Raw genomic sequence first — 57671 nt, 5'->3', positions numbered from 1 at the left:
TGACCCGGTGCGGTGTCGGCGTCCTGGACGCCGTGCCCGGGCGTCGCGCGCGGCTCGTGGCGGTCGACGTCGTCCGCACCCCGGTCGACGCGCCGCTCGCCGAGCGGCTGCTGCAGGTCTCGGAGGCGCTCGAGGCGGCGCTCGCGACGTACCGGCCCGACGCCGTCGCCGTCGAGCGGGTCTTCAGCCGGCACGACGTCAGCACCGTCATGGGGACGGCGCAGGCCTCGGGCGTCGCCCTGCTGGCCGCCGCCCGCGCGGGCCTGCCGGTGGGCCTGCACACCCCGAGCGAGGTCAAGGCCGCGGTCACGGGGTCCGGCCGGGCGGGCAAGGCGCAGGTGACGGCGATGGTCACCCGCATCCTCGGGCTCGACGACCCGCCGCGGCCGGCCGACGCCGCCGACGCGCTGGCGCTCGCGCTGTGCCACCTGTGGCGGGGGAGCCTCGCCGGCGGAGGGCCCCCGCAGCGGTCGGAGGTGCCGGGCGGCGCGAGTCCCACGGCGGCGCAGGCGGCGTGGGCGGCGGCGGACAGGTCGGCCCGGAAGGTCCGGTCGGGGGCGTGGACGTCGTCGCCGCGCCGGGCAGGCGGCCTCCCGTCGGGCGTCGGCCGTGACCGCTAGCGTGCGACCTCGAACACCTGTCCGCTCCGGTGCCCGAGGGTGCCGGCCGTCCCCGACGCCCGAGGACCCGCCCGTGACCGCACTCCACTCGTGATCGCCTCCGTCGCCGGCCGCGTGGCCGCCGTGCGCCTGGACGCCGCCGTCGTCGTCACCGGGGGCGTCGGCCTGCTCGTGCACGCCACGCCCGCCGTCCTCGCGACGCTGCGCGTCGGGCAGGACGCCGAGCTCGCGACGAGCATGGTCGTGCGCGAGGACGCCCTGACCCTCTACGGCTTCTCGGGCGACGACGAGCGCGCCGTCTTCGAGATGCTGCAGACGGTCAGCGGCGTCGGCCCCCGCCTGGCCCTCGCGATGCTCGCCGTGCACGAGCCCGACGGCCTGCGCCGCGCCGTCGCGCAGGAGGACCTCACCGCGCTGTGCCGCGTGCCCGGCATCGGCCGCAAGGGCGCCCAGCGTCTCGTCCTGGAGCTCGGCGACCGGCTCGGGCCGCCGTCGGACGCGCTCGCGGCGCGCGCGGACGGGGCGGCGCCGGTCGCACCGCTCCTGCCCGCGGCCGGCGGGGGAGGTGGCCCCGTCGTCGAGGCCCTCGTCGGCCTCGGGTGGACGGCGAAGGCCGCGCAGGACGCCGTGGCCGCCGTCGCCCCGCCCGCCGACGACGGCCCCGCCGGCGACGACCGTGACGTCGCGCAGGTGCTGCGCGACGCGCTCCGCCACCTCGGGCGGGGCCGGTGACGGGGCGGGCGGCGGCCTCGGCGGGAGACGCCCGGAGCAGCGGCCATCCCGACGGCTCCAGCGAGCTCGACGTCGCGGGACCGGAGGGACCCACGGCGGCCGAGGAGGCCGAGCTCGCCGGTCGCGGCGGGCGCCTCGTCGACACGGCAGCCGACCTCGACGACCGGGCCGCCGAGACGGCGCTGCGCCCGCAGTCGCTCACCGACTTCGTCGGGCAGCGGGTCGTGCGCGAGCAGCTCTCGCTCGTCCTGGAGGCGGCGCGCCGGCGCGGCCGGGCGCCCGACCACGTGCTGCTGTCGGGCCCGCCGGGCCTGGGCAAGACGACGCTGGCGATGATCGTCGCGAGCGAGCTCGGCAAGCCGCTGCGGATCAGCAGCGGACCAGCCATCCAGCACGCCGGCGACCTCGCCGCCGTGCTGTCCTCGCTCGAGGAGGGCGAGGTGCTCTTCCTCGACGAGGTGCACCGGATGGCACGGCCGGCCGAGGAGATGCTCTACGTGGCCATGGAGGACTTCCGCGTCGACGTCGTCGTCGGCAAGGGCGCCGGGGCCACCGCCATCCCGCTGCACCTGCCGCCGTTCACCCTCGTCGGCGCCACCACCCGCTCGGGGCTGCTGCCCGCACCGCTGCGCGACCGCTTCGGCTTCACCGGCCACCTCGACTTCTACGCCGCGGACGAGCTGGAGCAGGTGCTCGCCCGCTCGGCGAGCCTGCTGGGGCTGGAGCTCACCGCGGGCGGGGGGCGGGAGGTCGCCCGTCGCTCGCGAGGGACGCCGCGCATCGCCAACCGGCTGCTGCGGCGGGTCCGGGACTGGTCGCAGGTCCGCGGCACGGGCGTCGTCGACACCGGCGCCGCCCGCGCGGCCCTGGAGGTCTACGAGGTCGACGAGCTGGGCCTGGACCGCCTCGACCGCTCCGTGCTGGGCGCCCTGTGCCGACGCTTCGGCGGCGGGCCGGTGGGCCTGTCGACGCTCGCTGTCGCGGTCGGGGAGGAGGCCGAGACGGTCGAGACGGTGGCCGAGCCCTTCCTCGTCCGCGAAGGTCTCGTCGGCCGCACACCCCGCGGCCGGGTCGCGACGGCCGAGGGCTGGGCCCACCTCGGGCTGCGTCCGCCGCCGGGGGCGGCGCTGCAGCCGGCGCTCCCGCTGCTCGGCGAGGGCCGGATGCACGCCGGCGGCGATGCTCCCGCGACCTGAGGCGGCGTCGCGCGCGACCGGGTGGGCAGGCGTGCTCCCGTAGAGTGACGGCGACTGGTGCCCGGCGGTGGCGCTGCGCCCGGCGCACCCACGGGCGCACCGGGCGCCGCTGCTCGGCCGCGACCGCCCCGACCGCCCTCCCACCCGACCCGAAGGCTGCCGCTCGATGGAAACCGCCATCCTGTTCCTCCTGCTGATCCCGCTGCTGCTCATCGCCTTCCGCGGCAGCAAGCAGCGCAAGCAGACGGCGCAGATGCAGGCGTCGCTGGAGCCGGGCACCGAGGTCATGACCGGGTCCGGCCAGTTCGGCTACGTCACCGCGGTCGAGGACGACCGCGTCGAGCTGGAGATCGCCCCCGGCATCACGACGTGGTGGGTGCGCGCCGCCGTCGCCCGCGTGGTCGAGCCGGCGGACGCCGAGGTGGACGACGAGGGAACCCTCGACGCCGAGGACGACCCCGAGGCGGACCCGCGGCTGGGGGCGGGAGCCGCACCTGAGAGCTCTGAGGCAGGACTGAAGGACGTTCACCCGGATGCCGATGACCGGAGCGACACGCAGGCGCAGGGACAGCCGGACGACTCACGACGCTCCGCCTGACCCCAGCCTGACCCGAGACATCTGGGGCCGGGGGCGGGCCCCGCACCCGCCCGCCGCACCGCCAGGAGGACGACGCCGCCGTGGCCGCCAGCACCCGTAACCGCGCGATCCGGACGCTCAGCGCCCTCGCCGTCCTCGTCGCTCTCCTCTTCGGCGGCATCGCCGCCGCCTGGCAGTGGAGCACCGCGGCGTGGACGCCGGGCCTCGGCCTCGACCTCGCCGGCGGTACCCGCGTCATCCTCACCCCCGTGCCGCAGGAGGGGCAGGAGGGGGAGATCACCTCCGACACCATCGACGACGCCATCGAGATCATCCGCCAGCGCGTGGACGGCAGCGGCATCGGTGAGGCCTCCATCAGCGCGCAGGGCGCCCAGAACATCCTCGTCGAGCTGCCGGGTGACCCGCAGGACCAGCAGGCGACGCTCGAGCTGATCCGCCAGTCCGCGCAGATGACCTTCCGGCCGGTGCTGGCCGTCGGCGCCCCCGGGCCGGTCGACCCCGAGACCGGCCTCCCGATCGACCCCGAGACGGGCGAGCCGGTCGAGGTCCCGGGCGACCTGCCCACGGACGGCGAGACGCTCGCCCCCGAGGACGGGGAGGGCCTGACCCCCAGCCCGGGGGAGGCGACTCCGACCGACCCGGGCACCGAGCCCGCGACGCAGCCGACGCCGGAGTCGACGCAGGGCAGCGTGGTCCCGTCCGCGCTGCGCGCCGCAGCCACCGAGCAAGCAGCCACCGAGGACGCTCCCGCCGAGGAGGCGCCGGCGCAGGACGTGCCCACCGAGGCGCCGCTCGCCCCACCCACGGACGCGCCCGGCGCCGGGACGCCGAGCGACCTGGCCGCCGTGACGCCGGAGGTCGCCGAGCAGTTCGCCGCCCTGGACTGCACCGACGCGGCCAACCGGGCTGGCGGCATCACGTCGAACCCGGACGAGCCGGTGGCGGCGTGTGACCAGGTCGGGCAGGCCAAGTACCTGCTGGGCCCCGTCGAGCTGACCGGCTCGGACCTCTCGGGGGCCTCCTCGGAGCCGGCCACCAACGACCAGGGCTTCCAGGTCGGCGGCTGGGTCGTCACCATGGACTTCACCTCCGCCGGCGGTGACACCTTCCAGGCGATCACCTCGCGGATCTCCCAGCTGCCGTCCCCGCAGAACCAGTTCGCGATCGTCCTCGACGGCCTCGTCATCTCGGCGCCCAGCGTGCAGAACCCCATCCCCGGCGGGCGGGCCCGCATCGACGACGGCGGCTCCGGGACGTTCACGCAGGAGTCGACGCAGGTCCTCGCCAACCAGCTGCGCTTCGGGTCGCTGCCGGTCTCCTTCGAGGTGCAGACCGAGGAGCAGATCTCGGCGACGCTCGGCACCGAGCAGCTGCAGAGCGCCATCGTCGCCGGCCTCATCGGCCTGGGCCTGGTCGTCGTGTACTCGCTGCTGCAGTACCGGGCGCTGGGCCTGGTGACGGTCGGCAGCCTCGCCATCGCCGCGGCCCTGTCCTACGGCGCCCTCACCCTGCTGTCGTGGACCAGCGGGTACCGGCTGAGCCTGCCGGGCGTGGCTGGCCTCATCATCGCCATCGGCGTGACGGCCGACTCCTTCATCGTCTACTTCGAGCGGGTCCGCGACGAGGTGCGGGAGGGGCGGCACGTCCACGCGGCCGTCCAGACCGGCTGGGCCCGGGCGCGCCGCACGATCATCATCAGCGACGTCGTGCAGCTGCTGGCGGCCGTCGTCCTCTACGTCCTGGCCGTCGGCGGCGTCCGGGGCTTCGCCTTCACGCTCGGCCTGACGACGCTCATCGACCTGCTGGTCGTCGTCATGTTCACCCACCCGGTGGTGACGCTCCTGACCCGCAGCCGCTTCTTCGGCACCGGCCACCCGCTGTCCGGCTTCGACCCGGAGAAGCTCGGGCAGACCGTGCGCTACGCCGGGCGCGCGCGGCTGCGCGGGCCGAGCAGCGGCCGCGAGCTGGTCGGGCCTGACGGCGCCGCCGGGGTGGACGACCGCCCGCCCGCCGAGGGGGCGCGCCGGCGTCGTCGCTCGGGCGAGGGCGCCGACGCGCCCGACCCGGCCCTGGCGGGCCAGCCCCGCCGTCTCACCATCGCCGAGCGGCGCGCCGCGCAGGAGCGCGAGCAGCGCGAGGCCGAGCAGGCGGCGCTGGCGGCCGACGACGGAGCGCGCGGGCCCGGGGACGAGCGACCGGTGCCGCACGGCGTCACCACCGTCAGCAGCCGCACCGACCGCGACGAGGAGGACTGAGCCGTGCCCAGCTTCGCCGCCTTCGGCAACGACCTGTACACCGGACGCCGGTCCTTCGACTTCGTGCACCGGTGGCGTCGGCTGCTGGCCGTCGCCGCCGTCGTCGTGCTGCTGTCCGTCGTGGCCCTCGCCGCCCGGGGCCTGAACCCCGGCATCGAGTTCACCGGGGGCTCGGAGTTCACGGTCTCCCAGGTGGCCGACCCGGTCGAGGAGCCGGCCCGTGAGGCCGTCGCGGAGGTCAACCCCGGGGCCCAGCCGCCGGCCGTCTCGATCGTCGGCGGCACGAGCGTGCGCGTGCAGACCGAGCAGCTGCCCGAGGCCGAGACCGGGGCCATCTCGGCCGCGCTGGCGGCCGCCTACGACGTCGACCCCGGCCAGGTGGCGTCCAGCTACGTCGGGCCGGTCTGGGGGGAGGCCATCACCCGGCAGGCCCTGCTGGGCATCGGGATCTTCCTGGTGCTGGTGGCCGGCGTCATCACCGTCTACTTCCGCGACGCCGCGATGGCGGGGGCGGCGATGGTGGCCCTCGTCCACGACCTCGTCGTGACGGCTGGGGTCTACGCCCTCGTCGGCTTCGAGGTGACGCCGGCGACGGTCATCGGCTTCCTCACCATCCTCGGCTTCTCGCTGTACGACACCGTCGTCGTCTTCGACAAGGTGCGCGAGCAGACCGACGGGGTGCTGGAGGGCAGCTCGCGCACCTACCTGGAGCAGGCGAACCTCGCCGTCAACCAGACCGTCGTGCGGTCCATCAACACCTCGGTCGTCGCGGTCCTGCCGATCGCGTCGATCCTCTTCATCGGGGCGCTGCTGCTCGGCGCCGGGACGTTGCGCGACGTCGCCCTCGCGCTCTTCGTCGGCACGCTGGCGGGGACGTACTCCTCGATCTTCGTGGCACCGGCCTTCCTCGGGCTCGTCAAGGGTCGGTCGCCGCTCGTGCGGGCCCACGACGAGCGGGTGCGCGAGGCCCGGCGCGAGCAGGCCGAGCTGGAGCGTGCGGAGGCCGAGGCCGCCGAGCAGGGAGCGGAGCTGTCCGCGTCGGGGGCGACGACGAGCGGTCCGGCGGAGGCGCCGAGCCCGGCGCGGGGGCAGCGTCAGCAGCCCCGGCGCGGCGAGCGCCATGGCTGAGGTCCCGCCCTCGACCGAGGTCCGCGCCGCTCTCGCGGGGCTCCTGCGGGTGGTCCCCGACCACCCCAGACCCGGTGTCGTCTTCCAGGACATCACCCCGTTGCTCGGGGACGCCGACGGCCTGCGCCGCACGGTCGAGGCCCTCGCGGCCCTGCTGCCGGGCGGCGTCGACCTCGTCGCGGGCGTCGAGGCCCGCGGCTTCGTCCTCGGGGCGGCCGTCGCGGTCGCCGCCGGGGTGGGCTTCGTCCCGGTCCGCAAGCCCGGCAAGCTGCCGAGCGAGGTGCTGACCGAGCGCTACGAGCTGGAGTACGGCTCCGACGTCGTCGAGATGCACGCCGACGCCGTGCCCGCGGGGGCACGTGTCGTCGTCCTCGACGACGTCCTGGCCACCGGCGGCACCGCCGCCGCGACCTGCCGGCTGGTCGAGCGAGCCGGTGGGGAGGTCGCCGGCGTCGTCGTGCTCGCCGAGATCGCCGGGCTCGGCGGGCGCGAGGCGCTGGCGGGCCGGCGCGTCGAGGCGCTGCTGCGGCCCTGAGCCTCGGGAGGTCGCCGGCGTCGACGTCCGGGACGGGGTCGAGGAGGCCGCAGGCCCCGGGCCCCGGGCTCCGGCTCCTCGCGCTCGTGCAGCTGCCTCGGCGACGCACGCAGGTGCGGCTGCGCCAGCGCCGTGCACGTCGCCCGGCAGGTCCGAGGCGCTCCTCGCCTCCCACCCCGCGGCCACGCACCCACCAGGGGCGGTGGGGACGGGGTCGACCTCGACGGCGGGTCTCCCGCCGTCCGGACACCGCCGTAGGCTTGCGGCAGCCATCAGCGACGTGCCGAGGCAGGTGAGGGGGAGCGGTGTCCGACGACGTGGCCCAGCGCCCCCCGGGGGCACCGGCCTCGCCGCTGCCCGGGCCGGGACCGGACGTGACCGACGTCCCCGTCCGCCTGGACGACGGCGCCGCGACCGGCCTGCGCGCCCGCCTGGCGCGGCTGGGCTCTCGCCCGTCCGCCACCTCGCCGGTGCTCGAGCCGCTGCTGCGCAGCCTGCGGTCCAACCACCCGAAGGCCGACACGGCGCTCGTCGAGCGGGCCTACGTCGTCGCCGAGAGGTGCCACCGGGGGCAGACGCGCAAGAGCGGTGACGCCTACATCACCCACCCCGTCGCCGTCACGACGATCCTCGCCGACCTCGGCATGACCGCCCCCACGCTGGCGGCCGCGCTGCTGCACGACACCGTCGAGGACACCGGCTACTCGCTGAAGAGCCTGACGGCCGACTTCGGCGACGAGGTCGCCATGCTCGTCGACGGCGTCACCAAGCTGGACAAGGTGCAGTACGGTGACGCCGCCCAGGCCGAGACCGTCCGCAAGATGGTCGTGGCGATGGCCCGCGACATCCGGGTGCTCGTCATCAAGCTCGCCGACCGCCTGCACAACGCGCGCACCTGGAAGTACGTCTCGGCCGCCTCGGCCGAGCGCAAGGCCCGCGAGACGCTGGAGATCTACGCGCCGCTGGCCCACCGGCTCGGGATGAACACCATCAAGTGGGAGCTGGAGGACCTGTCCTTCGCGACCCTCTACCCCGGGGTGTACGAGGAGATCGTCCGGCTCGTCGCGGCGCAGGCGCCGGCGCGCGACGAGTACCTCGCCGTGGTGCGCGAGCAGGTGGCCTCCGACCTGCGGCAGGCGAAGGTCCGCGCCACCGTCACCGGCCGGCCCAAGCACTACTACTCGGTCTACCAGAAGATGATCGTGCGGGGCCGCGAGTTCGCCGACATCTACGACCTCGTCGGGGTGCGCGTGCTCGTGGAGAGCGTCCGCGACTGCTACGCCGTCCTCGGTGCGCTGCACGCGCGCTGGACGCCCGTGCCGGGGCGCTTCAAGGACTACATCGCGATGCCCAAGTTCAACATGTACCAGTCGTTGCACACGACGGTCATCGGGCCCGAGGGCAAGCCGGTCGAGATCCAGATCCGCACCCACCAGATGCACCGCCGGGCCGAGCTGGGCGTCGCGGCGCACTGGAAGTACAAGGACGCCGGACGTAGCGGCGGCGACCCGGCCGACACCGGCGCCAAGGGCGCCACCGACGCGAACGACATGGCGTGGCTGCGCCAGCTCCTGGACTGGCAGCGCGAGACCGCCGACCCCGGTGAGTTCCTGGAGTCGTTGCGCTTCGAGATCAGCGCCGCCGAGGTGTACGTCTTCACGCCCAAGGGCGACGCCATCGCCCTGCCCGCGGGGTCGACTCCGGTGGACTTCGCCTACGCCGTCCACACCGACGTGGGCCACCGGACGATGGGCGCGCGCGTCAACGGCCGGCTCGTCCCGCTGGAGTCGGCGCTGGAGAACGGCGACGTCGTCGAGGTCTTCACCTCCAAGGTCGAGGGCGCGGGCCCCAGCCGGGACTGGATGACCTTCGTCAAGAGCCCTCGCGCGCGCAGCAAGATCAAGCAGTGGTTCTCCAAGGAGCGCCGCGAGGAGGCCATCGAGCAGGGCAAGGACGCCATCGGCAAGGCGATGCGCAAGCAGCACCTGCCGATCCAGCGGCTGATGTCCCACGACTCGCTCGTCGCGGTCGCCCGCGACCTGCACCACGTCGACGTCTCCGCGCTGTACGCGGCCGTGGGGGAGGGGCACGTCTCGGCGACGTCCGTCGTGCAGAAGCTCGTCACGGCTCTCGGCGGCGAGGGTGGAGCAGAAGAGGACCTTGCCGAGGCCGTCCTGCCTCCTACCCGGACGCCGGCGCGCCACCGCTCGGGGGACCCGGGCGTCGTCGTCAAGGGCGTCGACGACGTGTGGGTCAAGCTCGCCCGCTGCTGCACGCCCGTGCCGCGGGACCCGATCATGGGCTTCGTCACGCGGGGCCAGGGCGTGTCGGTGCACCGCCGCGACTGCGGGAACGCCGGTGGCCTGCTCGGTCAGCCCGAGCGCGTCGTCGAGGTCGAGTGGGCCGTCGGCGCCGACAGCCTCTTCCTCGTCCAGATCCAGGTGGAGGCGCTCGACCGGTCCGGCCTGCTCTCGGACATCACCCGGGTGCTGTCCGAGGACCACGTCAACATCCTCTCGGCGTCGGTCTCGACGACGCGCGACCGGGTGGCCATCTCCCGCTTCACCTTCGAGATGGGTGACCCCAGCCACCTCGACCACGTCCTGTCCGCCGTCCGTCGCGTCGACGGCGTCTTCGACGTCTACCGGGCCACCGCCCGTCGCGAGGAGCAGGTGGGGCGCTAGGAGGCCCCCGGCTGGCACGTGCTGCTCGGCGTGAGGTGCTCCTCCGCCCAGGCGAGCACGGCGAGGTCCTCGGCGTCCGCGGACGCCCGGAGGTCCGCGAGCGTGCGGGTCGGGCCGCTGACCGCGACGCCGCCCCGCTCGCAGCTGCCCGCCCGGGGGGCGGGCACACGACGGAGCCGGCAGCGGGCGGTCGAGCCACGAGGGCCGGTGCGCAGGGGGACGAGGAGGTCCACCCGGCGAGGGGGCACGGGGCAGCCGTGCACCCACGCCGCAGCGGCCAGCCCCACGACGGCGCCGGCGGGCAGGTGCGGGCGGGCGCCCGGGGCCGCCGGCCGCAGGGCGCCCTCGTCGGCCAGCCTGGCGACCAGCGCCGCCGCCCGGGCAGCGGGGTCGCCCACGAGGTCGGCCGCCACCCAGACCCGCGGCAGGACCTCGACCAGCTGCCCCTCGACGGCCATGGCGTGCAGGACCCCCAGCGGCGTCGTCGCCGGCGTCCAGACGGAGGACGGCGTGCCCGGCGGACCCACGAGCCGGTGCCCGACCGGCCGGGGACGAGGCAGGCGGCCGGTGACCTCGCGGCAGGAGTGGCGTCCTGCCATGGCCGCGAGGCGCTCGCACCGTGACGACGCGCGGCGCGCGCGGCAGCGGGACGTCCCTGGGGCCAGCTCAGGTCCAGGTGTCGCGACGGGGCAGGCGGTGGGCGGCGACGCCGGGGTCAGAAGCACGACAGGAGGGTGCCCCGCCGGCCGGGTCGAGCCCGCGGCCGACCACGCGTCTGTGGACGAGCGGGCTCGGCCGGCGCCTGTGGACGCCGTCAGCCGCGGAAGTCGGCGGCTGCCCGCTCCACCTGCTCCAGCCACGCCCGGCGCGCGTCCAGCGCCTCCTGCGCGCGGCGGACCGCCCGCTCGTCCCCGGCCGCCTGCGCGCTCGCCAGCTCGCCCTCCAGCTCCCCGATGCTGTCCTGCAGCTGGCCCAGCGCACCCTCCGCCCGGGCCCGCGCCTCGGGGTTGGTGCGCCGCCACCGGTCGGAGTCGGCGTCGCGGACCGCCTGCTCGACGGCGCGCATGCGCCTCTCCACCCGCTGCAGGTCGGCCCGGGGCACCCGGCCGGCGGCGTCCCAGCGGTCCTGGATCTCGCGCAGCGACGCCGCGGCCGCCCGCACGTCACGGACCGGCAGCAGCGCCTCGGCCTCGGCGAGCAGGGCCTCCTTGGCGGCGAGGTTCTCCTTCTCCCCGGCGTCCTGCTCGGCGTCCTTCGCGTCCCGCGCGCCGAAGAAGACGTCCTGCGCCGCCCGGAAGCGGGCCCACAGCGCGTCGTCGTCCTTGCGGGCCGCCCGGGGCGCCGCCTTCCACCGCTCCATGAGGCCGCGGTAGGCCGTCGTCGTCGGCCCCCAGTCGGTCGAGCCCTGCATCGCCTCCGCCTCGGCGATGAGGCCCTCCTTGACCTTCTTCGCCTCGCCGTGGCGGGCGTCCAGCTCGGCGAAGTGCTGCCGCCGGTGCCGCTCGAAACGGTTGCGCGCGTGCTTGAGCCGGCGCCAGAGCTCGTCCTCCTCGCCCTTGGGCAGTCGGGCCGTGCCGGCGGCCCGCTGCTGCTCGCGCCAGGTGTCGAAGAGCCCGCGCAGCCGCTCGCCAGAGGCCTTCCACTGCACCTGGGCGGGGTCGGCCTCCGCGAGGGCCTCCGCCTCCTCGACGAGCGCGACACGCTCGGCCCGCACGACGGTGCGGGCCTGCTCCCGGGCGATGTTGGCCTCGCGCTCCCGGTCGGTCACGCGGGCGCCGAGCCCCTCGACGCGCTCGCCCATCGCGGCGAGGTCGCCGACGGCGGTGGCGTCGGCGACCGCCCTCTCGACCTTCGCCAGCGCCGAGCGGAGCTCACCGACGGGCGCGTCGGGCACGGAGAGGCGCTGCTCCACGAGGTCGAGCTGGGCCACCAGGTCGGCGTAGCGACGCCCGAAGTAGGCCAGCGCCTCCTCGGCGGAGACGTCGGGGTAGGAGCCGACGACGCGCTCCCCGTCGGCCGTGCGCACGTGCACGACACCGTCCTCGCCGACCCGGCCCCACTCGGCGGTGTCGGCGGGCGCCTGCTCGGCGGTGACGGCCGGCGGTCCCGGCTGCTCGGCGCGTCGGCCGGGGCGGCCCCCCGGGCGCGGCGACGGAGCACCCGGGCGGGGGCCGGGTCGCGGTCCACCGGTCGACGACGCGGGCACGCTCGCCGGCGTCGGGCGGGGCCCACCCGGACGAGGGGCAGCGGGGCGAGGGGCACCGGGGGCCGGCGTCAGCGGGGCGGTCGAGCCGGGCGTGGCAGTCTCCGACGGCGTCGAGAAGTCCTCGGGTGCAGGTGCCTCGCCGGTGGCGGGTCCGGTGCTCGCGGCGTCCTCGGCGGGTGCGGTGTCGGCGGGCGCGGCGTCGTCGGCGGGCGCGGCGTCGTCGGCGGGCGCGGGCGCCTCGGTCGGGGGCTGGTCCGTCGCGGGCGCCGACGTCCCCACCACCGGCGTGTCGGAGTCAGCCTCGCGCTCGGGGGCGCGGTCGGGCTCGCTCACTGGGTGCTCACTCCCTCGATGGTGATGGGCCGGGCGGGTGCGACGCCGTCGGCGGCGTTGCCCCCGGCGGCGATCGTCTCGACGACGTCGAGGCCCTCCGTGACGGTGCCGAAGACGGTGTAGCCGCCGGCGGCGTCGGAGGGGATGACGGAGTCCTCGTAGACGAGGAAGAACTGGCTGCCGTTGCTGTCGCCGTCTCCGCCGACGCGCGCCATCGCGAGGGTCCCGGCGGGGTAGACGTCGTCGGCGGGGGCGTTCTCGACCGGGCCGAAGGAGTACCCGGGGCCGCCGCTGCCGGTCGCGGTCGGGTCGCCGCACTGCAGGACGTAGATGCCCGTGGTGACGAGGCGGTGGCAGATGGTGCCGCTGAAGAAGTTCTCCTCGGCGAGGAAGGCGAAGCTGGCGACGGCCTGCGGTGCGGCGTCGGGCAGCAGCTCCACGGTGATGTCGCCGCACGAGGTGGTGATGGTCGCCGACGTCGCCTGGCTCGACCCGGCCTCGGGGGCCGCCTCGAACTGCGCCGGCTCCAGGGTGGGCTGCGTGTCGGGCACCGGGCACGGGTTCGGCTCCGCGGTCGCGAAGCCGGTGTCGACGGGGGGCGGCGCCGCGGCCGGCTCGTCGTCCGTGACGACGACGGTGACGACGACCGCGACTGCGATCACGAGCGCCAGGACCACGCCCAGGACACCCACCACCCGGCGGCGGCGGTCGGCCGCGGCGGCCTGACGGCGCAGCTCCTCTGCTCGACGTCGTCGTGCGTCGTCGCGCTGGCTCGGCGCCACCGGTGGACCTCCTGCTCAGTGGTGACCGCGGAGCCGGAGCACCTCGTCGGCGCTCGCGCCGGGCACCAGCGTCGTGCGCGGGCGCCCAGGGCGACGTCGGCCCCGCGGCGGACGCGCGCGAGTCTATGCGCGCCAGGGCTCGCCGGGTCGTCAGCGGCTCGGGGAGCGCGTGCGCCACGGACGGCACCTCCGGACTGCGCGGCCGTCACCCCGGTCGGCCGACGGCGTGGCCACGACGCGCAGACCTCAGGGCTCGGCCGCGTCGGTAGGGTCGCCCGGTGCTGCTGAGGACCGTGCCCGCGCAGGTGCTGGGCACCAACACCAGCGTCCTCGCCGACCGCCCGGGCGAGCCGGGTGCACCGCGCGAGTGCCTGCTCGTCGACGTCGGCCTCGGCGTGGCCGACCGGCTGCTCGCCCTCGTCGAGGAGCTGCACCTGCGGCCGGTCGCCGTCCTCGTCACCCACGGGCACCTCGACCACGTCGGCGAGGCGGCCGACGTCGCCCGCGCCACCGGCGTCCCGGTCGTCGTCCACGCCGACGACGCCTACCGCCTGCAGGACCCGGTCGAGGGTCTCGGCCCGCAGCTGCGCGCCATGCTCGCCGCCTCCTACGGCGAGGTGCCCTGGGCGCCGCCCGACGACGTCCGCTGCCTCGCCGACGGTGACGAGGTGGTGGCCGGTGACCTGCGCGTGCGCGCCGTCCACGCCCCGGGCCACACCGAGGGGTCGACGCTCTACCTCGTCGAGGACGTCCCCGACGCGGCCTCCGTCGCGGCAGGAGGCCTCCCGCCCGGCACAGGTGCTCTGCCCGAGGGCGTCGCACGCACCGCCCTGACCGGCGACGTCCTGTTCGCCGGCTCGGTCGGGCGCACCGACCTGCCCGGCGGGGACGACGTCGCCATGGCCGCGACGCTGCGCGAGGTGGTCCTGGCGCTGCCCGACGACACCTTCGTCGTCCCCGGCCACGGCCCGGCCACGACGATGGCGGCCGAGCGCGCCAGCAACCCCTTCCTCGCGCGCGTGCGTTGAGCCGCCGTCTGGCGTGAGGCCCTCGCCGACGGCCCTACGGTGAGCGAGCCCCGACCCCGTCAGCAACGGAGCCCCCCATGGCCGCGCGCACCCCTCGCCCCCTCTCGGGCTTCCCCGAGCTGCTCCCCGGGGAACGGGTCGTCGAGGAGCACGTCCTCGACGTGCTGCGCGAGGTCTTCGAGCTCCACGGCTTCGTCGGGCTCGAGACGCGCGCCGTCGAGCCGCTGTCGGTGCTGCTGCGCAAGGGCGACATCGACAAGGAGGTCTACGCCGTCCGCCGGCTCGCGGAGGTCGCCGACGACGGCGCCGCGGCCCAGCCGTCGGACGACGTCCTGGCGCTGCACTACGACCTGACCGTGCCCTTCGCCCGGTACGTGCTGGAGAACGCCGGCAAGCTCGCCTTCCCGTTCCGCCGCTACCAGGTGCAGAAGGTGTGGCGGGGGGAGCGGCCGCAGGAGGGACGCTTCCGGGAGTTCCGCCAGGCCGACGTCGACGTCGTGGACGCCGGGTCGCTGGCGGCCCACCACGAGGCCGAGCTGCCGCTCGTCATGGCCGACGCCTTCGCCCGGCTGCCGCTGCCGCCCGTCGTCATGCAGGTGAACAACCGCCGCCTCGTCGAGGGCTTCTGCCGCGGCCTCGGCGTCGAGGACGCCGGCGTGGTCATGCGGGAGGTCGACAAGCTCGACAAGACCTCGCCCGAGCGGGTGCGTGCCGCGCTGGTCGAGGGCGCCGGGCTGGGGGAGCGGGAGGCCGACGCCTGCTTGCGGCTGGCCGGCATCCGCGGCGAGCGGGGTCTCGGCTTCGTCGAGGAGGTGCGGGCCATCGGCGTCCGCGACGAGCTGCTCGACCAGGGCCTGGACGAGCTGGCCGACGTCGTCGCCAGCACCCAGGCCGCCGGAGGTGCTGCCGGGGAGCGGTTCTCGGTCGTCGCGGACCTGTCGATCACCCGGGGGCTGGACTACTACACCGGCACGGTCTACGAGTCGCGGCTGAGCGGCTTCGAGCAGCTGGGGTCGATCTGCTCGGGCGGGCGCTACGACGCGCTCGCCGACGACGGCCGCACCACCTACCCCGGCGTCGGCCTCTCGCTGGGGGTGACGCGCCTGCTCGTGCCGCTGCTGCAGCGGGGTCTGCTGCGGGCCTCGCGCCCGACGCCGACCGCCGTCCTCGTCGCCGTCACCGACGAGGAGCACCGCGGCGCCTCGACCGCTGTCGCGACCGCGCTGCGCGCTCGCGGCGTCGCGACCGAGGTGGCGCCGTCGGCGGCGAAGTTCGGCAAGCAGATCCGCTACGCCGACCGCCGCTCGATCCCCTTCGTCTGGTTCCCCCCGCTGGACGGTGCGGCCGGCGGAGGGCACGAGGTCAAGGACATCCGCTCCGGCGACCAGGTACCCGCCGACCCCGCCACCTGGGCCCCGCCGGCCGACGACGCCCGCCCGGGCGTCACGTGGACCGGCGACGCGCCCGTCTGACGCGACGCACGTCGTCGCCGCAGGCCTCCTGCCTCTTGACGCCGTCCCGCACAGGTGTTCGACTGCGTCTCGTGAGGTGGCAGGCGCAGATGCTCGAGGCGGTCGACGACGGCGCCCTGCCCGGGCTGGCGGCGGCGAGCATCCCGGGGTTGCAGCGGAGCGTGCGGACGCCGGGGTTCGCGGGCGTCACCTTCCACGAGGTCCGGTGCCGCAGCGCCCTCAACGAGGTGCCGGCCGCGTCGGCCATGCCGTTCCGCTGGACGGTCAACCCTTACCGCGGCTGCAGCCACGCCTGCGTCTACTGCTTCGCGCGGGGCACGCACGCCTACCTCGACCTCGACACGGGCGAGGGCTTCGACCGCGAGGTCGTCGTCAAGACCAACGTCGCCGAGGTGGTGCGCCGCGAGGTCAGCCGTGCGTCGTGGCAGCGCGAGCACGTGGCGCTCGGCACGAGCACCGACCCCTACCAGCGCGCCGAGGGCCGGTACCGCCTCGTGCCCGGGGTGGTCGAGGCCCTCGCGCGCTCCGGGACGCCGTTCTCCGTCCTCACCAAGGGCACGCTGCTGGCCCGCGACCTGCCGCAGCTGAGCCGCGCCGCCGGCCACGTGCCGGTCGGCATCGGTGTCTCGCTGGCGATCTGGGACGACGAGCTGCACGCCGCCCTGGAGCCGGGCACGCCGTCGCCGCGCGCCCGCCTCGACCTCGTCCGTACCGTCCGCGACGCGGGGCTGCCGTGCGGCGTCTTCGTCGCCCCGGTGCTGCCGTGGCTCACCGACTCGGTCGAGCACCTGGACGAGGCCCTGGCGCGCGTGGCTCAGGCGGGCGCGACCGGCGTCACCGTGCTGCCGCTGCACCTGCGGCCCGGTGCCCGGGAGTGGTTCTTGGCCTGGCTGGAGAGCACGCACCCCCGGCTCGTGCCGCGGTACCACCGCCTGTACGGCCGCGGCGCCTACGTGCCGGCGCACTACCGCACGTGGCTCGCCGAGCGCCTGGCGCCGCTGCTGGCCCGGCACGGCCTCGACCGCCAGTCGGGAGGCGCAGCCCGCGACGGCGCGGTCGACGAGGAGAACGCCTTCCCTGACGGCAGCCTGCCGGCTCCGCTCGCTGCTCCCGCGACGGAGACGGCCCGTCCTGCGGCGACACCCGTGGGCCACCAGCTCGCGCTGCTCTGACGAGGCCGGCCCGTCCTACCCGTCCCGCCCCGGCGCCACCAGCGGTGGCGGGGCGGGCACGTCCTCGTCGAGCCCGCGGCGGCGTCGCCAGCGCCAGCGGACCCACTCTGCGGCGCGCTCGAGCGGGACGAAGGCGAGCAGCGTCACCAGGTGCGGCCAGAACGCGATGCTGATGGCGGCGTAGGTCGCGGCGTGGAAGAGGTACCAGGCGCCGACCACCCGCCGCTGCCAGCCCACGGCGAGGACGAAGATCACCGGCGAGAGCAGCTCGGCCGTGAACAGGCCCCACTGCGCCGCGACGAGCAGGGCCGGGTAGTCGAGCATCCACTCCGAGAACCAGGTGCCGCGGCGGACGACGGCGCGGGCGACCGTCGCGCTGTTGACCCACTCCCAGCCGCCGAAGCGCACCTTGGCGATCGCGGCGAGGAAGTACGTCGAGATGGCGGCGAGCTGGGCGGCCCGCAGGGCGAAGCCGGCGGCCTGCGACCGCCGGTCGTCGCGCAGGCGGGCCTGCCCGACGGTCGGCAGCACCAGCAAGACCGTGAGCAGGCCGGCGCGGTCGTGGTCGACCTTGCCGTAGGAGAAGGCGATGTACTGGAACCACGCCCAGCACACGACGGTCGCCCAGCCGAGGAGACGCGGCGCCCGTCCGGTCATCGCCAGGAGGGCGAGGACGACGGAGCCCCAGCGCGTCAGCTCGGCCAGCAGCACGGTGGCCGCGGGAAGACCGAGGACCTGCCCGACGACGAGCGGCTGGTACCAGACCGGGTCGGCGGCACCGTGGAAGCGGCCCGTGGAGTGCAGCACGAGGACGTCGAGCACGACGAAGGCGTAGACCGCCAGACGCAACCAGGCCACCCGCGCCAGCGGCGCCTCCCAGAACAGCCACGCGGCCGGTCGCTGCCACCACGCGAGGTGCCCCCGCTCGACCGCGGAGAGGGTGGCGGGTCTGCCGGTGGAGCTCATGATCCGACCACCTGCCCGCCGTCCTCGACCGTCCAGACGACGAGCGGGGTGTCGACCGTGGCGTCCCGGTCCGGGCTGCCGCCGACCATCGGCGTCGAGCGCCGGACGAGCCGGACGCCGTCCCAGCGCTCGTCCTCGGGCTGCAGGGTCGCGTGGGCGTCGGCGAGCGTCGCCAGCACCCCGGGGTCGGACTGCAGGAGCGGCCAGCGGCCCTCGAGCTCGGCCCGGTTGAGCCCGAGCGTCCAGAGGTTGATGGGCACCTCCCGCCAGCCCGGCTCGGACGCCGTCGTCACCTCGACGACGAAGACGCGCACCGAGCCGCTGGGTGAGCTCGAGGTCGAGTACATCCGCAGGGGACCGACGGGCCACCAGTGGTCGTCCCCGACCAGGCTGCCGGCGACGAAGCAGGCGGCGAGGACGCTCGCGGCCAGGGCGCGCCAGCTCCGCGCGGCGCGGCCCAGGACCAGGGTCCTCGGCGAGCCGTCGGTCACCGCACCCGTGGTCACGCGGCCGGAGGTGCTCGGGGGCACGGCACTCCTCGTCGAGTCGGTGGCGGGCGGGCGGTGCTCGCCCTGGCGCCGGCAGGCTACGTGGCCGCAGGCACGCCAGCGGCGAGGTCGGCTCCGTGCGACGTCCCGACCCTGACCCGCGGGCGACGTCCTGCGGCGACGTCTCGCGGCGACCGGGTGAAGCCGTCGCCACCGGGCGACGTCATCGCCGGGTGATGCCGACGAGAGGTGATGACTGCTGGCGGGCGAAAGGGGCGACGATGACCCGACGACGTCCATCTGGGTGGGCAGCAGTGCCGGTGACGGCGCTGCTCGCGTGCGCGCTGGGCTGCTCCGACCCGGCTGGTCAGGCGGCGTGCGAGACCGTGCGGGCCGACGTGGACCGACGGGTCCTCGCGGCGGAGGGGATCGCCGGCGACGCCGTCGAGATGGCCCTCGCCGCAGCAGGAGAGGGGGACGGCCTCACGGCCGACGAGCGCGAGAGGTACGACGGGCTGGTCCTGGCCTCCGCGCTCGCCCAGCTGGAGCCCTCCGCCCTCGTCGCGACCGACGAGCAGGGCTGCTGGTCCGCCGAGGACCGAGAGCTGGCCATGGCGCGTCTCGTCTCCCTGGCGCAGGACGCCCAGCGGCACGCGCCGGAGGACCTGCCCCGGGCGGCGCCCTGAGAGCACCGCCCCGAGCGCAGCCTCAAGCGGGGTCAGCGCACGCCGCGCGGCCGCAGCTGCACGCTGACGCGCGGGCCGACCGGCTTCGAGGTCTTGGGAACGGCGTGCTCCCACGTCCGCTGGCACGAGCCGCCCATGACGAGCAGGTCGCCGTGGCCGACGGGCACCCTTAACGCCGTCGGGCCGCCGCCACGGGGCCGCAGCACGAGGGGGCGCGGCGCGCCGAGGGAGATGATCGCCACGACGGTGTCCTCCCGGCCCGCCCGTCCGACCCGGTCGCCGTGCCAGGCCACGCCGTCCCGGCCGTCGCGGTAGAGGCACAGGCCCGCGGTCACGAGCGGCTCGCCCAGCACAGGCCGGTAGTGCGCCGACAGCGCCTCGCGGGCCTCCGCCAGCACCGGGTGCGGCAGCAGCGCGCCCTCGCCGTAGAAGCACAGCAGCCGCGGGACGTCGACCTCCCGCTCGTACATCGTCCGTCGCTCGGCGCGCCACGGGACGTCGGCGACCAGGTGCTCGAACAGGCTCTGCGAGGGGTGGACCCATCCGGGCCGCACGTCCACCCAGGCCCCGCGGGACAGCTCGTGGCGCGTCAGGCCGTCGGTCAGCGGGCCGAGCACCGGGCGCCCGCCCGAGGGCGGCTGGTCGGGAGCAGCCGCGGGCGCGCCCAGGTCGTCCAGCAACGAGGGCTGCGTCGTCATCACCACGCAGGCAGGCTACCCGCACACCTCGAACACGTGTACGGGCAGCCCGGGCCTGGGTGCGTCGAGGTCTCTGCTCAGCCCTCGGCGGGCAGGTCGTACGTCGCGACGAGCGTCGCCCGCGCGAGGGTGTGGAAGAAGAGGTTGAAGCCGAGCTGCGCCGGCGGGACGTCGGCCTCCAGCCCGAGGCTCTCGACGTCGACGGCGTGGACGACGAACCAGTAGTGGTGCGTGCGGTGCCCCGGCGGGGGAGCGGCGCCGACGAACCCGGCGAAGCCGCCGTCGTTGCGCAGCGTCAGCGCCCCCTCGGGCAGACCTCCGTCCGAGGCGCCCTGCGCCAGCGACGTCGTCGAGACGGGCAGGTCGGCGACGGCCCAGTGCCAGAAGCCGGAGGCCGTCGGCGCGTCGGGGTCGAAGGCGGTGACGGCGAAGCTCTTGGTGCCCTCGGGCGCCCCGGACCACGACAGGTGCGGCGAGAGGTCCTGCCCTCCGTCGACGCCCATGGCGCCGCTGGCGTGCACGTCGGCCAGGCGCTGGCCCTCGGCGACGTCGTCGCTGCTCAGCGTGAAGGAGGGCACCTGGGGCAGGTGCTCGTAGGGGTCGATCAGGCCGCGGTCGCTCACGGGAGTCCTCTCCTCGGTCGGTCGCCGGCGTCCGTGACGTCGACGCCGGCGAGCAGTCCAGCCATCCTCGGTCGGCCACCTCGCCGCCGCACGGCGGGGACGCAGCCGTGGGTGTCGGCCGCCGTCGGCCCTCGCCCGTAGCATCGCCCGCGCGTGACGGCAGGCGTTCGGCAGCCGGACCGCGCTGCCGAGACCGACCCGAGAGGACCCCCAGTGCTGCGCACCCACGAGGCCGGCGCCCTGCGCGTCGAGCACGCCTCCGTCGACGACGACACGACCGCGGGTCTCGAGGTCACCCTCGCGGGCTGGGTCGCGCGACGCCGAGACCACGGGGGCGTGGCCTTCCTGGACCTGCGGGACGCCTCGGGGGTCGCCCAGGTCGTCGTCCGCGACGAGCTGCTGGACTCCTCCGGCGCCCACGACCTGCGCAGCGAGTACGTCGTCCAGGTGACCGGCCAGGTGCGTCGTCGGCCCGAGGGCAACGAGAACCCCGACCTGCCGACGGGCGACGTCGAGGTGGTCGCCAGCGAGCTCACGGTGCTGTCGGCGGCGGCGGCGCTGCCCTTCCCGGTCGAGGCGTCGGGGTCGGGCGAGGTGGGCGAGGAGGTGCGCCTCAAGCACCGCTACCTCGACCTGCGCCGGTCCGGGCCCGCCGCGGCGCTGCGGCTGCGCAGCGCCGTCAACCGGGCCGCGCGCGGTGTCCTGGACGGGCACGGCTTCACCGAGGTGGAGACGCCGACGCTCACGCGCTCGACGCCGGAGGGTGCGCGCGACTTCCTCGTGCCCGCGCGGCTGCAGCCCGGCTCCTGGTACGCGCTGCCGCAGAGCCCGCAGCTGTTCAAGCAGCTGCTCATGGTGGGCGGGGTGGAGCGCTACTACCAGATCGCCCGGTGCTACCGGGACGAGGACTTCCGCGCCGACCGGCAGCCGGAGTTCACCCAGCTCGACGTCGAGATGAGCTTCGTCGACGCCGCCGACGTCATGGCGCTCACCGAGGAGCTGCTGGCGGCGCTGTGGCGCCTCGTCGACCACGACGTCCAGGGGCCGATCCCGCGGCTGACCTACGCCGACGCGATGGCGCGCTTCGGCAGCGACAAGCCCGACCTGCGCTTCGGGCAGGAGCTCGTCGACTGCACGGAGTACTTCTCGGCGACGCCCTTCCGGGTCTTCCAGGCCGAGTACGTCGGGGCCGTCGTCATGCCGGGCGGGGCGTCGCAGCCGCGCAAGAAGCTGGACGCCTGGCAGGACTGGGCCAAGCAGCGCGGGCACCGAGGCCTCGCCTACGTCCTCGTCGGGGACGACGGCGAGCTCGGGGGGCCGGTCGCCAAGAACCTCACCGAGGGCGAGCGCGCCGGGCTGGCCGCGCACGTCGGTGCGAGCCCGGGTGACTGCATCTTCTTCGCCGCCGGCGCCCCGGCCTCGGCGCGCAGCCTGCTGGGCGCGGCGCGCCTGGAGGTCGGCACCCGGTGCGGGCTCGTCGACGAGAGCGCCTGGTCCTTCGTGTGGGTGGTCGACGCCCCCCTCTTCGAGCCGGCCGCGGCGGCGACGGCGTCGGGCGACGTCGCCGTGGGCAGCGGGGCGTGGACGGCCGTGCACCACGCCTTCACGGCGCCGACGCCGGAGTGGGCCGACCGCTTCGAGGAGGACCCCGGCGCCGCGCTGTCCCAGGCCTACGACATCGTCTGCAACGGCAACGAGATCGGTGGCGGCTCGGTCCGCATCCACTCCCGCGAGATGCAGGAGCGGGTCTTCGCCGTCATGGGCCTGCCCGAGGAGGACGCGCGGGCGAAGTTCGGCTTCCTGCTCGACGCCTTCGCCTACGGCGCCCCGCCGCACGGCGGCATCGCCTTCGGGTGGGACCGCATCTGCGCGCTGCTCGCGGGGGCCGACTCGATCCGCGAGGTCATCGCCTTCCCCAAGAGCGGCGGCGGCTACGACCCGCTGACGGCGGCGCCGGCGCCCATCACCGCGGCGCAGCGCAAGGAGGCCGGCGTGGACGCGACCCCGCCGCCCGGCCCCGGCGAGCCGCCGACGGCGCCGGAGGGCGGCGGCACGTCGTGAGCCTGCTGCTGCGCCCGGAGACGCCGGCGGACGAGGAGGCCGTCTCCGCCGTCGTCACGGCGGCCTTCACCGCCGCCGGGGCCGAGACCGGCCCCGAGGCCGCCTTCGTCCGCGAGCTGCGGCGCGACCCGGGGGCCCACATGGCCCGGTACAGCCTCGTGGCGATGGACGGCGTCATCGTCGTCGGGCACGTCCTCGCCAGCCGCATCCGTGTCGGCCAGGGGCCGGCGCTGGCGCTGGCGCCCTTGTCGGTGCTGCCGTCGCGCCAGCGGTCGGGCGTCGGCACCCAGCTCGTCGAGCGGGTGCTCAGCGAGGCGGCCACGGCCGGGGAGACGCTCGTGCTCGTGCTCGGCGACCCGGCCTTCTACGGCCGCTTCGGCTTCGAGACGGCCAGCGAGGTCGGGATCATGGGCCCCTACCGGGGGCCGAGCTTCATGGCCCGGCGGCTCGCGGCGGACGCCCCCGTCGGCGAGGCCGTGTACTCACCGGTCTTCCAGCGGCTGGAGGCCGGGCTGCTCTGAGCAGCCCCCGCCGGTGTGGTCCCGGACCACGGCACCACCAGCCACCTCCGCGACAGGTGACCTTGTCGCGAGGCTGCGAGGTCGCGCGGCCGCACCGAGACCGTGGAGGACGGGCAGAGGTCCGCAGCGCGCCCGGCGTCGCCGGCTCGTAGCGTCGTCGCCATGAGCGAGCAGAGCAGCACGCGGCCGTCGCGGCCCGTCCGGGTCGGGGTGCAGATCCAGCCGCAGCACGCCGACTACGCGCAGATCCGGCGTGCTGTCGCCGCGGCCGAGGAGGCCGGCGTCGACGTCGTCATGAACTGGGACCACTTCTTCCCGCTCTACGGCGAGCCCGACGGCAAGCACTTCGAGTGCTGGACGATGCTCGGCGCCTGGGCGGAGGCGACCGAGCGCGTCGAGATCGGTGCCCTCGTCAGCTGCAACTCCTACCGCAACCCCGACCTGCTCGCCGACATGGCCCGCACCGTCGACCACATGAGCGACGGGCGCCTGATCCTCGGCATCGGCGCCGGGTGGTTCGAGCGGGACTACGCCGAGTACGGGTACGAGTTCGGCACGGCGGGCCGCCGGATCGGCGACCTCGGCGAGGCCCTGCCGCGGGTCGAGGCGCGCTGGGCCAGGCTCAACCCGGCGCCCGTCCGCGACATCCCGGTGATGGTCGGTGGCAGCGGGGAGAAGAAGACGCTGCCGCTGGTCGCGCGGCACGCCGACATCTGGCACGGCTTCGGCGACGCCGACGAGCTGCGCCGCAAGGCCGGTGTCCTCGACGGCTACTGCCGCGACATCGGCCGCGACCCCGGGGAGATCGAGCGCTCCGCCGGCTCGCAGGAGGGGCCGGACGCCGTCGGCGAGGCACTGCTGGAGGCAGGGGTCACGCTGCTCACCATCGGCACGGACGGTCCCGACTTCGACCTCGGTCTCGTGCGGGACTGGCTCGCCTTCCGCGACGACCACAACGCCTGACCGCCGCGTCGACGACCTCGTCCTCGCGCCCACCGGGTGAGAGAAGGTCCCGCTCAGACCCGCCCGGCGGTGCGGCTGCTCAGGTAGTCGCTGACGACGTACTCGCCGAGGCGGTCGGTCGACGGCGCCAGCACCCGGCCACCGTTGCGACGGGCGAGGGCGTCGACGAACCGGCGCAGGCCGGGGTCGTCGCCGAGGACGAAGGTGTTGATCGGCGTGCGCATCCGGGTCAGCGCGTCGACCTCGTGGACGGTCGCCTCGACGGTCTCGGGCAGCGTCGGCCACCAGAAGACCGCCTCGCCGCCCTCCAGGTGCGCCGTCGGCTCGCCGTCGGTGACGACGAGGACGACCGGCTCGAGCCCCGGGTGCCGTGCGACGTGACGGCGCGCCAGGGCCAGAGCGTGCTGGAGGTTCGTGCCCTGCATGCCTGACGGCTCCACGGCGGCGAGCTCCCCCGCGCTCAGCACCTCCGCCGTCCGGCCGAAGCCGATGATCTCCAGCTGGTCGGCGGGGAAGCGGGTCGCGATGAGGTGGCTGAGCGCCAGCGCCGTCTGCTTCATCGGCGCCCAGCGGTCCTCGGCGACCATCGAGAAGGACAGGTCGACGCAGAGCGCCACTGCCGCCCCGGTGCGACGTTCGGTCTCGACGACGGCGAAGTCCTCGACCTCCAGCGTAACGGTGCCGCCCGGCGCGGCGCCGGACCCGGCCGTCCGCAGCACCGCCCGCTGGACGGTCCGGACGGCGTCCAGCGGCTGCTCGTCGCCGAACTGCCAGTCCCGCCAGCTGCCGGTCGCCTCGCCCGCCGCGCCGGCGGAGCGCTCGTCGTGCCCGCCGCGCCGCCCGCCGCGCATGGAGGAGAAGACGGCGGCCAGCGCGCTCTCACCGAGGCGCCGCAGCGCCTTCGGCGTCAACGACAACGCGTCCGCGCCGTCGGGGGAGAGCCACCCCTGGCGACGCAGCTCCCCGTCCAGCTGCTGCAGCGCGCGGACGTCGGCGGCGGCACCCGCTCCGAGCTGGCGCTCGACGGCCTCGACGTCGACGTCGTCCAGGCTCGCGCCCGGGTAGTCCTGCCCCAGCGCCTGCGACAGCGCGTCCAGGTCCGACAGCTCGGCGAGCGCGTCGGTGCCCTCGCCGACCGACATCGGGTCCCCGCCGGTGAAGCGCTCGCGCGAGCGTCGGTCCAGACCCGGTCGCAGCGCGCGCAGGGCGTCGGAGAGAGCGGCCATCTCCGCCTCCAGCCCGGCGTCACCGAGCGCGTCGGCCATGAGGTCGGACAGCTCGGCGCGCTGCTGCGGCGACAGCGACGAGAGCATCCGGTCCATCGCCGCCTGCCGGCGCGCCAGCTCGTCGACCAGCTCCTCGACGTCGCCCGGCGGGTCGTCGCCGAAGGCCTCGCCGTGACGCGCCATGAACTGCTCGAACTGCTCGGTGGTGTCCTCGCCCCGGGCGTGCGCGGCCAGCAGGGCGTTGAGGTCGGCGAGCATGTCCTTCATCTGCTGCATCGCCTGCGCCGCCTGCGCGCGGGCGCCCTCGGCGTCGCCGCCCTGCTCGGCGGCCCGTCGGGCCTCGCGGGCCGCGGCCAGGGCGTCGCGCAGGCCCGCGAACTGGGCCCCGAGGACGTCGTCGCGCAGCTGCTCGCGGACCTGGCGGTACATCGCCTCGGCGGCGGGGCTGCGCCACTCGTCGTCCTCGAGCTCGCGGACGGCCTCGGCGGTGTCGCGCGGCAGGTCGTCCAGGCGCTGCTCGCGCTCGCGGGCGGCGTCGTCGTCGTCCATCGCGAGGGCCTCGCGCTCGGCGGCGAGGGCCTCGGCGAGCTGCTCGCGGGCCCGCTGGAGGGGCCCGGCGAGGTCCCCGGACCGTCGCAGCTCCTTCTGCCGGCGGGCGGCGCGGGCGGCGAGGTCGCGCAGGCCCGTGCGTCCGTCCTCCCCGCGGCGCAGCAGGTCCCGCAGCGCCTCGCGGACGCTGCGCCCCTCCATGACGTCGCGCCCGAGCGCGTCGACGGCGGAGCGGACGTCGAGCGGACCGGCCAGCGGGTCCGGGCCGCCGGCCCAGGCGCCGTAGGAGAAGCGGGCCATGCTGGTCTCCTCGGGGAGAGAACGGATCAGGCGGAGGCTGGGTCAGCCGCCGTAGAGGGTGCGGGCGCCGCCGGGGGCGTCGACGACCTCCTTGCCGAGGCGCCGCAGCAGGTGCAGCCCCTCCAGGACCAGCTCGACCGCCGAGGCTGCCTGCGCCGCACTCGGCTCGGCGCCGAAGCCGAAGGCGTCCAGCACCTGGGCGAGCCCGGGTACCGGCCCGAGGGAGGCGAGCACGTCGGCGGCCGGCACGAGCTCGCCGGTCTCGACCGTGCCGCCCTGGGCGACGACGTCCGTGAAGCCGGAGAGGTCCAGCCCGCGGGTCCGGCGCCGGAAGACCTCCGCCACGGCGGTGCGGCGCAGGTGCTCCAGGACGTCGTGCTCGCGGCCCTCCTCGCCGGACTCGAACTCGACCTTGCCGCGCAGCGTCGTCACGACGGAGGCCGTGTCGCCGACCCGCGCGACGGCCGGCTGCTCGCCGACGAGCGCCGAGCGGCGCAGGGCCGCAGCGGCCGTCGTCTCCGCCGCGGCGACGGCGAAGCGGGCCGAGACGCCCGAGCGCTGGTCGACGGCCGAGGACTCCCGCACCGCCCGGGTGAAGCGCACGAGCACCTCGGCGAGGACGTCGGGCAGCTCGGCGACGAGCGCCGCCTCCTGGCGCACGAGCGCCACCTCGGCGTCGACGTCGGTCGGGTAGTGCGTGCGGACCTCGGCGCCGAAGCGGTCCTTCAGCGGGGTGATGATGCGCCCGCGGTTGGTGTAGTCCTCGGGGTTGGCCGTCGCGACGACGAGCAGGTCCAGCGGCAGCCGCAGCGTGTACCCGCGGACCTGGATGTCCCTCTCCTCGAGCACGTTCAGGAGGGAGACCTGGATCCGCTCGGCGAGGTCGGGCAGCTCGTTGAGCACGAAGATGCCGCGGTGGGCGCGGGGGACGAGCCCGAAGTGGATGGTCTCGGGGTCCCCGAGGCTGCGTCCCTGGGCGACCTTGACGGGGTCGACGTCGCCGACGAGGTCCCCGACGCTCGTGTCCGGGGTCGCGAGCTTCTCGGTGTACCGCGAGGAGCGGTGCAGCCACCCGACCTCGAGGTCGTCGCCGTGCTCGGCCGCGAGAGCCCGGGCGCCGGCCGAGACGGGCGCGTACGGGTGGTCGTGCAGCTCGCTGCCGGCGACCACGGGCGTCCACTCGTCGAGCAGGCCGACGAGCGTGCGGGCCAGCCGGGTCTTGCCCTGGCCGCGCTCGCCGAGCAGGACGAGGTCGTGGCCGGCGAGCAGGGCCCGCTCCACCTCGGGCAGCACGGTGTCGTCGTAGCCGACGACGCCGGGGAACCGCTCGCCCGTCGTCCGGCCGGCGCGCATGGCGTCCAGGAGGTTCTCGCGCATCTCCTCGCGCACGCCGCGCAGCACGTGACCGCTCGCGCGCAGGGCGCCCAGGGTCGAGGGCAGGTCGGGCGGCGGGACGGGGGACAGCAGCAGCTCGGTGGCGTCGAGCGGGGCGGCGATGCCCGCGGGGGCGGAGGGGGTCGGCTCGGCCGGAGGTGTCACCTCACGACGGTACGTCCGCCCCCTGCCGGCCGGCGCGGCGGTGGGCGGACGCGGGTCTCGCACCCCTCCGCCGGAGAAAGGCCACGAAGTACGCCTCAGGGGTCGCCTCTGGCGGAGAAAGGCTACGAAGTACGCCTCAGGGGTCGCCTCCGGCGGAGAGAGGCTACGAAGTCCGGGGGAGGGGGCGGACGAGGCGCGAGGAGAAGCGGTGGGAGCAGGTCCACCCCAGGCGGGCGTAGAGGCGGCGGGCGACGTCGTTGTCGGCGTACATGCCCAGCGTCACGACCGGGTTCTCCCGCAGCAGGCGCCGGGTGAGCGCGGCCGTCACCGCGGCACCCAGCCCGCGGCCGCGGTGGGCGGGGTGGGTGGCGACGGCGGCCAGGTGCGGCGCGGCGCCGCCGTCGTCGGACGTGCTCGCGACGCACGCGAGCACGTCCCGGCCGTCACGGACACCCATCCACGACCGCACCTGGGGATCGCCCGGCTGCGCCGAGGAGCGGGGGCTCGCCGCGGCGACGAGTGCGCGCACCGCGTCGGCGTCCGCGCCGGGCCGCTCGCGCGTCTCGACGTCGAGGACGACGACGTCCGCCTCGCCCGGGAGAGGCTCCGCCGGGGCGGCGTCGGTCCAGGACCAGTCCCAGTCGTCGCCGCCGACGAGGCGCTGGCGCCACACGGGGTCGGTCGCGGCGAGCAGGTCGGGCGTCCCGCGCGGGAGCGTGACGACCTCGGGCGCCGCCTCGTCGAGCACCGCCCTGACGAGCGTGACGGCGTCCTCGGCCGGGCCGACCGCGACGAGCGAGCGGCCCCGGCGCCGGTCGGCGAGCACGGCCACGCCCCGACCGGCCGCCCACGCCCGGTGCACCGACGCCGGTGACAGCTGCCAGCGCAGGAAGAGGTCGGGCCCCGCGTCGTCGCCGGCCGACGCGGCCAGGTGCGCGAGGTCGGGTGGCAGGTCCCGGACGACGGGTTCGGTCGACGTCCTCAGGGGTCGTGCCGGCACGCCTGGATGCTGCCACCCGTCCGCCGGTGACTCCTGCTCTCGCGGACGACGACCCGCCGATCGGCTCAGGTCGACCCGTCCGGTCGCTCGTCCTCCGTGCCGAGGCGCCGCTCGAGCGCCTCGACCCGGGCACGCAGCGCATCGACGTCCTGGTCCAGCCGCACGGACGTGTGCTGGCCGACGCCGTACCGGGACGTGCCCTTCGCGCCATGCAGCGGCTCTTCGCCGGAGGGGTGCACGAGGCCCAGCCACACCAGAAAACGCCGCCCGGGGGAGTCCTCACCCATGTGGCGAGCGTAGGCCTCGGCGACGGTCGCGCGGCGCGGTGACCGCCGCGCCCGGCGAGGGTGCGGCCTAGCCTGACCCCGTGCTCGGCGGCGGACCTGACCTCTTCACCGGCGGCGACGCCGGACCCGTCGCCCCGGACCGCTCCGAGGGCGGCGCCCGCCCGCCGCTCGCGGTGCGGATGCGCCCGCGCACCCTCGACGAGGTGGTCGGCCAGCAGCACCTGCTGCGCACCGGCTCCCCGTTGCGTCGGCTCGTCGAGAGCCTGGCCGCCGCCCGGCCGGGCGCGCCCGCCGACACGTCCGCACCCCGGCGCGTCACCCGCGCCGCGCCGACCTCGGTCGTGCTGTGGGGGCCACCCGGCACCGGCAAGACGACGCTCGCGCACGTGGTCTCGCGCGCCAGCGGCGGAGACTTCGAGGAGCTGTCGGCCATCACCGCCGGCGTCAAGGACGTCCGCCGGGTCATGGACGTCGCCCGCGAGCGGCGGGACCTGCACCGCCGCCGCACCGTCCTGTTCCTCGACGAGATCCACCGCTTCACCAAGGCCCAGCAGGACGCCCTGCTGCCCGGTGTCGAGAACGGCGTCGTCGTGCTCGTCGCGGCGACGACGGAGAACCCGTCCTTCAGCGTCATCTCCCCGCTGCTGTCCCGCTCGCTGCTGCTGACGCTGCAGCCGCTGGAGGCCGCCGACGTCCGCGGGCTGCTGCAGCGGGCGGTCGACGACGAGCGCGGCCTGGGCGGCGAGGTGGCCGTCGAGGAGGACGCGCTCGAGCACCTCGTGCGGGTCGCCGAGGGCGACGCCCGCCGCGCGCTCACGGCGCTGGAGGCCGCCGCCGGTGCCGCGGCGGCCGACGCGTGGGAGGCGGGGCTGGCCGACGACGAGCCCGTGCCGGTGCGCGCCGAGCACGCCGAGCGGGCGCTGGAGGCCGCCGTCCTGCGCTACGACCGCGACGGCGACCAGCACTACGACGTCATCAGCGCCTTCATCAAGTCGATGCGCGGCAGCGACGTCGACGCCGCCCTGCACTACCTCGCGCGGATGCTGGAGGCGGGGGAGGACCCGCGCTTCATCGCCCGGCGCGTCGTCGTGGCCGCGAGCGAGGACGTCGGCATGGCCGACCCGACGGCGCTGCAGACCGCCGTCGCCGCGGCCCAGGCCGTCCAGCTGCTCGGGATGCCCGAGGCCCGGATCACGCTGGCGCAGGCCGTGGTCCACCTCGCGACGGCGCCGAAGTCCAACGCGGCCTACCTCGGGGTGGACGCCGCGGTCGCCGACGTGCGCGCCGGGAAGGCTGGCGTCGTCCCGGCGCACCTGCGCGACGGCCACTACGCCGGCTCGGCGCGCCTGGGCCACGGGGTCGGGTACGTCTACGCCCACGACGCCCCGCACGGCGTCGCGGCGCAGCAGCACCTGCCCGACACCCTCGCCGGCCGGCGGTACTACGAGCCGACCGACCGGGGCGCCGAGCGGGAGATCAGCGCCCGGCTGGAGCGGCTGCGTGCCGTGCTGGAGGGACGGGCCCGGCCCTGAGCCGCTGACCTCGCGCTCCTCAGCCCCTCAGGCTGCGGTCGGCCAGGGCCACGGCTGCCGCGTGCGGCACGGTGAGGCACAGGACGAGCACGAGAGCGGCCGGCACGACGTCGCCGCCTGCCACGAGGACGAGGCCCAGGAGCCCGAGGAGAGCCACTGCCGTCGGGACCGCCGCCGCACGGGCGAGGCGGCGGCCCGCCGCGCGGAGGTCACCCGGCCCGACAGGGCCGCCGGCGTGCCGCGCGGCGTCGACGGCGAGCAGCCGCGCGAGGTGACGGAGGCTGTGCCACAGGCCGAAGTAGGCCGCGAAGGCCGGCAGGGGCGGGGCGAGGACGAAGAGCGCCGTCAGCAGCAGCGGCTCGCCCGCCCCCACGACGTCCCGCCGGCGTGCGGCGAGGCCGGCCGTGACGACGACGGCCGCGAGGACGGGCCCCAGCGCTGCCCGCGCCGCGGTGACGACCACGTGGCCCTGGCCGTCGGCCAGCACGTCGAGGAGCGTGCGCACCCCCTCGTCGGCCAGGGCCAGCGGGACGACGACCGGTGCCGCACCGAGCGCGACCGCGCGGACCGTCGTCGAGACCAGCCCCAGCGGCGCGCGTCGGCCGACGAGGGCGGCTGTCCGCCAGCGGTGCACGACCTCGTCGGCCAGCCCGAAGTGCAGCGCGGCGAGCACGAGCAGCGTGCCGAGCACCGGCAGGGGGGCGACCCGCAGCGCGAGGACCGCCGCGCCGACGAGGCCGACGTAGGCCAGGCCGACGAGCGCCCGACCTCGCCGCGAGCGCGGCGACAGCTCCGGCTGGACGAGGTCCACGGCACCGTGCGGCAGCCCGACGACGAGGGCCGCCACGAGCAGCGTCGGGGCGGCCGCCGCGGCCAGGCCCGGGGCGAGGGCCTCGACCGTCGGGACCCCCAGCGCGACGACGAGCGCCGTCATCAGCGGGACCACGACGACGGCCGTGCGCAAGCAGCCGTGCAACGGCGGCAGCGCGACGTCCGACGGTCCGGCGCCGGTGCGGCGGGCGTCAGGCCCGGCGGCCCGGGTGGTCGTCCTCACGCGCTCACTGTGGCGGTCGGCGCCCCCTGCCGCCCCTCGTCGTGGGCGACCCCGCGCGGCGCCGGCCGTCAGGAGTCGACCTCCCACCGGACGCCACGCCTGCCCCGGTGGCAGCGGCAGCGGCGTCAGCGCCCGGGGGCGTAGGGGCAGCGCGCGGGGTCGGAGACCGACGCGCTGAGGACGAGCAGCGCGAGGGCGTCGACGGCGGCGTCGGCGTCGGCGACCGGCGCGGGGAAGAGCAGCCGCAGCGACGCCGTCGTCTGCGCCTCGCAGGGCGTGCCCGGGGAGTGCCCGCGGGCGCCGCAGCAGCCCTCGCCGACGGCCTGCCACGGGCGCTCGGTGCGGCAGCGCAGGACGAGGCCGAAGCGGTCGGCGCCGACGCAGCGGACCTCGCTCACGCGGTCGAGGTCACGACCGACCGACGGCGCCCCGCTGCCGGCCCCTCCCGGGGCCGGGTGCGCGTGCCCCATGGAGCGGACGAGCCCCACGAGGCAGCGGCCCAGCTCGGCGTCCACGCGCGCCAGCACGTGCCCCTCGTGCAGCGTCACCGGGTCCGCCGACGCCGCGACCACGTCCTCGACCGGCACGTCGGTGCAGCCCTCGGCCCAGTGCAGCCGCACCGCCGCCGGGTCGAGGACGAGCAGCCGCGCGTCCGGCCACTGCGCGTGCAGCTCGGCGAGGTCGCCCAGCGCGCAGGTGGCCTCCAGCGCCTCGTGCGTGCGGGCGTCGGGCAGGGCGCTGACCCACCCCTGCACCACGAGCTGGGCCCGCGGCACGGTGAGGTCCGGCAACGGGGCCTGCACGACCACCTGCAGCTCCGCGGTGACGTCCTCGGCCACGGCGTCCTCGGGCAGCCCGAGCTCATGCGCCCCCTCGGCGCTCACGAGCAGGACGAGGACGCCGGCCGCCGTGCGGGCGTGGACGACGCCGACGCTCTCGCCGGTGGCCGCCGAGGTCACGGTCGCGGTGCCGGTGCCGGACAGGGCCGTCGCGGCGACGACCGCGGCCCCCGGGGTGTACGTCATGGAGGCAAGGCTAGCCTAAGGTGTGCGTCGGTGGGACGCGCTGTCGGGAGCCCGCCCGGGCACCACGTCGCGGGCGGGCCCGTGACGCCGCCCCCCACCACCGAGATCTCCACCGCCCACCCGCCGCCGACTCCCCCTACCGCCGACTCCAGGAGCAGCCTCGTGTCGTCCTCTGCATCCACCGACCGCGCCCGCAAGCAGGTGCGCCTCTCCCGCCGGCTGGGCGTCGCCCTGACGCCGAAGGCGGTCAAGCACTTCGAGAACCGCCCCTACCCGCCCGGCGAGCACGGTCGCGCCCGCCGTCGCACCGAGAGCGACTACGCCCTGCGCCTGCGGGAGAAGCAGCTGCTGCGCGCGCAGTACGGCATCCGCGAGGCCCAGCTGCGCCGCGCGGTCGACGAGGCCAAGCGGCACCCCGAGCGCACCGGCGACGTCCTCGTGCAGCTGCTGGAGAGCCGCCTGGACGCCGTCGTCCTGCGCGCCGGCTTCGCGCGCACCTCGCGCCAGGCCCGCCAGGCGGTCACCCACCAGCACGTCCTGGTCGACGGCCAGCGCGTCGACCGGCCCTCCTACCGGGTGCGCCCCGGTCAGGTCGTCGAGATCGCGGAGAAGAGCAAGCGGCTCGACCCCTTCCTCGTCGCCGCGGCCGGGGGGCACGCCGACGTGCTGCCCGCCGTCCCGCCGTACCTGCGCGTGGACCTCGCCGGGCTGACCGTCGCCGTCCTGCGCCCGTCGGTGCGCGAGGAGGTCCCCGTGACCTGCGACGTCTCCAAGGTCGTCGAGTACTACTCGCGCTGAGCGGCCAGGCCTGCTGCCGGCCGGTCGAGGAGGAGGGGGCAATGGTGGTGACGGGCGCGGACGCCCGTGCCCGGGCCCGCCGGCGCGCTCGCGCGCCCGCCGGAGGCGGACGACCTGGGCGGTAAGGTCCACCGCGCGCCCCGGCAGCCGGGGCGGGAGCTGCCGTGCCCGCGTCCACCGACGCGCCGGGGTGCCGGGAGCCCGGCGGCCCGGGGCCGCGGCGTCGCGGACCAAGCGGAAGGACCGGCAATGACACTCGGAGACGTCGCGGGGCTCATCGCCGCGGGCGCGTTCGTGCTGCTCGTGGGGCTGCTCGCCATCCCCCTGCTCAAGCTCGGCAAGGTGCTCGACGAGACCCGTGAGGCCGTCCGTCGCCTCTCCGACGACACGCGCCCGCTCATCACCGAGACCACCACCGCGGTGACGCAGGTCAACGAGCAGATGCAGAACGTCGACACCATCACGACGGGCGCGGCCCAGGTCGCGACGAACGTCTCGGCGCTGACGGCGCTCTTCGCGGCGACGCTCGGCTCGCCCGTCGTCAAGGTGGCGGCCTTCACCTACGGCGTGCGCAACGCCGTGGCCGGCCGGAAGCGGGGCTGACCCGTGGGTCGCCTCGTCTGGGTCGGCCTGGGCGCCGTCGCCGGCGTCGTCGCCGTCCGCCGTGCCGCCGGGGTGGTGCGCGCCTACACCCCCGCGGGCCTGCAGGGCCGCGCCGAGGGCTGGGTCGACGCCGGTCGCCGCTTCGCCGCCGAGGTCCGCTCCGGGGCCGCCGAGCGCGAGGCCGAGCTCCGCGTGGCCCTCGGCGTCGACGCCGGCGCCATGAGCGAGCCCGAGGTCCGCGACCTCCTCGAGCGACCCACCAGCCCCCGGGGCTGACCTGCGCGGAGCCCACGGCCTCGACGGGCCGGGCACCCGCCTCCCGACCGACCGACCCTCCCGACCGACCCTGTCGGCCGCCTCCCGCGCGCCGGCCTCCCCAGACCGGAAGGCCTCCCATGGAGACCGCGGAGATCCGCCGTCGCTGGCTCAGCTTCTTCGAGGGCAAGGGCCACACCGTGGTCCCCAGCGCCTCGCTCGTCTCGCCCGACCCGACGCTGCTGTTCACCGTCGCCGGCATGGTGCCCTTCATCCCCTACCTCACCGGCCGGGAGCCGGCGCCGTTCGAGCGCGCGACGAGCGTGCAGAAGTGCGTGCGCACCCTCGACATCGAGGAGGTCGGCAAGACCACCCGCCACGGCACCTTCTTCCAGATGAACGGCAACTTCTCCTTCGGGGACTACTTCAAGGAGAAGGCCATCCCGTGGGCGTGGGAGCTCGTCACCACGCCGCAGGACCAGGGCGGCTACGGGTTCGCCGTCGAGGACCTCTGGGTCACGGTCTACGAGGAGGACGACGAGGCCTACCGGATCTGGACCCGCGACGTCGGCGTCGCCCCCGAGCGCGTGCAGCGCCTGGGCGCAGGCACCAACTACTGGTCCACCGGCGGCCCCGGTCCGTGCGGGCCCTGCAGCGAGATCTTCGTCGACACCGGCCCGGCCAACGGCCGTGACGGCGGCCCGGCGGTCGACGAGGACCGCTACATCGAGATCTGGAACCTCGTCTTCATGGAGTTCGAGCGGGGCGAGGGCGGCGACAAGAACAGCTTCCCGGTCCTCGGGGAGCTGCCGCGCAAGAACATCGACACGGGCATGGGCCTGGAGCGGGTGGCCTACCTGCTGCAGGGCAAGGACAACATGTACGAGATCGACGAGGTGTTCCCCGTCATCGAGGCGGCCTCGGCGATGGCGGGGGTGCGCTACGGCGCCGACCACGACGCCGACGTGCGGCTGCGCGTCGTCGCCGACCACGTGCGCTCAGGGCTCATGCTCGTCGGCGACGGCGTCCGGCCCGGCAACGAGGGCCGCGGGTACGTGCTGCGCCGCCTGCTGCGCCGGGCCGTGCGCGCGATGCGCCTGCTCGGCGTCGAGGAGCCGTCCCTGGCGCAGCTCACGCGGGTCTCGGCCGAGCGGATGGCGCGCTCCTACCCCGAGCTGGAGGCCGACCTCGGGCGCGTCGTCGAGGTGGTCGGGACCGAGGAGGAGTCCTTCCGGCGTACTCTCGTGTCCGGCACGACCATCCTCGACACGGCCGTGCGGGAGACGAAGGCGGCCGGCGGGCAGCAGGTCCCGGCGGCGCGGGCGTTCCAGCTGCACGACACCTACGGCTTCCCCATCGACCTCACGCTCGAGATGGCGCGCGAGCAGGGCGTCACGGTCGACGAGCAGGGCTTCCGCGAGCTCATGACCGAGCAGAAGGAACGGGCTCGCGCCGACGCGCGCTCCAAGCGCACCGGTGCCGCCGCCGTCGGCGCCTACCGCGACGTCCTCAGCGCCAGCGGGCCGACCGACTGGCAGGCGTACACGACGCTCACGACGACGAGCAGCGTGCTGGCCGTCGTCGACGGCGTCGACCCGGTGCCGTCGGCCGAGGTCGGCCGGGTCGTCGAGGTGGTGCTGGACCGCACGCCCTTCTACGCCGAGTCCGGCGGCCAGAGCGCCGACGCCGGCACGCTCGTGTGGGACGGCGGCTCCGCCGAGGTCCTCGACGTCCAGCGCCCCGTCAAGGGGCTCGTCGTGCACCAGGTCCGCGTGCTCGACGGCGAGATCACCCAGGGGCTGCAGTGCGAGGCCGCCGTCGACCCGCAGTGGCGCGTCGACGCGTGCCAGGCCCACTCGGGCACCCACGTCGTCCACGCGGCGCTGCGGCAGGTGCTCGGCCCCTCGGCGCAGCAGTCGGGCTCCTACAACCGTCCCGGCTACCTGAGGCTGGACTTCGGCTGGAAGGGCGGGCTCTCGGCCCAGCAGCGCCGCGACGTCGAGGACGTCGCCAACCTCGCCGTGCGCGACGACCTGCCCGTCAGCGCGCAGTGGATGACCCTGCCCGAGGCCAAGGACTTCGGCGCCCTGGCGCTGTTCGGCGAGACCTACGGCGAGGAGGTCCGCGTCGTCGAGATCGGCGGCCCGTGGTCGCGCGAGCTGTGCGGCGGGACGCACGTGCGGCGCAGCAGCCAGGTGGGGCCGCTGGTCGTGACGGGCGAGTCGAGCGTCGGGGCGGGCAACCGGCGCGTCGAGGCCGTCGTCGGGGTCGAGGGCTTCCGCTACCTGGCCCGAGAGCGAGACCTCGTCGCCCAGCTCACCGAGCTGATGGGCACCTCCCAGGGGGATCTCGTCGGCCGGGTCGGCGACATGGTCGGCCGGCTGCGCGAGGCCGACCGCGAGCTCGCCCGTACCCGCACCGAGCGGGTGCTGGCGGCCGCGGGGCCGTTGGCGGCCGCGCCCACCGACGTCTTCGGCGTCGCGTGCGCCACCCACGACGCCGGCGAGGTGGCCTCGGCCGACGACCTGCGTGCCCTGGCCCTCGACGTGCGCGGGCGCCTGGGCGCCGAGCGGCCGTCCGTCGTCGCCGTCGGCGGCGTCGCCAAGGGACGCCCGCTGGTCGTCGTCGCGACCAACGAGCGCGCGCGGGAGTGGGGCGTCAAGGCCGGGGCCCTGGTCAGGACCGCCGCCGGGGTCCTCGGAGGTGGGGGCGGCGGCAAGGACGACCTCGCCCAGGGCGGCGGGGCCGACGCCTCCAGGCTCGGCGAGGCCCTCACCGCGGTGGAGCACCAGGTCGGCGCCGCCGTGACGAGCTGAGGCCCTGGTGGCCCGGTCCGGTCGACCCCGGCCCCGGCGCACGGCCGTCCCGGCCGGTGCGGACGACGCCCCAGACCTCGCCGGCGGTGCGGCCGAGCCCCAGCCCCCGGGCGAGGAGCGCGCCTTCCGGCGGGGCGTGCGCCTCGGGGTCGACGTCGGCAGCGTGCGGGTGGGGCTGGCGGTCTGCGACCCCGACGGCGTCCTCGCCACCGCCGTCGAGACGCTCCCGCGCGGGCGTGGGGACGGGCGGCGCCCCGAGCGGGGTGACCCGACCACGGACGTGCCCTCGGACGTGCCCTCGGACCTGCGACGCATCGCGGCGGAGGTGGACGCGCGAGCGGTCGTCGAGGTCGTCGTCGGGCTGCCGCGCTCCCTGTCCGGCGCGGAGAACCGCGCCGCGGGTCTGGCGCGGGCCTACGCCGGCCGGCTCGCGCGCGTGGTCGCGCCCGTCCCCGTGCGCCTCGTGGACGAGCGGCTGAGCACAGCGGGTGCTCACCGCAGCCTCCACGAGGGCGGCACGAGCGGCCGTCGTCACCGTGCGGTGGTGGACCAGGTCGCCGCAGCGTGGATACTGCAGACCGCGCTGGACCTCGAGCGGGCCTCGGGACGGCCGCCGGGCGAGGCCGTCACGGGCTCCTGAGGTCCGCGCGGGCCGGCAGGAGCAGGGCAGCCTCACCAGCACCAGCACCAGCACCACCAGGACGAGCACGACGACGAGGTCGGTCGGCGCGGGAGGGCGCGGCGCACCGGCGTGGACGCCGAGCGGGAGGCCACGGGCCGACCGCCCGAGGAGGACTCCAGCGTGAGCACCGCACCAGCCCACCGGGGCCGACGATGAGCCCGCGGGACCGGAGCCGTGTGCCCCTCGTGGGCGCCGTGGCCGACCCGACGGCTGCCCCGCCGGCCCGGCCGCACCGCCCGCGACGTCGTCGCCGCGTCGTCGCCGGCGTCGTCCTCCTGCTCGCCCTCGTGCTCGTGGCCGGGGCGGGAGCGGTCGGGTGGAGCTTCGTGCGGCCCCTGCTCGAGCGTGACCCGCCGCCCCAGGACTTCGCCGGCCCCGGCGACGGCGAGGTGCAGGTCCAGGTGGTGCAGGGGGACACGGGCCAGGCCATCGGGCAGACGTTGACCGACGCCGGCGTCGTCGCCAGCGTGGGTGCCTTCGTCGCCGCGACGCAGTCCGAGCCGGCCTCGGACAGCATCCAGCCGGGCACCTACGCCCTGCGCGAGGAGATGAGCGCCGAGGGCGCCCTCGACCTGCTGCTGTCCCCGGAGTCGCGCATCAACCTGCGGGTCCAGCTCGTGGAAGGCCTCTACGCCAGCACGGCGCTCGCGCAGATCGAGGCGGACACGGGCATCTCCGTGGAGGACCTGCAGGCGGCGGCGAGCGACCCGGCGGTGCCGCTGCCGGCCGAGGCGCAGGGCCGCCTCGACGGGTACCTGTTCCCGGCCACGTACACCTTCGAGCCCGACGTCACGGCCGTGGACGTCATCTCGACGATGGTCACCCGCGCCGAGCGGAGCCTCGTCGAGGCAGGGCTGCCGCCGGAGCAGTGGCACCGCACGATGACGCTCGCCAGCCTCGTCGAGGCCGAGGCCTCCCGGGACGAGGACCGCCCACGGGTGGCCCGCGTCATCGAGAACCGCCTGGCCATCGGCATGGCGCTGCAGTTCGACTCGACGGTCAACTTCGCGACGGGCGACACCGGCATCACGACCTCTGACGAGGCCCGCGCGACCGACGACCCCTACAACACCTACGTCTACGCGGGGCTGCCGCCGGGACCGATCAACTCCCCGGGGGAGGCCGCCATCGCGGCCGCGCTCGAGCCCGCGGACGGCCCGTGGCTGTTCTTCGTCACCGTCGACCTGTCGACGGGGGAGACGTTGTTCTCGACGACCTACGAGGAGCACCAGGAGAACGTCCGGCTCTTCCAGGCGTACCTGGCCGAGAACCCGCAGGGCGGCTGAGGTGGGCGCCGAGGGCGCCGCGCGCGAGCGGCGCGCCGGCGTCCTCGGGTCGCCGGTGGCGCACTCGTTGTCGCCGGCCATGCACCGCGCGGCCCACGCGCACCTGGGCCTTCGGGGTTGGACGTACGAGGCGCACGAGGTCACCGAGCCGGGGCTGCCCGGCTTCCTGGCCGGCTGCGGCCCCGAGTGGGCCGGGTTGTCGCTCACCATGCCCCTCAAGCGGGCCGTGCTGCCGCTGCTGGCCGACCTGGACGACGTCGCCGCCACCACGGGCGTCGTCAACACCGTGACCTGGGTCGGCGGGCAGACCCAGACCGGGCAGCCANCGGGCGAGGCGGGGACGGGCGAGGCGGGGACGGGCGAGGCGCGGACGGCTGAGGCGCGGACGGGTGAGGGGGAGCGGCGGCCGGTCGGGGCGAACACCGACGTCGCCGGGATCGAGGCAGCGCTCTCGCCGGTCCTGCCGGCACCGTCGTCGCAGCGTGGGCTCAGCGGCGTCGTGCTGGGCGGCGGGGCCACGGCCGTCTCGGCGGTCGTGGCCCTCGGCCGGCTCGGCTGCTCGCGGGTCCTGGCCCTGGTGCGCGACCCAGCTCGCGCGGCCGCGCTGCCGCGGGTCGGCGCGCGCTGCGGCGTCGAGGTGGTCCTCGCGCCGTGGGCGGAGGCGCCGCGTGCGCTCGCGCAGGCCGACGTCGTCGTCTCGACGGCGCCCTCCGGGGCGGGCGACCGGGTCGCCGAGGCCCTGGCGCCGGGGAGCGCACGGGGGGTGCTGCTGGACGTCGTGTACGACCCCTGGCCGACCGCCCTGGCCGGCGCCTGGGCGGGCCCGGTCGTCGACGGCGCCGAGATGCTCGTCCACCAGGCGGTCTCCCAGGTCGCCCTCATGACAGGGCTCACGCCGTCCGCCGACGTCCTGCGCGAGGCCGCGGCCGCCGAGCGGCGCCGGCGCGCCGGCCTCTGAGCGCGACCGTCGGGGCGAGGGTCAAGGTCACGAGCCGGTGTGCCGATGTCCCTGCTGCCAGCGGGCGCGCTCTCGCCGTCTCCCCGGGGTGACCCAGGCGGACCGGACCCGCGGGGCAGACGTGACGCCACGGTGACATGCGGAAGGGGGCTCGGGTGCGCAGCAGGACGAAGGCGCGGCTGGGGGACCTGCTGGTGGCCGAGGGCGTCGTCACCCCTGACCAGCTCGCCGGGGCGCTGGCGGCGCAGCAGCAGACGCCGCAGCGGCTCGGGCAGGCGCTCGTCAGCACCGGGGCGCTCACCGAGGGCCAGCTGGTCGCGACCCTCGCGGCCCAGGTCGGCCTGACCTTCGTCGACCTCTCCGAGACGCCGGTGGACCCCTCGGCCGTCGCCCGGGTCCCGGCCGCGCTGTGCCGCCGCAGCGGCCTCCTGCCGCTACGGGTGGACGAGGAGCGGCGCCTCGTCGTCGCGATGGCCGACCCCGGCGACGTCGTCGCCATCGACGACCTGCGCAGCATCACGGGCCTCGACGTCCTGCCGGTCGTCGCGACCCGCGACGACGTCCGGGCTGCGGTCGAGCGCTACTGCCGCGCCGACGCGGACCTCGACGACCTCACGACGGCGATCTCGGCCGACGCCGACCCGGTCGAGGACCTCTCGGCGATGACGACGGCGGTCGAGGACGCCCCGATCGTCCGGTACGTCAACCTGCTCATCGACCAGGCGATCACCGACCGCGCGTCCGACATCCACATCGAGCCGGGCGAGCACGACCTGCGGGTGCGCTTCCGCATCGACGGCGTGCTGCACGAGGTCATGCGCTCGCCGCGGTCGGTGCAGTCCGGCGTCATCTCCCGCCTGAAGATCATGGCGGACGTCGACATCGCGGAGCGGCGGCGCCCCCAGGACGGCCGGCTGTCGGTCAACCACCACGGCCGCAAGGTCGACCTGCGGGTGGCGACCTTGCCCACCGTGTGGGGCGAGAAGGTCGTCATGCGGATCCTGGACAACTCGACGGCGTCCCTCGACCTCGCCGACCTCGGCTTCAGCGTCGAGAACCAGGCCCGCTACGCGCAGAGCTACCGCAAGCCCTACGGGATGATGCTCGTCACGGGGCCGACGGGCTCGGGCAAGTCGACGACGCTGTACGCGACTCTCAACGTGGTCAGCCGGCCCGAGATCAACGTCATCACCGTCGAGGACCCGGTCGAGTACCGGCTGCCGGGCATCAACCAGGTGCAGGTCAACGCCAAGGCGGGCCTGACCTTCGCCGGTGCGCTGCGCTCGATCCTGCGCTCGGACCCCGACGTCGTGCTGCTCGGCGAGATCCGCGACAAGGAGACGGCGACGATCGCCGTCGAGGCCGCGCTGACCGGCCACCTGGTGCTCTCGACGCTGCACACCAACGACGCGCCGTCGGCCATCACCCGCCTGACCGAGATGGGGATCGAGCCCTTCCTCGTCGGCTCGGCGCTGGACTGCGTCCTCGCGCAACGCCTCGCGCGCCGGCTGTGCCGCAAGTGCTCGGAGGCCTACCAGCCCGACGAGCAGACGCTCGCCGTCTCGGGGTTCCCGCACCTGCCGGGGGAGGAGCTGCCCGTCCTGCACCGGCCCGTCGGCTGCTCGGCGTGCGCGCGGACCGGCTACAAGGGCCGCCTGGCGCTGCACGAGGTGATGTCGGTGACGGAGAGCATCGAGCGCCTGGCCGTCGCCCACGCCTCGGCCTCCGACATCGCCCGGGTCGCCGTCGCCGAGGGGATGCAGACCCTGCGCGACGACGGCTGGGCCAAGGTCCGCGCCGGCCTCACCTCGCTGGAGGAGATCCTGCGCGTCGTCGCCTGACCCGCCCTCCCCGCGCGGTGGAGGCCGCACGAGGGGAGGTGGGGGCGGGTGGTCAAGCGACGGGGTCCGCCTGCCGATGGCAGGGCCATGCAGCTGGAGCCCCTGGGGGTCGGGGCGTCACCGTCCCCGTCCCCGACGTCCCTCGCCGACATGCCGTCGACGGCCGCCGACGGACCGGCGGTGGGGATGCCCACCCTCCCGCTGGTGCCCGCGCCCCGCGGGGTCGAGGACTCCGAGGAGACCGTGGACGTCGTCGCCGCCCTGACGGCGATGACGGCGGCCGGCGCCTCCGACCTGCACCTGACCGCGGGGGTGCCGCCGACCATCCGCCTGCGGGGTGAGCTGGAGCCGCTGGCGGGGTTCCCGACGTGCACGCGGGAGAGCCTGCAACGCGGGCTCTTCGGCATCCTCGCCCAGAAGCAGCGGGAGCGCTTCGAGGAGCGGATGGAGCTGGACCTCGCCTACACCGTCCCCGGCGTCGGGCGCTTCCGGGTCAACTTCTACCGCCAGCTCGGCAGCGTCGGCGCCGCCTTCCGGGCCATCCCCACCGAGCTGCGCGCCCTGGAGGACCTCGGCGTGCCCCCGGCGGTGGCCACCTTCGCCCACCTGCCCCGCGGGCTCGTGCTCGTGACGGGCCCCACCGGCTCGGGCAAGTCGACGACGCTCGCCTCGATCATCGACCTCGCCAACCGCACCCGGCGCGACCACATCCTCACCGTCGAGGACCCCATCGAGTTCCTGCACCCGCACAAGGAGTGCGTCGTCAACCAGCGTGAGGTGGGGGAGGACACGCGCTCCTTCGGCGACGCGCTCAAGCACGCGCTGCGCCAGGACCCCGACATCATCCTCGTCGGCGAGCTGCGCGACCTGGAGACCATCTCCATCGCCCTGACGGCCGCCGAGACCGGCCACCTGGTCTTCGCGACGCTGCACACCCAGGACGCCGCGCAGACCATCGACCGCGTCATCGACGTCTTCCCCTCCGACCAGCAGGAGCAGATCCGCGTCATGCTCGCCGGCGCCCTGCAGGGCGTCGTCTGCCAGACGCTGTGCAAGCGTGCCGACGGGCGCGGCCGCGCCGTGGCCACCGAGGTGATGATGGCGACGCCGGCCGTCAGGAACCTCATCCGCGAGGGCAAGACCCACCAGATCTACTCGGCGATGCAGGCCGGCGCGCAGCACGGCATGCACACCCTCGACCAGCACCTGGCCGAGCTGGTGCGCGTCGGCGCGATCACCTACGAGCACGCCGTCGAGAAGAGCCACAGCCCGGCCGACGTCGCCCGTCTCTGCGGCCACGCCTGAGCCGCAGCGCCTTCCGGAAGAGGAACGATGGCCGCCGCCACGAAGACCTTCGAGTACCACGTCCGCGACGCCTCCGGCGCGCTCGTCACGGGCACGATGGACGCCGCCAGCGAGGCCGCGCTCGTCGCCCGCCTCAAGGGCATGGGCTACGCCCCGCTGTCGCTCTCGGAGAAGGGCGGTGGCACCGGGCTCAACCGGGAGATCACCCTGCCCGGCAGCGACCGGGTGACGATGAAGGACCTCGCCGTCATGTCGCGGCAGTTCGCGACCATGGTCGGCGCCGGGCTCTCGCTCATCCGCGCCCTCGCCATCCTCGCCGAGCAGAGCCCCTCCAAGGGCCTGCAGAAGGCCCTCACGGACGTGCGCGGGCGCGTCGAGACCGGCGCCTCGCTCTCCGACGGCCTGGCTGCGCACCCGCGCGTCTTCCCCGCGCTGATGGTCAACATGGTGCGCGCCGGCGAGGTCGGCGGGTTCCTCGACACCGTCCTGCTGCAGATCGCCGAGTCCTTCGAGGCCGAGACCAAGCTGCGGGCGAAGATCAAGTCGGCGATGACCTACCCCGTCGTCGTCTTCGTCATGGCGATCCTCGCGGTCGTCGGGATGCTGCTCTTCATCGTCCCGATCTTCACCGGGATGTTCGCCGAGCTCGGGGCCGAGCTGCCGGCGCCGACCAGGGTCCTCGTCGGCCTCAGCGCGGTGCTGCGGACGACGGCGCCCGGGCTGCTCGTGCTCGCCGTCGTCGCGGCCGTGCTGTGGAAGCGCTACGGGCAGCACCGGAAGGTCCGCGAGGTCCTCGACCCGCTCAAGCTCAAGGTGCCCGTCTTCGGCTCGCTGTTCCAGAAGGTCGCCATCAGCCGCTTCACCCGCAACCTCGGGACGATGGTCGCCTCGGGCGTGCCGATCCTGCAGAGCCTGGAGATCGTCGGGCAGGCGGCCGGCAACGTCGTCATCGAGCGGGCGACGGACGACGTCGCCGAGTCCGTCCGCCAAGGACGCTCCATCTCCGCACCGCTCGCGCAGCACGCCGTCTTCCCGTCCATGGTCGTGCAGATGCTCGCCGTGGGCGAGGACACCGGCGCCGTCGACTCGATGCTGCACAAGGTGAGCGACTTCTACGACCAGGAGGTCGAGGCCACCACCGAGGCCCTCACCTCGCTCATCGAGCCGTTGATGATCGCCGTCCTGGGGTCGGTGGTCGGCGCCATGATCGTCGCCCTCTACATGCCCATCTTCACCATCTTCAACGCCATCCAGTGACCCCCATCTGGTTCTTCTCGCCTCGTCCCTGCCGCCTCGTCGCGGTCCGCCGCGGCAGCGGTCGACGGGGGCGTCGTGCGTCCGGGTGACGAATGCGCGGAACGCGTTTGACCACTCAGGCCCTGTTCGTCGACGCCGATGAGAGCAGTGCCACCGAGTCGCGAAGCGCACACCGCGCGCGGGCCCACCGGGCGACTCACCCCACCAGAGCAGGAGATCAGCCCATGCTGGCTCGCATCCGCAAGTCGATCCAGGAGAAGGACGCCGGCTTCACGCTGGTCGAGCTCCTCGTCGTCATGATCATCATCGGCATCCTCGCGGCCATCGCCATCCCGGTGTTCCTGAACCAGCGCCAGAAGGCGGTCGACTCCAGCATCAAGTCCGACCTCCGCAGCGTCGCGCAGGAGGCCGAGTCGGCCTACGTCGACGCCCAGACCTACCCGACCGCGGCGAACTACACGGCCGCGGGAACCTCGGCGAGCGCGAGCGTCCTCACGGGTGCCCGCACGTCGACCGGCAACCTCATCGAGTACAAGAACACCAGTGGCACGGGGACCGGGAGCTACTGCCTCCGCGGCTCCAACCCTCGCGCCTCCGCGAGTGGCGGAACGGCTGGCTTCTTCTGGTACTCCAGCGCAACCGGCGGGATCATCGCCGGCGCGGCGACGGCGACGGCGCCCCCCGGCTGCTGACCCACCCCGAAGACACGACGGGCATCGCACCGTCGACCGCCCGGACGAGAGCTGGAGCCCCCCTCATGCACCCGACACGCAGCCGCACCGCGGCGTCGGGTGGTGAGGGGGGCTTCACGCTCGTCGAGGTCCTCGTGGCGATGACGCTGCTCGTCGCCCTCGGGGCCTCGTTCATCACGTTCTTCGTGCGCTCCGCCGGGCTGTCGCAGAGCCTCCAGCGCAAGCAGGCGGCGGTCGCGCTGGCCGACCAGGCCCTGGAGCTCACGCGCTCGGTGACCGCCGCGGCCCCCACCGCCTCGGGCAGCCCGGTCGTGCGGGGGCGCTCGGGCGCGGCCGTCGACGCGCAGTGGGCGTCGGCCCCCTCGGACGTCGCGGCGCTGCTGGCGACGACGTCCCCGCTCTCGGACCCGCTCGCGACGTCGGCGTCGGTGCCCGTGGTCCCCCTGACCAGCAGCGCCACGGTGAGCGGGCAGCCCTACACCGTCGACCAGTACGTCGGGACCTGCCGGCGGGCGACGACGGCCGCCGCGGCGTGCACCGCCGCCAGCACCGGCCCCGTGGCCCTGCGCGTCGTCGTCGCCGTCTCGTGGTCCGCGGGGGAGGGCACCAGCTGCAGCGGCTCCCCGTGCCGGTTCGTCGCCGCGACCCTCATCGACCCCAGCACCGCCCCGCAGTTCATGGTCAACGGCGGCTCGATCGGCGGGCAGCTCGGCGTCGCCAGGGCCGACACGGCCACCGTGAAGGCCGGCAGCGCCACCCAGATCAACGTCAAGAGCAACGACGCGGGCACGCTGGACCCCGACCGCCCCGTCTCCGACCTGACGCCGTCGACCGGCTTCAAGGGCGCGGTGGCGCTGGCCGGCACCAGCGTCGGCGCGGTCACCTACACCGCCCCGACCGCGGCGGCCCTCTCCGGCGTCACCGGCTGGTCCGCCGGCAACCCCTACGAGGAGACCTTCACCTACGTCCTCACCGACTCCCGGCTGCGCACGAGCAGCGCCACCGTGACGATCGAGGTCGTCCCGTGAGCACGCCCCGCCACCGGCGGCACCGGGGCCCCGACGTCGCCGGGCCGCGGGACGGCGGCTTCACGCTCGTCGAGCTCCTCGTCGCGATGTCGCTGTTCGGCCTGCTGTGCGCCCTCGTCATGGGCGTCGTCGTCGGCATGAGCCGCGAGACCGTGACGGCGCAGAACTCGGCCGACAACGCCACCGACCTGCGTCGGGTGTACACGCTGCTCGACCGTCAGGTCCGCGGGGCGCAGGCGCTCAACCCCGCGACGGCGGCGGGTGGCCGGTGGTACCTGGAGATGCGGCTGTCCCCCAGCGCCGCCGGCGGGACGACCAGCTGCGCGCAGTGGCGGCTCGCCGCCGACGGCACCCTCGCCTACCGCACCTTCGCCTCGTCCGCCACGGCCGCCGTCGCAGCCGCCGCACCGTGGACCGCCGTCGCGACCGACCTGGAGGTCCCCGGCTCCGGGGACGCCCCGCCTTTCCTCATGCGACCCGCCGACACCGTGCACGGCAGCCAGCGCCTGGAGGTCCGGCTCACCGCCCAGCGCGGCACCACGCGAAGCGCTGGCCTGGAGACCACCCTGGTGGCCCGCGGGACGACGAGCAGCACCTCCACGAACGCGATGACGACGGCGAGCCAGACGTGCACCCAGGGAGGTCGGCCATGACGACGAGCCACAGCCGGTCGGTGCTCGCCCGCCTCGCGCCGGCGACGGCGTCGGTGCGCGCGGCGGGCGGGGGCACCGACGCGGGGGCCGCCATGGTCCTCGTCCTCGTCGTCATGCTGCTCGGGGCCTCGCTCGCCGTGCTCGCGCTGGCCGCCGTGACCCAGCAGGTGCGCCCGACCCTGGTCGAGCGCAAGTACGTCCGGGCCCTGCACGCCTCCGACTCCGGGCTGCAGGTTGCCCTCGGCCAGATCCAGGGCGCCACCCAGGCCGACCCGCTCGTGCCGGGCGCCGTCATCGGCGACCGTGCCCAGCTGCCCTGCCAGGTCGGCGACCAGCGGCTGACCGGCGCCGTCGGGGGCGAGCCGGGGGACCTGACCTACAGCGTCCGGATCCGCTACTACGCCCAGGACCCGGGTCCCCAGACCGCGACCTGGCGCGACAGCGCGGCCAACGTCATGACGTGCCCGCTCACGGCCCAGCCAGGGTACGCGCTGCTGCAGTCCACCGGCGACAGCGCGAGCGGCGCGGTCGGCGCCTCGGTGGCCGACCGCACGACCGAGGTCGTCTACCGCTTCCGCACCGACACGACCAACGCCGCGGGCGGCACCATCTCCTCGGGGTCCCTGTGCTGGGACGCCGGGGCCTCACCGTCCGCCAGCTCCACGATCCGGCTCAAGACCTGCGTGAGCAACGCCGCGCAGCAGCAGTTCTGGTGGCGCGACGACAACACCATCGTCCTGGCCTCCAGCGTCGGCGGCACCCCCCTGTGCGTCACCGCCGACCGGCCCGGCAACTCGACGACGAGCACCCAGCCGGCCTCGCTCGCCGAGTGCGACGGGCTGCTGCACCAGTCCTGGGGCGTCGACGACGGCGCCGGGCTCTACGGCTACCCGTCGGGGACCTCGGGCGGGTGGCGCCTGTGCGGCGGCTCCGGCGTCGTCTTCGCCCAGTCCGGGTGCTCGACCGTCTTCACCTACGCCCAGTCCGTGGGCACCGGCCGGGCCGGCAGCGTGTCGGCCAGCCAGCCGGGCCGGGTCATCCACTGGGTCAACTACCAGGTCTTCGGGCGGTGCCTGGACGTCAACAGCTGGAGCATCGCCAACGACCTGATCCTCTACCCCTGCAAGCAGGACCCGCTCAAGGCCGGGCTGCGGTGGAACCAGGGCTGGTACTACGGCATCCCCGACGCCGACGGGCGCTCGGAGATCTCGACCTACGCCGGCAAGGTCAACGAGGACTACTCGGTCGCCGCCGCCCGGGCCGGCGTGCCGCGCGTCTGCCTCAGCGGGGCCTTCGCCACCGGGACCGCGCTGCGCCTGCTGCCCTGCACCGGCGGGGTGGAGCAGCGCGTGGTCGTCAACCGGGAGGTGACGGTCGACGGGGCCGTCGACTACGGCCGCAGCTACACCATCGTCGACTCGACGGGCCGCTGCCTCGACAGCGGCCCGGCGACCGCCGCCAGCCCCGGCAACCTCGGCACGAAGGGCCTCTCGTCGGTCCGGTGGAGCCTGTGCTCCGGCGCGGCGAGCCAGAAGTGGAACGCCCCGCCCACCTTCACCTCCGCGACGCAGTCGGACTTCCGCGAGGACTCATGACGGCCCTCGTCGTCGCCTGCGCCGTCCTCGGCCTCCTCGTCGGCTCCTTCCTCAACGTCGTCGTGCACCGGGTGCCGGCGGGGGAGTCGGTGGTCTCCCCGCCGAGCGCCTGCCCGCGGTGCGGGCACCGGCTGCGGGCCCGCGACAACGTGCCCGTCGTCTCGTGGCTGCTCCTGCGAGGGCGCTGCCGAGACTGCCGGGCGCCGATCAGCGCGCGGTACCCGCTGCTCGAGCTGGCGACGGCGGCGCTGCTCGCCCTGACGGCGCTGGCCCTCGGCCCGGTCCCGGAGCTGCCGGCCTTCCTGTACCTCGCCTGCGTCGCCGTGGCGCTCGCCGTCATCGACGTCGAGCACCACCGGCTGCCCGACCGCATCGTCCTGCCCTCCTACGTCGTCGGTGCCGTCCTCCTGCTCGGAGTCGCTGCGCTGCAGGCGGACTGGTGGGCTGCGCTCCGGACGGGCGTCGGCCTGGCCGCCCTGTGGCTCCTCTACTTCGCGCTCGCCGTCGCCAGGCCGGGCGGCATGGGCTTCGGCGACGTGAAGCTGGCCGGGCTGCTCGGCATGCACCTGGGCTACCTCGGCTGGGCCCCGCTCGTCGTCGGGGCCTTCGCCGCCTTCCTCCTCGGCGGGCTCGTCGGCGTCGCGCTGCTCGCCGTCCGGAGGGTCGGGCGGCGCAGCGCGATCCCCTTCGGCCCCTTCATGCTGGTCGGCGCCGCCGTCGGCGTGGTGGCCGGCCCGCAGCTGTCGTCGGCCTACCTCGGACTGGTCGGCCTGGGCTGACAGTCCGTCGGGCTGGTGCCCGGGCCGGGCTGACGGCCGGGGCTGGGGCAGCTCCGCCGCGGCGGCTCAAGAGGCGGTCCGGCCTGCCGATGACAGCCGGGACGGCACCCGGCCGTCGCGGCGCCCCGGAGGCGCCGGGATCGAGGAGGTCTCGTGCCCCGCACATGCGTCGGCCTGGACATCGGCACCTCGGGCGTCCGCGCCGCGGAGGTGGCCAGCACCCGGTCCGGAGCGGCCCTCACGCGCTTCGCGTCCGTGGCCCTGCCCTACGGCGCGGTGCGGGACGGCGACGTCCTCGACGGGCCGGTCGTCACCGCCGCGCTCAAGGAGCTGTGGTCGACGGGTCGCTTCCGCAGCAAGCGGGTGGTCATCGGGGTCGCCTCCCAGCGTGTCGTCGTCCGCAGCGTCGACCTGCCGAAGATGCCCGCCGCCGACCTGAGGAAGGCGCTGCCCTTCCAGGTGGCCGACGTCCTGCCCATGCCCGTCGACCAGGCGGTGCTGGACTTCCTCCCGGTCGAGGAGCGCACGCACGAGGGGCAGACCACCATCCGCGGCCTGCTCGTCGCGGCCGCCGAGGACTCCGTCCTCGCACGGGTCGAGGCGGTGCGCGCCGCCGGCCTCCGGGTGACCGGCGTCGACCTCGTGTCCTTCGCGCTGCTGCGCTCGGTGGCCAGCCCGGCCGGCAGCCGGGACGGCGCCGAGGCCGTCGTCGACGTCGGTGCCCGCGTGACCAACGTCGCCGTCCACGCCGGCGGCTGCGCCCGCTTCGTCCGCGTGCTGCTCGGCGGCGGCGACCGCGTCGTCGACGAGCTCGTCGCCTCCGGCCTCGACGGCGACGACGCCCGGCGGCTGCTGCGCGACGAGGGCGTCGACGTCGAGTCCCGCCTCTCCGGCGGGGACGCGCGCTCGGCCGCCGTCGTCACCCGCGCCGCCGAGCGGCTCGCCGAGGGCGTGCGCGACTCGCTCGACTACTACTCCGCCACGCAGGGCGGCGACCCGCTGCGCTCGGTCGTCCTCGTCGGGGGGACGGCGCTCGTGCCCGGCTTCGCCGACCTCCTCTCCGAGGTCGTCGGCCTCCCGGTCCGGCGGGGGGACGCCCTGTCGCGGCTCGTGCCCGGCCGCACGGCCCTGACCGACGAGGTCGCCGCCGAGGTGGCCACCCTCGGCGGCGTCCCCGTCGGGCTCGCCCTGGCGGGTGCGGCATGAGCTTCAGCAGCCCCTTCGGCTCGGCGGCCCCCGGCGGCGCCGGCGGTGGCGTGCTCCCCGGCCCGCGTCGGGGCGAGAGCGCCGACGTCGAGACGGTCGTGCTCGGCGGCGTGCCCCGCGTCGACCTGCTGCCCGCCTCCGTGGCCGCCGGCGACCGCTTCCGGCGCCTGCAGGTCGGGCTCGGCGCGGCCCTCGGGGTCCTCCTGCTGGGCGCTGCGGGCGTGACCCTCCTCGCCGGCACCCAGGTGGGTGCGGCGCAGGAGCAGCTCACCGAGGAGCAGGGCCGCACGGCCGCGCTGCAGGCGGAGATGGACCAGTACGCCGAGGTGCCGCTGCTGCGCTCGACGCAGGAGACCGTGGGGGGCGTCCGCGACGCGGCCCTGGCCGACGACGTGCTCTGGTACCGCTACTCCGCCCGCCTCGCCAACACGCTGCCCACCGACCTGCGCCTGACGACGCTCGCCATGGCGCTGGCCGACGCCACCGCCGCGAGCGGCGCGACGAGCGCCGCCGCGGCCACCACGACGACGGACGGCTCGGGCGCCGAGCCGGCGACGATCGGCACGATGACCCTCTCCCTCGAGGGCCGCGTCGTCCCCGACAGCGCGGACCTGCTCGACGTCCTCGCGCAGGTGCCCGGGCTCGCCGACCCCTGGACCGACAGCACGACGGCCGGCGGCGACACCGGCGGGACGACGGTGCAGGCGCACGTCGACGTGACGGACGAGGCGCTCTCGCAGCGGTACTCGACGGTCCCCACCACGACGACGACCACCGCGGCGACGACCGACGGGGACGAGGGCTGAGATGAGGCTCACCCGGACCACCGCCTGGGTCGGTGGTGCTGCGCTGCTGGCGCTCGTGCTCGCCGCGGCCACCTGGCTGCTGCTCGTGAGCCCCCGCCTGGACGAGGCGGCGTCCCTGCGCGAGCAGACCGCCTCCACCGCCACGAGCAACGCCGCGCTGCAGACGCAGGTGCGCCAGCTCGAGTTGCAGCTCGGCGACGTCCCGACGACCCGGGCCGAGGTCGCCGCGCTGCGCCAGCAGGTGCCGCCCGAGGCGGACCTGCCCGGTCTCCTGCGGCAGATGTCGGCGCTGGCCGAGCGCGCCGGGGCCCAGCTCACCGGCGTCACGCCCACCGAGGCGACGGCCACCCCCGCCGAGGCCACGGCCACCCCCGCCGCGACCACGGACCCCGCCGCCACGGACGGCACGCAGGAGGCGCAGACCGACGGCGGCGAGGCGGCGAGCGACGAGCCGGCCGACGCCGCGACCGCCACGCCCACCGCCGCAGCCTCCACCGGCCCCGTGGTCGAGGTGGTGCCGGTGACCATCACGGCGGAGGGCTCCTTCCTCCAGGTGCAGGAGCTGCTCCGGCTGCTGCAGACCGAGATGCCCCGCGCCCTCCTCGTGCGGGCGGTGACGTTGACCGGTGGCGACGGCGGCACGCTGCAGATGTCGCTGACCGCCGAGGTCCTCTCCCTCCCCACCACCGACGCCGAGCGCCAGATCGAGGCCCTGCGGGCGGCCGGCGAGGCAGCCCCCGAGACGGGCACCCAGACGGGTGCCGGCACGCCGACCGCCTCTCCCGCACCGCTGGACGCCGTCGGTGCCGCCTACGACCCCGCGGACCCGACCACCAGCACCAGCACCGGCAGCGGCAGCGGCAGCGGCAGCGAGGGCACCACCAGCGACGACAGCGACGGGGACCAGCCGTGAGCACGCACGACGACCAGCCGACGGACGCCCGGTCCACCTCCGACCCCTCGGCGGCAGCGGCCCCTCGGGCGGGGACCTCCGGGGCGGCGAGCTCGGGGTCGGTGACGTCGGGGTCGGTGCTGTCGGGGGCGCCCCTCGTGCCACCGGGGCTCTTCGCGGCCCCCTTCGCCCCGGTACCGCCCGCCGGCCCTGTCCCGGTGCCGGGCGTGACCCCCGGGCCGGTCGCCGCCCCCGGGGTCGCGGGCGGGCTCCCGACCATCCCCGTCGTCGCCGGACCCGCGACCGCGTCCGCCCGCCCGGCGACGCCCGGGGCTGCCCGGCTCGTCGCGGCGGCCACCGCCGCGACGCCACCCGGCCCCGCGCCGACCGCGGTGCTCCCGGAGCCGGGTGTCCCGGCGCCGAGGCCCGTGCCTCCCGGCCTGGCGCCCGCCCCGAGGCCCTCCGCGACCCCGCCCGCCGTCGCCGTGCCGGCCGTGCCGTCCGCGCCGTCCGCGCCGTCCGCGCCGTCCGCGCCGGCATCGTCTGGGCTCGTCTCCTCTCGGCCCGCGGAGAGCGTCGCCACCCCCAGCACCCTGGGCGCCAGCACCCTGGGCGCCGTCGGTGCCGCGCTGCCGGGGCCCCGCACCGCCTCGACCCCGCCTGCGGCCCCCGGACGCGTCGTCGCGACGGCGGCACCGGAGGTGGCGCCGTCCTCCCGCCGCCGCCTGCTGCTCCTCGCCGGAGGCGGCGTCGCGGCGCTGGCTCTCGTGGGGGGGTACCTGCTGCTCGCCTCCCCAGCGCCGGAGGAGGAGGGGAGCGTCGTCGCGGCCGCCCCGGCGACGGCGGCGGAGACGGCCGACGGCGGCACGCCCGAGCCGGCCCTGGCCGAGGAGGCCGTCAGCCGCGACCCCTTCGCCGAGACATCGGCCGACCCCAGCTCGTCGAGCACCGACAGCGCGACCGCCGGCACCACGACCGCCGGCACCACGACCACCGGCACCACGACCACCGGGACCGCTGGCACCACGACCGGCGAGCCCGTCGCGGGCGGCCTGCAGGTGACGTGGACGGAGGTCCGCGACGGCGGCTGGTACGTCTTCACCCTCGTCGACGGCACCGAGGGCACGACCGTCGCCGCCACGGCAGGCAGCCCGCTCGGCACCGAGAGCCCCGAGGCCGACGTCGTCTTCACCGGTGGCGGCACGGCCACCGACGGGGCCGGCGGCACCGTCGAGACCGCCGCCGTCCGCAGCGGCACCGACGTGCTGCAGCTCGTCAGGGGCGAGACCGTCACCATCCCCTGACCCGACGTCGCGCTGGCTCTGCCGGCTGCGCCGGGGCTGCCGCGACGACCCGCCGCGGCCGGGTGGGAGGATCACGCCCGTGCTCAGGTGGCTGACGGCAGGGGAGTCCCACGGTCCGGCGCTGGTCGGCGTCCTCGAGGGGGTGCCGGCGGGGGTCGCGCTGACGACGGCCGACATCCAGGCCGCGCTGGCCCGTCGCCGTCTGGGCCACGGCCGGGGCGCACGGATGTCCTTCGAGGCGGACGCGGTCACCGTCCTCGGCGGCGTGCGCCACGGCCTCACCCAGGGCGGGCCCGTCGCCGTCCAGATCGCCAACAGCGAGTGGCCCAAGTGGCAGACCGTCATGGCCAGCGACCCGGTCGACCCCGAGGTGCTCGCGGCCCAGAAGCGCGGGGCCGCGCTGACCCGGCCGCGACCCGGGCACGCCGACCTCGTGGGCATGCAGAAGTACGGCTTCGACGAGGCCCGGCCCGTCCTCGAGCGCGCCAGCGCGCGGGAGACCGCGGCGCGGGTCGCGCTCGGCACCGTGGCCGCCGCGCTGTGCGAGCAGGCCGCGGGCATCCGCCTCGTCAGCCACACCGTGGCCATCGGCACCGCCGGCTCGGCCGACGACGCCCCGCTGCCCGGGCCGGACGACGTGGCGGCGCTCGACGCCGACCCGGTGCGCAGCCTCGACCCGGCAGGGTCGGCGGCGATGGTCGCGGAGGTCGACGCGGCCCACAAGGACGGCGACACCCTCGGCGGCGTCGTCGAGGTGCTCGCCTACGGCCTGCCCCCCGGGCTCGGCAGCCACGTGCACTGGGACCGGCGCCTGGACTCGCGGCTGGCCGCGGCTCTCATGGGCATCCAGGCGATCAAGGGCGTGGAGGTCGGCGACGGCTTCCGCACCGCCGCCCGGCGCGGCTCGGCCGCCCACGACGAGATCGAGCGGGGCGAGGGCGGCCGGCTGCGGCGGCGCACCGGCCGCGCCGGTGGCACCGAGGGCGGCATGAGCACCGGCGACGTCCTGCGGGTGCGCGCGGCGATGAAGCCCATCGCGACCGTCCCGCGGGCGCTCGCGACCGTCGACGTCGCGACCGGCGAGGCCACCAGGGCCCACCACCAGCGCTCGGACGTCTGCGCGGTGCCGGCCGCCGGCGTCGTCGCCGAGGCCATGACGGCGCTCGTGGTCGCCGAGGCGCTCGTGGAGAAGTTCGGCGGCGACTCCGTGGCCGAGACACGCCGGAACGTGCGCTCCTACCTCGACGGGCTCCCCGACTCCCTGCGCAGCGAGCAGACCACGGGCTGAGGCCGCGCACGGGCCGACCCGGGCGGCGCGTGGGGCCGCGAGGTGCCGCTCAAGGCGGCGCCGGGTCCTGCCGAAACGGGCCGGGGGTGGTCGACCGTGCCGCCCCCTGGAGGCACGCCATGACCAGACCGTCGTCGCCCGCCAGCGCCCCCGCGGGCGGGCCGGCGCCCTCGTCGCCGCGCCTGCCGTCGCCGCGGACGCCGACGGAGCCCGATGCGTCCACAGTCCTCAGGACGGCCGAGCCGGCAGCCGCCCCCGCGACAGACGGCCGATGCTCCTCTGCTGCCTCGAGCCTCGCCCCGCCTCCTGACCCGCTAGCGCCCGTCCGTGGCTCGACCCAGCTCGGTCGGCGTGGTGCGGGGCTCCCCGTGGCCCTCCTCGTGGCCCTGCCGCCCTCCGCCGTCCTGGCGGGGGCGCTGCTGCTTGAGACGGCGGGGCTCTCCTCACCACTCGGCGTGCTCATGGGGAGCGCGGGGACGGCGGGTGCCGACGGCCTCGTCGTCGCGGTGCTGCTGCGCGCCGGGGTCCTGGGGCTGCTCGTCGTCGTCGCACTCGGTCTTCGCGGTGCCCTGCTCACCCGTCGAGGAGGGAGGGCCGCGTCGGCGGTGGCGGTCGTGGTCTGCGCGCCGGTCGGGGGTGTGCTGCTCGTCGAGCCGCGGCTCGGGGTCGGGCTGACCGTCGTGGTCGGCGTGACGACCGGGCTGCTGGGGCGGGCCACCGCCCGCCGACGGCGAGCAGACGTGCGGGCCGCCCGCGCGCTCCGGACGTGCGCTGCGGCGCTGGCCGTGGCCGCCGGGGTGACCGTGGCCGCGTTGGTCCTCGGTGTCCTCGTCGTGGCGCTCGGTCAAGGCGGCCCCGAGCTGCTGCGCGGAGCCGGCCTCGCCGCGGCGCCGGCACTGCTGCTCGCCGCGGCGCTCACCCGTGGACGGCTGCGGACGCTGCTCTGCGTGCTGGCGGGCCTCGGCGGGCTGGTCGCCCTCGCCCTCTGAGCCGCCCCGGGGCAGCCGTCACGGCCACCGCGGAGCCGCCACCCGTCGGGTGGCTGCCACGGCGGACGGCCGCCGGTGGCGGGAGCACCCGCCGGCGGCTCAGCCCGGGGGCGCCTGCGCAGTGGCCGCGAGGACCTCGTCGGCGACCTCGGAGGGTGAGCGGCCCCCCGTGGCGACGGACAGGGTGGCGACACGCGCGAAGCCGGGGAGCCGGCGGGCGTGCACGTCGGCGAGGTCGGGGCGCGCGAGCATCGGCCGCCCGGTGTCCGCGCCGACGCGGGCCCGGGCCTCCGCGAGCTCGACGTCGAGCAGCACGACCGAGCTCTCCGGGCGCGTCCTGGGCAGCGCGGCCAGGGCCTCCTGCGTCCCGGGGTGCTCCACGGCTCCACCGCCCAGGGCCACCACGGCGTCCTGGCCGACCAGGAGGCCCAGTACCGTCTCGTGCTCCAGCGCGCGGAAGGCCGGCTCGCCGTCGGCGGCGAAGACGTCCGCGACGCTGCGTCCGACGCGGGCGACGAGCACCTCGTCCGCGTCGCGGAAGGGCAGGCCGAGACGCCGCGCCAGCAGCCGGCCGACCGTCGTCTTGCCGGCGCCGAGGAAGCCGACGAGGACGATCACTCGTCGGCGGCCGGGCCGTCGGGCGAGGCGCCGGTCCTGCCCTGAGAACCGGTGGGGGCAGGGGCGGCCGTCGTCTCGGTCAGCCAGGTGAGTGCCGCGTGGTAGCCGCCGGGGCCGAGGCCAGCCACGACGCCCGTCGCCACCGCGCTGACGAGGCTGGTGCGCCGGAAGTCCTCCCGGGCATGGACGTTGGACAGGTGCACCTCGACCAGCGGGGCGGTGAGCATGGCGCAGGCGTCCCGCAGGGCCACCGACGTGTGGCTCCAGCCGGCGGGGTTGAGGACCACGGCTGCCGCGGTGTCGGCGGCCTCGTGCAGCCAGCCGAGCATCTCGTGCTCCGCGTCGGTCTGCCGGACCTCGACGTCCAGCCCGAGCACCGACCCGCGCTCGCGCAACGAGGCGGCGAGCTGCTCGTGCGTGGTCGAGCCGTAGACCTCGGGCTCCCGTCGGCCCAGACGGCCGAGGTTCGGGCCGTTCAGCACGAGCACACGCACGGGGTCCTCCGGTCTCCAGTGGTCGGGTCAGACGATGCTCCCACGGATGGTGGGAGCAGACGGGGAGGACTTGGACGTGTGAGCGCAGCGTCACCGCAGGTCGGAGGAGCGCCCGTGCCCTGGCCGCCCACGTCTTCCTCCCCGTGTGCTGCCTGACCTCTCGTCGGCGAGGGAGACGAGCGTGCGTACGGCGACGGCGACCTCGTCCGGACGACCTACCACCTGCTCCCAGGTGAAGCGGAGCACGCAGAAGCCGGCGACGACGAGGGCGTCGTACCGCTCGCAGTCGCGGACGAGCGCGGCACGCGACCCGTGCCAGCGGAAGCTGTCGGCTTCCAGCGCGATCCGCCGGCCGAGGTCCAGGAGGTCGGGTCGTACGAGACCGTGCCCAGGAAGGCGCAGGCTCACCTGAGGGACGAAGTCACCGGCTCCGCACAGCATGACGACGGCTCGCAGCGCCGACTCGAAGGGGTTGTCGCTGCGTGCGTCTGCCGCCCGGGCGACCCGGAGGGCGGCGCTGCTGCCAGGCCCCCTCAGCCCTGCCGCCTCCGCGCGGAGATCCCCGGGGTCGACGAGCCCGAGCCGGAGGAACCCGTCCGCGATGCCGAGGGCCTCGCCGAAGGGCAGCGTGCGCGCGCAGTCGAGCACCGTCCGGACAGGAGCCGTCACCGGCCCGGCGACATCTCCGCCGCAGAGATCGGCGTAGTGCAGCAAGACGCCGGGGACCGGTCTGCGGTGGGCGTGGCGGGGGACCGTGACGGAGACCTTCGTAGGCCGGCGGAGCGTCTCGACCATCCACAGCTGGGCGGCGCTCACGTGCGAGACCGTGCCGTGCACCGACGCAGCCGCCAGCACCGCCGGGGCTGTCCCAGCCAGCCCCAGCACGCCGCGTGCGACACGGACGACCTCGCCGCCCGCGACCGCCCGTTCCACGGTCGCGCGACCCGCCACCTGGACGAGCGCACCCCAGCCGGCGACGCCTCCTCGGCGCGCCAGCTCCTCCATGATCTGCCCGGTCCCTGTCACCTCGCGAGCCTCGCGGGCGGCCGTCGTCCCTGCTGCGCTCGTCCACAGGAGCGCAGCCAGAGCACACGGGGAGGAAGTCCGCGCCTCCGGTGAGCGTCGTCGCAGGTCAGCCGTGTGCTGCTGCGGCGACGTCGGCGTAGGTCCTCCCCGTCTGCAGGGCCCCGTCTGCAGGGCCACGTCTGCAGGGGCCCGTCTGCAGGGGCGGAGCACCCCCGGCCATAAGGTCGGCGGGTGGGCGAGC

General features: G+C 75.9%; 54 protein-coding genes (2 of these 54 running past the window's edge). 38 read left to right on the top strand and 16 right to left on the bottom strand.

Annotated features, from left to right (window positions below; genetic code table 11):
- From ruvC to WDV86_RS15245, 8 genes are all read left to right on the top strand, one after another.
- Positions 1–620, top strand: the 3' portion of a protein-coding gene (gene ruvC, locus WDV86_RS15280; protein ID WP_445263069.1) for a crossover junction endodeoxyribonuclease RuvC. Its footprint begins 28 nt before the window's first position; only the last 620 of its 648 coding nucleotides appear in the window; the start codon falls outside the window, past its left edge; its stop codon occupies positions 618–620.
- A gap of 90 nt (positions 621–710) precedes the next feature.
- Entirely contained in the window at positions 711–1352 is a 642-nt protein-coding gene (ruvA, locus tag WDV86_RS15275; protein WP_339568496.1) for a Holliday junction branch migration protein RuvA, read from the top strand.
- Positions 1349–2548 carry a Holliday junction branch migration DNA helicase RuvB gene (gene ruvB, locus WDV86_RS15270; protein WP_339568495.1) on the top strand — a complete coding sequence of 400 codons (1200 nt, stop codon included), beginning with the start codon at positions 1349–1351 and terminating at the stop codon, positions 2546–2548. Before ruvA ends, ruvB begins: the two co-directional genes overlap by 4 nt.
- A gap of 166 nt (positions 2549–2714) precedes the next feature.
- Positions 2715–3146, top strand: coding sequence for a preprotein translocase subunit YajC (gene yajC / locus WDV86_RS15265; RefSeq protein ID WP_339568494.1), 432 nt, complete (start codon positions 2715–2717; stop codon positions 3144–3146).
- An 80-nt stretch (positions 3147–3226) separates the two neighbouring features.
- Positions 3227–5401, top strand: coding sequence for a protein translocase subunit SecD (secD, locus tag WDV86_RS15260; protein WP_339568493.1), 2175 nt, complete (start codon positions 3227–3229; stop codon positions 5399–5401).
- 3 nt (positions 5402–5404) lie between these two features.
- Entirely contained in the window at positions 5405–6529 is a 1125-nt protein-coding gene (gene secF / locus WDV86_RS15255) for a protein translocase subunit SecF (protein WP_339568492.1), read from the top strand.
- The gene (locus WDV86_RS15250; protein WP_339568491.1) at positions 6522–7064 is read left to right on the top strand and encodes an adenine phosphoribosyltransferase; all 543 of its coding nucleotides are present in this window, start codon (positions 6522–6524) and stop codon (positions 7062–7064) included. The genes secF and WDV86_RS15250 overlap by 8 nt, the downstream gene beginning before the upstream one ends.
- Positions 7065–7438: 374 nt before the next feature.
- Entirely contained in the window at positions 7439–9748 is a 2310-nt protein-coding gene (locus tag WDV86_RS15245; protein ID WP_445263117.1) for a RelA/SpoT family protein, read from the top strand.
- On the opposite strand, the gene WDV86_RS15240 is transcribed toward WDV86_RS15245, so the two are convergent.
- The 3 genes from WDV86_RS15240 to WDV86_RS15230 all read right to left on the bottom strand — a co-directional run bounded on the left by WDV86_RS15240 (position 9745) and on the right by WDV86_RS15230 (position 13069).
- The gene (locus tag WDV86_RS15240; protein WP_339568489.1) at positions 9745–10347 is read right to left on the bottom strand and encodes a type IV toxin-antitoxin system AbiEi family antitoxin; all 603 of its coding nucleotides are present in this window, start codon (positions 10345–10347) and stop codon (positions 9745–9747) included. The two genes, WDV86_RS15245 and WDV86_RS15240, sit on opposite strands and share 4 nt — an antisense overlap.
- Positions 10348–10562: 215 nt before the next feature.
- On the bottom strand, positions 10563–12287 hold the full coding sequence (locus tag WDV86_RS15235) for a DUF349 domain-containing protein (protein WP_339568488.1): 1725 nt from the start codon (positions 12285–12287) through the stop codon (positions 10563–10565).
- On the bottom strand, positions 12284–13069 hold the full coding sequence (locus WDV86_RS15230; RefSeq protein WP_339568487.1) for a peptidylprolyl isomerase: 786 nt from the start codon (positions 13067–13069) through the stop codon (positions 12284–12286). The genes WDV86_RS15235 and WDV86_RS15230 overlap by 4 nt, the downstream gene beginning before the upstream one ends.
- Before the next feature lie 278 nt (positions 13070–13347).
- Here WDV86_RS15230 and WDV86_RS15225 point away from each other — a divergent pair, with 278 nt between their 5' ends.
- The 3 genes from WDV86_RS15225 (at position 13348) to WDV86_RS15215 (ending at position 16741) form a co-directional block, all read left to right on the top strand.
- On the top strand, positions 13348–14097 hold the full coding sequence (locus WDV86_RS15225) for an MBL fold metallo-hydrolase (protein ID WP_339568486.1): 750 nt from the start codon (positions 13348–13350) through the stop codon (positions 14095–14097).
- A gap of 77 nt (positions 14098–14174) precedes the next feature.
- Positions 14175–15569 carry a histidine--tRNA ligase gene (hisS, locus tag WDV86_RS15220; protein WP_339568485.1) on the top strand — a complete coding sequence of 465 codons (1395 nt, stop codon included), beginning with the start codon at positions 14175–14177 and terminating at the stop codon, positions 15567–15569.
- 71 nt (positions 15570–15640) lie between these two features.
- Positions 15641–16741 carry an Rv2578c family radical SAM protein gene (locus WDV86_RS15215; protein ID WP_339568484.1) on the top strand — a complete coding sequence of 367 codons (1101 nt, stop codon included), beginning with the start codon at positions 15641–15643 and terminating at the stop codon, positions 16739–16741.
- Positions 16742–16756: 15 nt separating this feature from the next.
- On the opposite strand, the gene WDV86_RS15210 is transcribed toward WDV86_RS15215, so the two are convergent.
- A complete protein-coding gene (locus tag WDV86_RS15210) occupies positions 16757–17707 on the bottom strand; it encodes a hypothetical protein (RefSeq protein ID WP_339568483.1) in 951 nt (316 codons plus the stop codon).
- Positions 17704–18237 carry a hypothetical protein gene (locus WDV86_RS15205; protein WP_339568482.1) on the bottom strand — a complete coding sequence of 178 codons (534 nt, stop codon included), beginning with the start codon at positions 18235–18237 and terminating at the stop codon, positions 17704–17706. The genes WDV86_RS15210 and WDV86_RS15205 overlap by 4 nt, the downstream gene beginning before the upstream one ends.
- Before the next feature lie 278 nt (positions 18238–18515).
- Here WDV86_RS15205 and WDV86_RS15200 point away from each other — a divergent pair, with 278 nt between their 5' ends.
- Positions 18516–18881: a hypothetical protein gene (locus tag WDV86_RS15200; RefSeq protein ID WP_339568481.1), complete on the top strand. Its 366-nt coding sequence runs from the start codon at positions 18516–18518 to the stop codon at positions 18879–18881.
- A 32-nt stretch (positions 18882–18913) separates the two neighbouring features.
- On the opposite strand, the gene WDV86_RS15195 is transcribed toward WDV86_RS15200, so the two are convergent.
- Both WDV86_RS15195 and WDV86_RS15190 read right to left on the bottom strand, forming a co-directional pair.
- Complete coding sequence (locus WDV86_RS15195; protein WP_339568581.1) at positions 18914–19579, bottom strand: alpha-ketoglutarate-dependent dioxygenase AlkB; 666 nt, start codon at positions 19577–19579, stop codon at positions 18914–18916.
- 77 nt (positions 19580–19656) lie between these two features.
- Positions 19657–20202 (bottom strand): YbhB/YbcL family Raf kinase inhibitor-like protein, encoded by a 546-nt coding sequence (locus WDV86_RS15190; RefSeq protein WP_339568480.1) that lies wholly within the window; start codon positions 20200–20202, stop codon positions 19657–19659.
- Between the two features lie 213 nt (positions 20203–20415).
- Between WDV86_RS15190 and aspS the strand changes: the two genes are divergently transcribed.
- The 3 genes from aspS to WDV86_RS15175 all read left to right on the top strand — a co-directional run bounded on the left by aspS (position 20416) and on the right by WDV86_RS15175 (position 23747).
- Entirely contained in the window at positions 20416–22263 is a 1848-nt protein-coding gene (gene aspS, locus WDV86_RS15185; protein WP_339568479.1) for an aspartate--tRNA ligase, read from the top strand.
- Positions 22260–22784, top strand: coding sequence for a GNAT family N-acetyltransferase (locus WDV86_RS15180; protein WP_339568478.1), 525 nt, complete (start codon positions 22260–22262; stop codon positions 22782–22784). The genes aspS and WDV86_RS15180 overlap by 4 nt, the downstream gene beginning before the upstream one ends.
- Before the next feature lie 162 nt (positions 22785–22946).
- Positions 22947–23747: an LLM class F420-dependent oxidoreductase gene (locus WDV86_RS15175; protein WP_339568477.1), complete on the top strand. Its 801-nt coding sequence runs from the start codon at positions 22947–22949 to the stop codon at positions 23745–23747.
- A 53-nt stretch (positions 23748–23800) separates the two neighbouring features.
- Here WDV86_RS15175 and WDV86_RS15170 read toward each other — a convergent pair whose 3' ends face one another.
- The 4 genes from WDV86_RS15170 to WDV86_RS15155 form a co-directional block, all read right to left on the bottom strand.
- The gene (locus tag WDV86_RS15170) at positions 23801–25822 is read right to left on the bottom strand and encodes a VWA domain-containing protein (protein WP_339568476.1); all 2022 of its coding nucleotides are present in this window, start codon (positions 25820–25822) and stop codon (positions 23801–23803) included.
- A gap of 42 nt (positions 25823–25864) precedes the next feature.
- Positions 25865–27319, bottom strand: coding sequence for an ATP-binding protein (locus WDV86_RS15165; RefSeq protein WP_445263116.1), 1455 nt, complete (start codon positions 27317–27319; stop codon positions 25865–25867).
- Positions 27320–27524: 205 nt separating this feature from the next.
- Positions 27525–28361 (bottom strand): GNAT family N-acetyltransferase, encoded by an 837-nt coding sequence (locus WDV86_RS15160; protein ID WP_339568474.1) that lies wholly within the window; start codon positions 28359–28361, stop codon positions 27525–27527.
- Positions 28362–28426: 65 nt separating this feature from the next.
- Complete coding sequence (locus WDV86_RS15155; protein WP_339568473.1) at positions 28427–28648, bottom strand: hypothetical protein; 222 nt, start codon at positions 28646–28648, stop codon at positions 28427–28429.
- Positions 28649–28827: 179 nt separating this feature from the next.
- On the opposite strand from WDV86_RS15155, the gene WDV86_RS15150 reads away from it, so the two are divergent.
- The gene (locus tag WDV86_RS15150) at positions 28828–30180 is read left to right on the top strand and encodes a replication-associated recombination protein A (RefSeq protein WP_445263115.1); all 1353 of its coding nucleotides are present in this window, start codon (positions 28828–28830) and stop codon (positions 30178–30180) included.
- 19 nt (positions 30181–30199) lie between these two features.
- Here WDV86_RS15150 and WDV86_RS15145 read toward each other — a convergent pair whose 3' ends face one another.
- Together WDV86_RS15145 and WDV86_RS15140 are read right to left on the bottom strand one after the other, a co-directional pair.
- Positions 30200–31234, bottom strand: a complete 1035-nt coding sequence (locus WDV86_RS15145; RefSeq protein WP_339568471.1) for a Brp/Blh family beta-carotene 15,15'-dioxygenase — start codon at positions 31232–31234, stop codon at positions 30200–30202.
- Positions 31235–31359: 125 nt separating this feature from the next.
- Entirely contained in the window at positions 31360–32259 is a 900-nt protein-coding gene (locus WDV86_RS15140) for a hypothetical protein (RefSeq protein WP_339568470.1), read from the bottom strand.
- Positions 32260–32421: 162 nt separating this feature from the next.
- On the opposite strand from WDV86_RS15140, the gene rpsD reads away from it, so the two are divergent.
- The 21 genes from rpsD (at position 32422) to WDV86_RS15035 (ending at position 55292) form a co-directional block, all read left to right on the top strand.
- Positions 32422–33057 carry a 30S ribosomal protein S4 gene (gene rpsD, locus WDV86_RS15135; RefSeq protein ID WP_339568469.1) on the top strand — a complete coding sequence of 212 codons (636 nt, stop codon included), beginning with the start codon at positions 32422–32424 and terminating at the stop codon, positions 33055–33057.
- A 249-nt stretch (positions 33058–33306) separates the two neighbouring features.
- A complete protein-coding gene (locus WDV86_RS15130) occupies positions 33307–33660 on the top strand; it encodes a DUF948 domain-containing protein (protein WP_339568468.1) in 354 nt (117 codons plus the stop codon).
- A gap of 3 nt (positions 33661–33663) precedes the next feature.
- On the top strand, positions 33664–33936 hold the full coding sequence (locus WDV86_RS15125) for a DUF6167 family protein (protein WP_339568467.1): 273 nt from the start codon (positions 33664–33666) through the stop codon (positions 33934–33936).
- 119 nt (positions 33937–34055) lie between these two features.
- Positions 34056–36731, top strand: a complete 2676-nt coding sequence (alaS, locus tag WDV86_RS15120; protein WP_339568466.1) for an alanine--tRNA ligase — start codon at positions 34056–34058, stop codon at positions 36729–36731.
- Positions 36732–36867: 136 nt separating this feature from the next.
- Positions 36868–37371: a Holliday junction resolvase RuvX gene (gene ruvX, locus WDV86_RS15115; RefSeq protein ID WP_445263114.1), complete on the top strand. Its 504-nt coding sequence runs from the start codon at positions 36868–36870 to the stop codon at positions 37369–37371.
- Between the two features lie 236 nt (positions 37372–37607).
- Entirely contained in the window at positions 37608–38699 is a 1092-nt protein-coding gene (gene mltG, locus WDV86_RS15110) for an endolytic transglycosylase MltG (RefSeq protein WP_339568464.1), read from the top strand.
- A gap of 1 nt (position 38700) precedes the next feature.
- Positions 38701–39657, top strand: coding sequence for a shikimate dehydrogenase (locus WDV86_RS15105; RefSeq protein WP_339568463.1), 957 nt, complete (start codon positions 38701–38703; stop codon positions 39655–39657).
- A gap of 155 nt (positions 39658–39812) precedes the next feature.
- Positions 39813–41498, top strand: a complete 1686-nt coding sequence (locus WDV86_RS15100) for a GspE/PulE family protein (RefSeq protein ID WP_339568462.1) — start codon at positions 39813–39815, stop codon at positions 41496–41498.
- A gap of 87 nt (positions 41499–41585) precedes the next feature.
- Positions 41586–42803, top strand: coding sequence for a type IV pilus twitching motility protein PilT (locus tag WDV86_RS15095; protein ID WP_339568461.1), 1218 nt, complete (start codon positions 41586–41588; stop codon positions 42801–42803).
- Between the two features lie 27 nt (positions 42804–42830).
- The gene (locus tag WDV86_RS15090) at positions 42831–44060 is read left to right on the top strand and encodes a type II secretion system F family protein (protein ID WP_339568460.1); all 1230 of its coding nucleotides are present in this window, start codon (positions 42831–42833) and stop codon (positions 44058–44060) included.
- A gap of 224 nt (positions 44061–44284) precedes the next feature.
- Complete coding sequence (locus tag WDV86_RS15085; protein ID WP_339568459.1) at positions 44285–44752, top strand: type II secretion system protein; 468 nt, start codon at positions 44285–44287, stop codon at positions 44750–44752.
- A gap of 65 nt (positions 44753–44817) precedes the next feature.
- Positions 44818–45780 (top strand): PulJ/GspJ family protein, encoded by a 963-nt coding sequence (locus WDV86_RS15080; protein ID WP_339568458.1) that lies wholly within the window; start codon positions 44818–44820, stop codon positions 45778–45780.
- Positions 45777–46433 (top strand): PulJ/GspJ family protein, encoded by a 657-nt coding sequence (locus WDV86_RS15075; RefSeq protein WP_339568457.1) that lies wholly within the window; start codon positions 45777–45779, stop codon positions 46431–46433. The genes WDV86_RS15080 and WDV86_RS15075 overlap by 4 nt, the downstream gene beginning before the upstream one ends.
- Positions 46430–48028: an RICIN domain-containing protein gene (locus tag WDV86_RS15070; RefSeq protein WP_339568456.1), complete on the top strand. Its 1599-nt coding sequence runs from the start codon at positions 46430–46432 to the stop codon at positions 48026–48028. Before WDV86_RS15075 ends, WDV86_RS15070 begins: the two co-directional genes overlap by 4 nt.
- Positions 48025–48807 (top strand): prepilin peptidase, encoded by a 783-nt coding sequence (locus WDV86_RS15065; RefSeq protein WP_339568455.1) that lies wholly within the window; start codon positions 48025–48027, stop codon positions 48805–48807. Before WDV86_RS15070 ends, WDV86_RS15065 begins: the two co-directional genes overlap by 4 nt.
- Before the next feature lie 153 nt (positions 48808–48960).
- The gene (gene pilM / locus WDV86_RS15060; protein ID WP_339568454.1) at positions 48961–50013 is read left to right on the top strand and encodes a type IV pilus assembly protein PilM; all 1053 of its coding nucleotides are present in this window, start codon (positions 48961–48963) and stop codon (positions 50011–50013) included.
- The gene (locus WDV86_RS15055; protein WP_339568453.1) at positions 50010–50819 is read left to right on the top strand and encodes a hypothetical protein; all 810 of its coding nucleotides are present in this window, start codon (positions 50010–50012) and stop codon (positions 50817–50819) included. Before pilM ends, WDV86_RS15055 begins: the two co-directional genes overlap by 4 nt.
- Position 50820: 1 nt before the next feature.
- A complete protein-coding gene (locus WDV86_RS15050; protein ID WP_339568452.1) occupies positions 50821–51732 on the top strand; it encodes a hypothetical protein in 912 nt (303 codons plus the stop codon).
- Positions 51729–53015 carry a hypothetical protein gene (locus tag WDV86_RS15045; protein ID WP_339568451.1) on the top strand — a complete coding sequence of 429 codons (1287 nt, stop codon included), beginning with the start codon at positions 51729–51731 and terminating at the stop codon, positions 53013–53015. Before WDV86_RS15050 ends, WDV86_RS15045 begins: the two co-directional genes overlap by 4 nt.
- 79 nt (positions 53016–53094) lie before the next feature.
- Complete coding sequence (gene aroC / locus WDV86_RS15040; protein ID WP_339568450.1) at positions 53095–54303, top strand: chorismate synthase; 1209 nt, start codon at positions 53095–53097, stop codon at positions 54301–54303.
- A 368-nt stretch (positions 54304–54671) separates the two neighbouring features.
- A complete protein-coding gene (locus tag WDV86_RS15035) occupies positions 54672–55292 on the top strand; it encodes a hypothetical protein (protein WP_339568449.1) in 621 nt (206 codons plus the stop codon).
- 99 nt (positions 55293–55391) lie between these two features.
- Here WDV86_RS15035 and WDV86_RS15030 read toward each other — a convergent pair whose 3' ends face one another.
- From WDV86_RS15030 to WDV86_RS15020, 3 genes are all read right to left on the bottom strand, one after another.
- Entirely contained in the window at positions 55392–55910 is a 519-nt protein-coding gene (locus WDV86_RS15030) for a shikimate kinase (RefSeq protein ID WP_339568448.1), read from the bottom strand.
- A complete protein-coding gene (gene aroQ, locus WDV86_RS15025; protein ID WP_339568447.1) occupies positions 55907–56404 on the bottom strand; it encodes a type II 3-dehydroquinate dehydratase in 498 nt (165 codons plus the stop codon). The genes WDV86_RS15030 and aroQ overlap by 4 nt, the downstream gene beginning before the upstream one ends.
- A 90-nt stretch (positions 56405–56494) precedes the next feature.
- Positions 56495–57430: a hypothetical protein gene (locus tag WDV86_RS15020; RefSeq protein ID WP_339568446.1), complete on the bottom strand. Its 936-nt coding sequence runs from the start codon at positions 57428–57430 to the stop codon at positions 56495–56497.
- A gap of 231 nt (positions 57431–57661) precedes the next feature.
- Between WDV86_RS15020 and aroB the strand changes: the two genes are divergently transcribed.
- Positions 57662–57671 carry the 5' portion of a 3-dehydroquinate synthase gene (aroB, locus tag WDV86_RS15015; RefSeq protein WP_339568445.1) on the top strand. The gene runs 1082 nt beyond the window's last position, so 10 of the gene's 1092 nt are visible here — the first part of the coding sequence; it begins with the start codon at positions 57662–57664; the stop codon falls past the right edge of the window.

It is taken from the genome of Pseudokineococcus sp. 1T1Z-3, assembly GCF_037482365.1.
Classification (GTDB): Bacteria; Actinomycetota; Actinomycetes; order Actinomycetales; family Quadrisphaeraceae; genus Pseudokineococcus.
Note: the sequence above shows the minus strand (reverse complement) of the source record. Positions and strands in the feature narration are given on the sequence as shown.

Bases quoted from the DNA above. Each gene is read 5' to 3' on its own strand.
- WDV86_RS15140 (WP_339568470.1), bottom strand. From the start codon at position 32,259: ATGACGTACACCCCGGGGGCCGCGGTCGTCGCCGCGACGGCCCTGTCC.
- alaS (WP_339568466.1), top strand. From the start codon at position 34,056: ATGGAGACCGCGGAGATCCGCCGTCGCTGGCTCAGCTTCTTCGAGGGC.
- WDV86_RS15195 (WP_339568581.1), bottom strand. From the start codon at position 19,579: ATGACGACGCAGCCCTCGTTGCTGGACGACCTGGGCGCGCCCGCGGCT.
- WDV86_RS15250 (WP_339568491.1), top strand. From the start codon at position 6,522: ATGGCTGAGGTCCCGCCCTCGACCGAGGTCCGCGCCGCTCTCGCGGGG.
- WDV86_RS15210 (WP_339568483.1), bottom strand. From the start codon at position 17,707: ATGAGCTCCACCGGCAGACCCGCCACCCTCTCCGCGGTCGAGCGGGGG.
- WDV86_RS15170 (WP_339568476.1), bottom strand. From the start codon at position 25,822: ATGGCCCGCTTCTCCTACGGCGCCTGGGCCGGCGGCCCGGACCCGCTG.
- WDV86_RS15090 (WP_339568460.1), top strand. From the start codon at position 42,831: ATGGCCGCCGCCACGAAGACCTTCGAGTACCACGTCCGCGACGCCTCC.
- WDV86_RS15155 (WP_339568473.1), bottom strand. From the start codon at position 28,648: ATGGGTGAGGACTCCCCCGGGCGGCGTTTTCTGGTGTGGCTGGGCCTC.
- WDV86_RS15050 (WP_339568452.1), top strand. From the start codon at position 50,821: ATGAGGCTCACCCGGACCACCGCCTGGGTCGGTGGTGCTGCGCTGCTG.
- hisS (WP_339568485.1), top strand. From the start codon at position 14,175: ATGGCCGCGCGCACCCCTCGCCCCCTCTCGGGCTTCCCCGAGCTGCTC.
- WDV86_RS15070 (WP_339568456.1), top strand. From the start codon at position 46,430: ATGACGACGAGCCACAGCCGGTCGGTGCTCGCCCGCCTCGCGCCGGCG.
- WDV86_RS15095 (WP_339568461.1), top strand. From the start codon at position 41,586: ATGCAGCTGGAGCCCCTGGGGGTCGGGGCGTCACCGTCCCCGTCCCCG.
- WDV86_RS15130 (WP_339568468.1), top strand. From the start codon at position 33,307: ATGACACTCGGAGACGTCGCGGGGCTCATCGCCGCGGGCGCGTTCGTG.
- WDV86_RS15175 (WP_339568477.1), top strand. From the start codon at position 22,947: ATGAGCGAGCAGAGCAGCACGCGGCCGTCGCGGCCCGTCCGGGTCGGG.
- WDV86_RS15150 (WP_445263115.1), top strand. From the start codon at position 28,828: ATGCGCCCGCGCACCCTCGACGAGGTGGTCGGCCAGCAGCACCTGCTG.
- WDV86_RS15065 (WP_339568455.1), top strand. From the start codon at position 48,025: ATGACGGCCCTCGTCGTCGCCTGCGCCGTCCTCGGCCTCCTCGTCGGC.
- WDV86_RS15240 (WP_339568489.1), bottom strand. From the start codon at position 10,347: ATGGCAGGACGCCACTCCTGCCGCGAGGTCACCGGCCGCCTGCCTCGT.
- WDV86_RS15055 (WP_339568453.1), top strand. From the start codon at position 50,010: ATGAGCTTCAGCAGCCCCTTCGGCTCGGCGGCCCCCGGCGGCGCCGGC.
- yajC (WP_339568494.1), top strand. From the start codon at position 2,715: ATGGAAACCGCCATCCTGTTCCTCCTGCTGATCCCGCTGCTGCTCATC.
- WDV86_RS15080 (WP_339568458.1), top strand. From the start codon at position 44,818: ATGCACCCGACACGCAGCCGCACCGCGGCGTCGGGTGGTGAGGGGGGC.
- WDV86_RS15085 (WP_339568459.1), top strand. From the start codon at position 44,285: ATGCTGGCTCGCATCCGCAAGTCGATCCAGGAGAAGGACGCCGGCTTC.